The following is a 57671-nucleotide window of genomic DNA, read 5'->3' on the forward strand; positions in this document are numbered from 1 at the left end:
CCCGGCAACGACGCGCCAACCACCTCTACACCCTCATCTGTGAAGAGCCGCGAATCGCCGGGGCGGGTGTTATCGAGCAACTCGACCAAGCGAAAGTCGCCGCAGGTCCTGCGCGTAATGAATCCGAGTGCAGACACATTCGTGATGAAGCCGAGACCTGTGCACTTTCGGTGAGTGCTAAGAATAATTCGCCGCTCAATGGGCGGTGCTTATCGATCAACGCAGATTGCTCGTAATGACGAGCACCTCCGAAGTATTGCGCTAGTCGTTCGGGCCCCGTTGAAACAAGAGGATATGGACGTGAACAGATCGATCAATAGACGATCGCTCATTTTCGGAGGCGTGTCCGCCGGCGCATTAGTAGCCACCGGATTGTCGCTCGACGGTCTGCTTTCCGGACGTCGCGACTTTCCTCTGAATAACGTGGCACGGCCCCTTCCCACGTACGGCTTCGCCGGCGGCTCGGACCTTTACTTCTCGGACGCGACGAATATCTCCCGCACATTGGACATCGCGGTCGCGGGCGTCGCCGGCGGAATCCGATTCGATATTCCGTGGTATTACGTCCAGAATCAACAGGCCACCTTCAACTGGACGATCGTGGACACCATCGTCGCGCAGGCTAACTCCAGGAACCTGTTCGTCCTCGGGTCGATCGTGTCCTCGCCGCCGTGGGCGGCGGCGACGAACAGCGGCAGCCCCTGGGTTCGCCCGCGAAGCGCCACCGAGTACGCGGACTTCTGCGCCGCTGTGGCAACCCGGTACCGAGGGCAGATCGACGCCTACGAGATCTGGAACGAGCCGAACGGAACGCTGTTCTTCAGTCCGAGCGTCGACCCCGTGTTCTACACCTCGATGGTCAAGGCCGCGTACCCGAAGATCAAGGCCGTCGACCCGTCCGTCACCGTGCTCGCGGGCGCGTTGGCCCAGACGGGAACGGTCGGAGGCAACATGTCGTCCAACGACTTCCTGTCGAGGATGTACGCGAACGGTCTGGCGGGTTCGTGCGACGCCGTCTCGTTCCATCCCTACGACTGGTCGTTCAGCACGACCTTCGCCCAGCAGATGCGCACCAACGGCTCGGCCATGCGGCAGGCGATCGACCTGCACAACCTGATGAAAGCCAACGGCGACGGCGCCAAGAAGCTCTGGGCATCCGAATTCGGCGTTCCCACAGTCGGTTCGGTCTCACAGACGACTCAGAACACCCTTCTCGTCGGGTCGCTTCAGCAGTGGCAGGAGGTCTCGTTCGGCGGACCGCTCTTCATCCACGGCCTCCGCGACAGGGCCACCGGCAGCTCCAACATGGAGGACGTCTTCGGTGTGGCGACCACCGCGTACGAGCCGAAGATCGCGCTGAACGGGCTCAACGGTCTGGCACGCGGCGGCTTCCCGAAGCGCTACGAGTATCAGGTGTTCATGCAGAACGTCGACTCCGCGCTGGGATCGCCTGTGGGACCGGCGTTTCCGCAGAGCTACGGCTACGCCCAGGAATGTGAGAACGGCACTCGGTACGCCACCAACCACGGCTTCATCAGCTCGCCGACCGCGGTCGCCGCAGTGGCGCGGGCGTGGAACGTCGTGCCGCTCTCCCCGCTGGCCAACGGGATCCAGGACATGGACGTCACCGGCGGCTTCCGCGTGTTCACCAGGTCCGACCTGGGCACCCACGCCGTGTACGGAGCGATTCTCGCGGCCTGGCAAGCCGATATGGGCTTCCCCAAGACCGACCAGTACCAGCCGTCCGGCACGAACGGCGCCAGGGTCGAGTTCGAATTCGCGACGATCACCTGGACACCGGGCGGCGGCACCGTGGTGACCCGCGTCGCCGCCTGACCGCGGCTCACCGACCCGGCACTGCTATGGGCCTGCCGGCATACCGATACCATCGACACCCATGACGAGCCTCATCGAGCCAGCCAGCGAGCACGAGATCGACATCCACACCACCGCAGGCAAGCTGGAAGACCTGCGTAGGCGTACCGAAGAGACCCTGCATCCCGTCGGCGAGGCCGCCGTGGAGAAGGTCCATCAGAAGGGCAAGCTCACTGCCCGTGAGCGCATCCTGGCGCTGCTGGACGAGGGCTCGTTCGTCGAGCTCGACGCGCTGGCCAAGCACCGGAGCACCAACTTCGGCCTCGGCGACAAGCACCCGCTCGGCGACGGTGTGGTGACCGGTTACGGCACCATCGACGGCCGCGAGGTCTGCATCTTCAGCCAGGACGCCACCGTCTTCGGCGGCAGCCTCGGTGAGGTCTACGGCGAGAAGATCGTCAAGGTCCAGGAGCTGGCCATCAAGACCGGCCGCCCGCTGATCGGCATCAACGACGGCGCCGGCGCCCGCATCCAGGAGGGTGTGGTCTCGCTCGGCCTGTACAGCCGCATCTTCCGCAACAACATCCTGGCGTCGGGTGTCATCCCCCAGATTTCGCTCATCATGGGCGCCGCGGCCGGTGGCCACGTCTACTCCCCCGCGCTCACCGACTTCATCATCATGGTCGACCAGACCAGCCAGATGTTCATCACCGGCCCGGACGTCATCAAGACCGTCACCGGTGAAGAGGTCACCATGGAGGAGCTGGGCGGCGCCCACACCCATGAGGCCAAGTCCGGCACCGTGCACTACGTCGCCTCGGGCGAGCAGGACGCTCTGGACTACGTCCGCGACCTGCTGAGCTACCTGCCCCCGAACAACTACGCCGAGCCGCCGCGCCTGCCCGCGCCGCCGCACCCGGGCGCCATCGAGGACAACCTCACCGACGAGGACCTCGAGCTCGACACCCTCATCCCGGATTCGCCGAACCAGCCGTACGACATGCACGAGGTCATCTCGCGCATCCTCGACGACGACGAATTCCTGGAGATCCAGCCCGGCTACGCGCAGAACATCGTCATCGGCTTCGGCCGCATCGACGGCCGCCCGGTCGGCATCGTGGCCAACCAGCCGACGCAGTTCGCCGGCTGCCTGGACATCAACGCCTCGGAGAAGGCCGCGCGGTTCATCCGCACCTGCGACGCCTTCAACATCCCGATCATCATGCTGGTGGACGTCCCGGGCTTCCTGCCGGGCACCGAGCAGGAGTACAACGGCATCATCCGCCGCGGCGCCAAACTGCTGTACGCCTACGGTGAGGCCACCGTCGCCAAGATCACCGTCATCACCCGTAAGGCCTACGGCGGCGCGTACTGCGTCATGGGCTCCAAGGACATGGGTTGCGACGTCAACCTGGCGTGGCCGACGGCCCAGATCGCCGTCATGGGTGCCTCCGGTGCCGTCGGCTTCGTCTACCGCTCCGAACTCAAGGCCGCCGAGGCCAAGGGCGAGGACGTCGACGCCCTGCGCCTGCAGCTGCAGCAGGAGTACGAGGACACCCTGGTGAACCCGTACGTCGCCGCCGAGCGTGGCTACGTCGACGCGGTCATCCCGCCGTCGCACACCCGCGGCTACATCGCGAACTCGCTGCGTCTGCTGGAGCGCAAGATCGTGCAGACGCCGCCGAAGAAGCATGGGAACATCCCACTGTGAGCGCTGACGTGCAGTCCCCCGAAGCCGAAGTTCAGCCGGAAGCTCCCGTCGCCCCGCTGTTCCAGGTCGTCAAGGGCAACCCGTCCGACGAGGAGCTCGCCGCGCTGGTGACGGTGCTGGCCAGTGCTTCCGGCGGCGGTGCCGCCGAGGCCGGTGACCGCAACGACTGGGGCCACCCGGTGTCCAAGCTGCGGTACGCCTACACCAGCTGGCAGCTGGTGACGTTGGTGGAGCGCACCTTCATCCGTCGATGAGACTGGTTCTGGGCTCGGCCTCCGCGGGCCGGCTCAGTGTCTTGCGCAAGGCCGGTGTCGAACCTGTCGTCCTGGTGTCCGATGTCGACGAGGACGCGATCATCGCGTCTCTCGGCGACGCCGGCCCCGGTGTTGTCGTGCGCGCCCTGGCAACCGCCAAGGCGCAGCGGGTCGCCGAATCACTCGACGCGAGTCTGTCGTCGGATTGCGTTGTGGTCGGCTGCGATTCGATGCTCGAGTTCGACGGCCGCTTGACCGGCAAGCCGGGCTCCCCCGATGTGGCGCGGCAGCAATGGAATTCGATGGCAGGCCGCAGCGCCGTGCTGCATACCGGCCATTGTGTCCTGCGCCTGACCGATGGTGCCGTCGCGGCCCAGGTCAGCGAACTGGGTTCCACCACAGTGCATTTCGGTGAGCCGAGCACCACGGATCTGGACGCCTACATCGGCACCGGCGAACCCCTGTGGGTGGCCGGCGCTTTCACCCTCGACGGCCTGGGCAGCTGGTTCATCGACGGCATCGACGGCGACCCGTCCAATGTCATCGGGCTGAGCCTGCCCCTGCTGCGCCGCATGCTGGCCCAGCTCGGCGTGTCCGTCGCGGAGCTGTGGGCCGCCAACCGGCCCGCGTAACTTTTTCCCGACTCCACCTATCCGCAGCGCATCCCGTACCGAACTCCTGGTGACCAACCAGGAAGGACGGCACGGTGCGGCGGATTGCAGTGGTCGGCAGCGGCATATCGGGACTCACCGCGGCGTGGGTGCTCGCCCGCGACGCGGACGTCACCCTCTTCGAGGCGCAACCGCGATGTGGTGGCCACGCCCACACGCATGAGCTGGCCGCGCGCCACGACGGAGTCGGGACCGTCGGCGTCGACTCCGGATTCATCGTGCACAACGACCGGACCTACCCGACCCTGCTTCGACTGTTCTCCGAACTCGGCGTCCGCACCCAGGAGTCCGACATGTCGATGTCGGTCTGCTGCGAGGGATGCGGCCTGGAGTACGCCGGGGCAAAAGGCCTGACCGGCCTCTTCGCCGCGCCAGGCTCGCTGTTCTCGCCGCGCTACCTGCGCATGCTGGCGGAGGTGACGCGCTTCCACCGCCTCGCGCGTGCCGAACTCGCGCACGGTGTGCCGGACGGCCGAACCCTCGGTGAATTCCTGACGGCAGCAGGGTTTTCCAGGTACTTCGTCACGCATTTCATGGTGCCGTTGGTCGCGGCGGTCTGGTCGAGTCCGCCGGACGTCGCGCTCGACTACCCGGTCGGCTATCTGCTGGCGTTCCTCGATCACCACGGGATGTTGACGGTGTTCGGTTCACCGACCTGGCGGACGGTGACCGGGGGCTCTGCGCGGTACGTCGAAGCGATCACCGCGCGCCTGCCGTCGGTACGCGTCGGCGTGCCCGTACGCGCCGTCACCCGCAACGCCGACGGGGTGCTGGTGCGTGACGACGCGGACCGGGTCGAGCCGTTCGACGCGGCTGTCATCGCGACCCATCCGAATCAGGCCCTGTCGATCCTGGACCAGCCGACGGCGCACGAGATCGAGATCCTCGGTGCGCTGCGGTACTCGATCAATCACACTGCGCTGCATACCGATACGTCGCTGCTGCCGCGGCGTCCCGGCGCCCGCGCGTCATGGAACTACCGGATGCCGGCCTGCGACGTGACCGCGGATCAGGTCCTGGTCAGCTACGACCTCAATCGGCTACAGCGACTCGACGCCAGCACCGACCGGCGGTTCGTGGTGACGCTGGGCGGCGGCGCTCGGGTCCACCCGAGCCAGATCATCGCGACCATGCTCTATGACCACCCGCAGTACTCCCCCGAATTCCGTGCCGCACAACAGCGCCTGCACACGCTTGGCGATCACCGGCTGGCATTCGCCGGCGCGTATCACGGCTGGGGTTTTCACGAAGACGGCGCGGTGTCCGGCGTGGTCGCGGCGGAGCGACTCGGCGGCAGGTGGCGCGGTCCGGTGCCGCCGCTGCGACATCCGGCGGGGAATGTGGCATGAGCCCAGCACAGATCGTGCGCACCAGCATCCACCACATGCGGGCCGTTCCGGTGCGGCATGCGTTCACCTACCGCAGCTACAGCTGGCTGGTCGATCTCGACGACCTGCCCGCACTGCCCCGACCGCTACGACCGTTGGCCGGGTTCCACGCCGCCGACCACGTCGGCGATCCGCACCGCACACTCCGCGAGAACGTCGACTCGTATCTCGACCAGAACGGCATCGATCTCGGCGGCGGCCGCATCCGAATGTTGGCCAATGCCCGAGTCTTCGGCTTCGTGTTCAACCCGCTGACGCTCTACTGGTGCCACGACGCCGGCGGCGCACTCGTCTGCGCCATCGCCGAGGTCCACAACACCTATGGGGAACGCCACCGCTACCTGCTGCGCGCCGATCATCGCGGCGAGGTGACAGTGCCCAAGGCGTTCTACGTCTCCCCGTTCAACTCCGTCAGTGGCCGATACCTGCTGCGGGTTCCCGAACCGGCCCGCGGCCGGCTCGGTGTGGCGGTCACCCTCCTCGACGAGTCCGGCGGGGTCGTCCTGACCGCCACCTGGACCGGGTCGATCCATCCTGCGCGTCCCGCAACCGTTTTGGCCACCGCACTGGCAGCGCCGCTGGCGCCGCTGCTGGTCGCAGCACGCATCCGCTGGCAGGGCGTGCGCCTCTGGGCGCGCGGCCTGCCCCTGCATCCCTGCCCCCAGGAGGTCGCCCTATGACGAACCAACTCCACGACGCTGCCGCCTACGATCCCTTCCTGCCGGCGAGGTGGACCGACATCGCCCAGGTGCCAAGCGGTTTACGCACCAGGTTGGGCACGCCCGTCACCCGGGCGTTGTTCCGCGCCGCCGTACGGGACCTGCCGCTGCGGGTCGAGTATCCGGACGGCACTGTCCAGGGTGCAGGCGGTGCGGCCGACCCGGCGGCACCGCGAATGTTGTTGCACCGCCCTGACGATTTCTTCGGCCGGATCGCGAACAGTGGTCTGATCGGCTTCGGCGAGGCCTACATGGTCGGTGACTGGTCGGCGCCCGAGCTCACCGCCGTACTCACCGCGCTGGCATCCCGCATCGACACCGTCGTACCGGCCGTGTTCCAGGGACTGCGCGCCATCCTGCTGCCCCGCACCCCACGCAACCACCGTGGGGCGCAAGCGGATACGCGCGCGAACATCGCCCATCACTACGACCTGTCGAACGAGTTCTTCAGCATGTTCCTCGATCCGACGCTGACCTACTCGTGCGCGCTGTTCGAAACCCTCGACCCACCACCGGCCTGGCGCGACCTGCGCGCCGCACAGCACCGCAAGATCGACCGGCTGCTTGATGCCACGGGCGTCCGCGCCGGCACACGCCTACTCGAAATCGGCACCGGCTGGGGCGAATTGGCCATCCGGGCCGCGCAACGCGGCGCGCACGTGCACACCGTGACGCTGTCGCGCGAGCAGCAGCTGCTGGCCCGGGAACGCATCGCCGCGGCCGGGCTGTCGGACCGGATCACCGTCGAGCTGTGCGACTACCGTGACATCACCGGCAGGTACGACGCGATCATCTCCATCGAGATGATCGAGGCCGTCGGGTATCGCTACCTCCCCGCCTACCTGCGCACGCTCGAGCGTCTCCTCGATGCCGACGGACGGGTCGGCCTGCAGCTGATCACCATGCCGCACAAGCGCATGCTGGCCTCCCGCGACACCTTCACCTGGGTGCACAAGTACATCTTCCCGGGCGGGTTCCTGCCATCGGTCAAGCTCATCGAACGCTCGATCGCAGCTCACACCACGCTGCACATCGCCGACCGCCATTCGTTCGGACCGCACTACGCCCACACCCTCAGACTGTGGCTGCAACGCTTCACCGCGAACAGCGCGGGCGCCGACGCACTGGGCTTCGACCGCATTTTCCGGCGGATGTGGCGCTTCTACCTCGCCTACTCCGAGGCGGGCTTCGCCTCGGGCTATCTGGACCTGCATCAACTGGTGCTCCGACCGAAGGCGCGATCGTGAGCACGCCATCCGGATCCGACGGGTTGCGCCAGATGGACACGGCTCCCCCGCAACCGTGCGACGATTCCCGGATGGGGGGTGAGCCGGACCGCGCAGCACTCCTGACCTCGATCGCCGCCGGCGACCGGGTGGCTTTTGCGGAGTTCTACGACCTGACCTCGGCACGGGTGTTCGGCCTGGCCTATCGCGTCGTGCGGGACAGGACCCTGGCCGAGGACGTGGTCCAGGAGGTGTTCCTCCAGCTGTGGTCATCGGCGGCACGGCAATACGATCCGGCCCTGGCCAGCCCCATCGGCTGGTTGATGACCATGACCCATCGCCGCAGCATCGATCGGGTCCGCTCCGAACAGTCGGCGGCCGACCGCAACCATGCCTACGGCGCCTCGAACCTCGGCCGGGAACATGACACCGTCGCCGATGAAGTGGGACAGCGCCTCGAGGAACAGGAAGTCACCGACTGCCTCGATGGATTGACCGCCGTCCAGCGCGAAGCCATCGGCCTGGCGTACTACAGCGGCCATACCTATCGGGAGGTCGCCGAGCACCTCGACGTCGCGCTCCCCACCATCAAGGCCCGTATCCGGGACGGCCTGATCCGCCTGAAGAACTGCTTGGGGGTGGGCACCGATGCCTGACAGCTACACCGAAGACGAACAGCAACTGCTCGATCTGGCCTATGTGTACGCACTCGATGCAGTGTCCGAGGCCGAACGCTCGGAGATCGCCGGCCGCCTCGGGGTGGCCGCACCGCACACCGCGCAGGAATTCGCCCGGATCGTCGGCGACACCCAGGAGACGATGGCCCTCGTCACCGCGGGTGACGCCCTGACGCCGTCCGCCGAACTGCGCGCACGCATTCTGCAGGCGATCGGCGTGCAGTCGGCGGGCGACAGTTCAGATGAATTGGCGCTCAGGCGCATTCGGCGACGGCGGCTGATCGTCCGCGTCGTGGCCGCCGCCGCGGTGATCTGCGCGATCGTCATCGGCACGACGGTGGTCGCCCAGAGATTCACGAATCACCCGGCACAGCAGACGGTTTCGCAGGTGTTGGCCAACCCCGACATCCGCACCTTCTCCGCCGAGGTCGCCGGCGGCACCATCACGCTCAGCGCCTCCCAACAGGCGAATGCCGTCGTCGTGGCAATGACCAATGTGCCCGCACCCCCGGCCGGCCACGTCTATCAGATGTGGTTCATCCCGGCGTCCGGAGCGCCACGGTCCGCCGGCACCATGAGCGCGGACACCATGCCACCGCCAGGCGGCGAGGTGATTCCGGCCCTGGACTCGGCCGCCAAGGTGGCTGTGACCGTCGAGCCCGGGACCGGGTCGAGTCAGCCGACGAGCACCCCCGTCGTCGTCGTCTCGCTGACCTGACGATGATGGCCGGCGCCTTCTTCGACGAACTCCTGGACCGCACCGTCGTGCTCGGCTACTCCCGCGTGGGTCTGGCTGTGCGACAACGATTCTGGCAGGCACCTGAGCTGCCGGACGACGCCCTCGCCGGCAGGACCGTGATGGTCACCGGGTCGAACTCCGGTATCGGCAAGGCCATTGCCACCGAATTGGCGACGCGCGGGGCGACGGTGTTGATGACGGTCCGCGACCGGGCCCGCGGCGAGGCCGCCCGGCGCGACGTGCTCATCGACGCGCCGGGCGCCGACGTTGCCGTGGAGGTGTGCGACGTATCGCACCTGGCCGCGGTCCGGTCGTTCGCCGCGGACATGCTGTCCCGGCGACCACGGTTGGACGCGGTGATCCACAACGCCGGGGCAATGCCCGAGGATCGGGCGGAAAGCGCTGAAGGACACGAGCTCTCGCTGGCCACCCACGTCCTGGGGCCGGTGTTGCTGACGGAGCTACTGCTGCCGGCGCTGACCGACGCCGCGCGGGTCGTGCTGATGTCCTCCGGCGGCATGTATACCCAGCCGCTGCCGGTCGACGACATCGAATACCGGCGCGGGCACTACCGCGGCGCGACGGCGTACGCCCGCAGTAAACGCATCCAGGTCGCGTTGACACCGCTACTGGCGCGGCGCTGGCCCGAATTGATGGTGGCCGCCATGCATCCGGGGTGGGCCGACACCCCGGGCGTCGCCCGGTCCCTGCCGGGTTTTCGCCGCGTGACGCGCCCGATCCTGCGGACGGCCGAGCAGGCCGCCGACACCGCAGTCTGGCTGACGGCGACGGACCCACCGCCACCGTCGGGACAGTTCTGGCACGACCGCCGGATCCGTCCCACGCATTACCTGCCCACCACCCATCACAACAACGCCGATGTGCAGCACGTGTGGCAGTACTGTGCCACCGCCATCGGCTTGTGAGGACTTGTCCCGCAATCAGATTCGCGCGAGTTCGCGGCGCAGCCCGCGCGCCCCGTCGTCGAGAAGGTGCGTCACCGCAAGCTGGAGCACGGGCTCGATCCACCGCAGCCACCCCTGAAACGCGAACCTGATGCGGTAGGTGACCTCAGTGCCGTCGGGGTGCGGGGCCACCGTGATGGTGTCCCGCGCGACGAGGTACTGGTTGACCCCGCGCAGTTCGATCGACCGCCCCGGTGTCAGGCCGGCCACTTCGTACGTCAGCTCCGACGTACGGCCGGCGAAGCGGGACGTGTTCACATAGCGGGTACCCACGCCGCCGTCACCGGCGACGCGTTCGGTGCGCACGGTGCCGGGGTCCCACTGCGTCGTGGTGGTGAAGTCCGCCAGGTAGGCGAAGACGGCGTCCGCGGGCGCGGCCACCACCAACCGACGTTGCGCGTCGATCATCGGGCCGCCTTCCCCAGTTGGTGGCGCAGGCACTGTTCGAGGTCCGGGCGCCGGAAGCGATGTCCGGCTGCGCTGAGCCGGCCGGGTACCACCCGCTGGCTGGCCATGGCCAGCTCTCGCGCCCCCTGCCTGCCGAGCAGCAGCGCCGGTCCCAGGGCGGGCACCGGCAGCACGGCCGGCCGGTGCAGCACCCCGGCCAGGGTCCGCGTGTAGTCCGCGTTACGAACCGGTTGCGGCGCAACGGCATTCACCGGACCAGACAGCCCGCCGTCGACCAGGGCGCGGTGGTACACGTCGACCAGATCGTCGATGTCGATCCAGGACAGCCACTGCCGCCCGTCACCCAGCGGCCCACCCAGACCCGCGGCGAACAGTGGCCGCATCAGCTGGAGCGTGCCGCCGCGCGGCGTCTGCACGATCCCGGTGCGGACGTTGACGACCCGCAGTCCGGCGGTGGTTGCGGGCGCCGTCGCGGCTTCCCAGTCGGCGACGACGTCGGCCAGGAACCCGTCGCCCGGTTGCGCCGATTCGTCGAGGTGCTCGTCGGCCCGGTCGTCTCCGTACCACCCGATCGCCGACGCGCTGACGAACACCGACGGCCCGTCGGTCGCCTGCGCGGCGCACTCGGCCAGCCGGCGGGTCGGCTCGATCCGGCTGTCGCGCACCACTTTCTTGTGCGCATCAGTGAACCGGCCTGCGATCGATGCTCCCGCCAGGTGCACCACGGCGTCGATCCCGTCGAGCAGATTCCCGGCGGGCGACTCGGGATCCCACCGGCGTTCGGTGTCGTCGCGTGGTTCACGGCGCACCAGCCGGATCACCCGGTAACCGCCGGTGGACAGGAAGGCGGTCAGAGCGCTGCCGACCAATCCCGATGCCCCGGTCACCGCCACCACATCGGGACGCTCACCGTGGTCGCGCGCCCACTGATGGGCGGCCAGGTCGTCGCTCAGCTGACGATGCCGATAGCGGAACGTCTGCTGCAGAAAGGCCCCGGGCACCGGCGTATCGACGCGGTCGGTGACCCGGGTGCGCCCGGTGCCGACGGCGTCGAAGCAGTGTTCGTGCCGCCAGCGCCCGATCAAACCTGTTGGTAGCGAACGCAACCCGTCTCGACCCAATTCGTCCACGAACCGTGCCGGCGGCGCGTAGTCAACACGATTGTGTTGGGCACTCCAGCGCAACCCGCCGGGCAGGCCCAGTACGGCGCGCCCGTCGGCCAGCGATGCCGCTTCCGCGACCACACTCATCGGTTGCCACGGCGGCAGCAACCTGTGGATGGCGCCCGGCCGGGCATGCCAGGCAAACACGTCGTCGCGCGGCGCGTCCACCACACTGCTGTACTCGATTCCCATGAAACCTCCGAGTCGAATCGGCTTCAGGTGGGATTCGGAGCCACCCGGCCGACGGATGGGCCAGGGATACCCACGAAAGAGATTCGAAAAACAGTGGCTCAGCTCACCGGCTTGTAGCTGAACGACACCTTGCCGTCGGCGACGTCAGTGACCGTCAGCGTGTAGTCACGGCTCTGACCGCCGACGACCGCGGTGCACCGCTGGGTCGCCCCGACCTTGTTCTCCACGTCTCCGGCACACTTGACCGTGGCGGCGCTCTGACCCAGTTGCGCCGCAAGGGAACTCTCCGCAACCGACTTCTCCAGCACCGGCGTCAGGCCGTAATTCATTGCGAGCCCCGATACTTCACTCACCACCGCGGTGCGCCGGCTGGTGAAACCGTCGTCCGTGATGTCACACAGCGCCACGGCACCCTGCTTGCCCTCGAGCCCCGACAGGCACACCACCGAGTCCGGAGCGGCCTTGCGGGTGCGGGTCACCATGTCGGCCACCGCCGCCTCCAATTGCGCCTTGGAGACCGCAGGAGTCATCGAATAGCTGACCTTGCCGTCGTCGACGCTGGAGACCGTGACCGTCGGCTGGATGCCGTAGGCGGGCGACATCGTGACGTCGCAGCGGGTGCTCTGCCCGACCCGGGCGATGAGGCCGCGCTCGCAGATCACGGCCTGCGGCGGCTGACTGGTGAAGGCATCGTGGATCGCCCGCTCGAGTGACGCCTTGTCCACCATCGGCAGCTGCGCGGACGGCTTCGCTTGCGTGGGTTCCTGTTCCGGGCGCGTCAGGCTGTAGATCAACGCCGCCAACCCGGTCACCAGCAGCCCAGCGATGACGACCAGTGCCAAGATGCGCGCCCTCATAGCCGCCATTGTGCCTCTCCCCCAATACGTTGATACCGACACGCCGCACGGCAATCGCGCCAACACGTTTGCCCTTACGGTTCTGCGGCGTATTTAGGGCGTAGGTACGCTCACAGTGTGCCGCTGCCCGCAGACCCACATCCCGCCTTCGCAACCTATGCGCATCCCGATCGCCTGGTGACCGCCGACTGGCTGTCCGGCAACATCGGACGCCCCGGTCTGGCCATCGTCGAATCCGACGAAGACGTCCTCCTCTACGACACCGGACACATCCCCGGTGCGGTGAAGATCGACTGGCATACCGACCTCAACGACCCGCACGTCCGCGACTACATCGACGGCGCCCAGTTCGCGGCGCTCATGGATCGCAAGGGCATCAGCCGGGACGACACCGTCGTGATCTACGGCGACAAGAGCAACTGGTGGGCTGCGTACGCGCTGTGGGTGTTCACGCTCTTCGGGCACCCGGACGTGCGTCTGCTCGACGGCGGCCGCGATCTGTGGATCACCAACGGCCGGGACACCACCCTGGACGTGCCGAGCAAGCAGACCACGGGGTACCCCGTGGTGGAGCGCAACGACGCTCCGATCCGGGCCTTCAAGGACGACGTCCTCGCGATCCTGGGCAAGGAGCCGCTGATCGACGTCCGCTCGCCGCAGGAGTACACCGGCGAGCGCACCCACATGCCCGACTACCCGGAGGAGGGTGCGCTGCGCGGCGGCCACATTCCCACCGCGCGGTCCATCCCGTGGGCGAAGGCCGTCGACGACAGCGGGCGGTTCCGCAGCCGCGCCGAACTCGATGAGCTGTACGGCTTCATCTCCCCCGACGACAAGGCGGTCGCCTACTGCCGTATCGGTGAGCGCTCCAGCCACACCTGGTTCGTGCTGACGCACCTCATCGGTCTGCCTGCCGTGCGCAACTACGACGGCTCGTGGACCGAATGGGGCAACGCGGTGCGGGTGCCCGTCGCCGTTGGTGAGGAACCGGGGCCGGCGCCGGGCTCCGCATGAGCGTGCCCGCGGCCCTGGCCGAGGTGGTGTCGGACTTCGCCGACGTTCAGGGGCAGGACAAGCTGGCGTTGCTGCTGGAGTTCGCCAATGAGCTCCCGCCGCTGCCGCCGACGCTCGAGGAAGCCGCGATGGAGCCGGTGCCGGAGTGCCAGTCACCGCTGTTCCTGCACGTCGACGCCGACGACCCGGACCACGTGCGGCTCTATTTCAGCGCGCCGGCCGAAGCGCCGACGACCCGCGGCTTCGCCGCGATCCTCGCCGCCGGGCTCGACGGCCTGTCCGCGACCGAAATCCTTGCCGTTCCCGACGATTTCTACGCCGAACTGGGCCTGGCTAAGCTGATCAGCCCCCTGCGGCTGCGGGGTATGTCGGCGATGCTGACCCGGATCAAGCGTCGCTTACGCGCTGGTTAGCCCCTAAAACCGCGCTACCGCGTTTTCGGCGGCCCCGTCAAAGTTTGCACCCGTCTAGTAGTCTGACGACGGGCCGCAGCAACGGTGCCGGTGCCCTGATCGGCTCTGCGTGCCACCCCGCCAGCCGACCGCCCGGCAAACGAAATTCACGAAAGAGGTCCGGCAGAGTGAACCGCCAGCCCCGGGATGTGATCCTCTACGAACTCAACGAGGTGCCGTGGGACGTCGTTGACATCTACGTCAAAAATCGGCCCAACTCCAACCTGGCCGCCCTGCTGAAGGAGGGCCAGTCCCAGACCACGGTGCACGAGGACCGCGCCGAGCAGATGGGTCTGCAGCCGTGGCGCACCTGGCCGACGCTGCACATGTCGACCTATGCCCACAACTCGTTCGACCTGGGCCAGGACCCGACCACGTTCAAGGGCGACCCGATCTGGGACGTCGCCGAGGCCGCGGGCCTGTCGGTCGGGCTGTTCGGCCCGATGCAGAGCTGGCCGGCGCGGCAGTTCAAGCACGGCGGCTTCTACGTTCCCGACACCTTCAGCCAGGACGCCAAGACCTACCCGCGGTCCCTGGAGCGCTTCCAGACCTTCAACCTGGCCATGACGGGCGCCAACGGCTTTTCGCCCGCCGAGGTCCTGAATCCGAAGATGCTGGCCGGTACCGCTGTCGACCTGTTGCGCCTGGGTCTGACCCCGCGCTCGGCCGCGACGGTGGCCACCCACCTGGTCAAGGAACGCAGGGACCCGCGCTACAAGGCCTTCCGCTCGGCCATGCAGGCGCCGCTGGGCTTCGACCTGTACTGGCACCAGCACCGCAAGCACAACCCGCGACTGTCCATCTTCTGGACCAATCACGTCGCCGGCATGATGCACCGCTTCTGGGGCGACACCATGCCCGGCTACACCGAGAAGTTCGAGTACGCCGCCGACGAGGTCTACGGCAGCTTCATCATCGAGGCCATGGACCTCACCGATCGCCAGCTCGGCCGGATCCGCAAGTACATGGCCAAGCACCCGCAATCCATGCTGGTGCTGTCGGCGAGCATGGGTCAGGGCCCGGTCGAGACGCTCGAGCTCGGCGACACCCTGTTCGTGCTCGACGACCACAGCAAGCTCGTCTCGGCACTGGGTCTGGCGCCGGCCGAACTCGGGCTGGCGATGTATCCGATGATCTCGCTGGCGTTCGCCTCTGAGGCCGATGCCCAGGCGGCTGTGGCACCGCTCGAGTCGGTCCACGCCGAAGGCCGCGGCCCCCTGTTGGCGCGGGTGCGCGCCGAGGGCAAGACGGTGACGTTCGGCGTCGACTACCAGATCGACAGCGACCCCGACGCCACCTTCCGCTGGCGTCCCACGGGTTCGGACGCCGAGGTGGTCGGCAAACCTGCCGACCTCGGATTCGGCATCGAGCACCGTGTCGGCGGCATCAACACCGGCTATCACATCCCCGAAGGCATCCTGCTGACCGCGGGCGCCGGGGTGCCCAAGGATGCGTCGCGCAAAGAGGTCGACGTGCTGGACGTGGCACCGTCGTTGCTGGCCAACGTCCTGGGCGTGGAGCCGGCGCCGTCGATGCAGGGTATTCCGACGTTGTTCCTGTAATTCCGTGGCTGCCATCCGTCGGGTCGGGATGGCGACACACCACCCCCGGTATCGGGCGCATACAATGCGCCCGATACATTCTTAAAGACATTTCTTAGAGAACCGCCGTCAGGAGGCACTGTGGCCAACCACGCCAGTTCCAAGATCTCCAAGGTGCTAGTCGCCAACCGTGGAGAGATTGCCGTCCGGGTCATCCGGGCTGCCAAGGACGCCGGACTGGCCAGCGTCGCCGTTTACGCCGAGCCCGACGCCGACGCGCCGCACGTGCGGCTTGCCGACGAGGCCTTCGCGCTGGGCGGTCAGACTTCGGCCGAGTCGTACCTCGTCTTCGACAAGATCCTGGACGCCGCCGCCAAGTCGGGCGCCAACGCGATCCACCCGGGCTACGGCTTCCTGTCGGAGAACGCCGACTTCGCCCAGGCCGTGCTCGACGCTGGACTGATCTGGATCGGGCCCAGCCCGCAGTCCATCCGCGACCTCGGTGACAAGGTCACCGCGCGCCACATCGCCGCCAAGGCCAACGCTCCACTGGTGCCGGGTACCCCGGACCCCGTCAAGGATGCCGACGAGATCCTGGCCTTCGCCAAGGAGCACGGCCTGCCGATCGCCATCAAGGCCGCCTTCGGCGGTGGCGGCCGCGGCATGAAGGTCGCCCGCACCATCGAAGAGATCCCCGAGCTGTTCGACTCGGCCACCCGTGAGGCCGTCGCGGCCTTCGGTCGTGGCGAGTGCTTCGTCGAGCGCTACCTGGACAAGCCGCGCCACGTCGAGGCCCAGGTCATCGCCGACACGCACGGCAACGTCGTCGTCGCCGGTACCCGCGACTGCTCGCTGCAGCGCCGCTTCCAGAAGCTCGTCGAAGAGGCGCCCGCGCCGTTCCTGACCGACGCGCAGCGCAAGGAAATCCACGAGTCCGCCAAGCGCATCTGCAAGGAAGCCGGTTACTACGGTGCCGGCACCGTCGAGTACCTGGTCGGCCAGGACGGCCTGATCAGCTTCCTCGAGGTCAACACCCGTCTGCAGGTGGAACACCCGGTCACCGAGGAGACCGCGGGCGTCGACCTGGTGCTGCAGCAGTTCAAGATCGCCAACGGCGAGGCCCTGGACATCACCGAGGACCCGACCCCGCGCGGCCACTCGTTCGAGTTCCGCATCAACGGCGAGGACGCCGGCCGCGGATTCCTGCCGGCCCCCGGCCCCGTCTCGAAGTTCGAGGCGCCGACCGGCCCGGGTGTCCGGATGGACTCGGGCGTCGAGACCGGTTCGGTCATCGGCGGTCAGTTCGACTCGATGCTGGCCAAGCTGATCGTCACCGGCGCCACCCGCGACGAGGCCTTGGCCCGCTCGCGTCGTGCGCTGGCCGAGTTCAACGTCGAGGGTCTGGCCACGGTCATCCCGTTCCACCGCGCCGTGGTCTCGGACCCGGCCTTCATCGGTGACGGCGAGAAGTTCGACGTGCACACCCGCTGGATCGAGACCGAGTGGAACAACACCATCGAGCCGTTCACCGGTGGCGAGCCGCTGGATGACGAAGATGCGGCCCCGCGTCAGAAGGTCGTCGTCGAGGTCGGTGGCCGTCGCGTCGAAGTGTCGCTGCCCGGTGATCTGGCCATCGGTGGTGGCGGCGGTGCCGCTGCGGCCGGTGTCATCAAGAAGAAGCCGAAGCCGCGCAAGCGTGGCGCTGCCGGTGGCAAGGCCGCCTCGGGCGACTCCGTCACCGCGCCGATGCAGGGCACCGTTGTGAAGGTCGCCGTCGAGGAGGGCCAGCAGGTCTCCGCGGGTGACCTGATCGTCGTGCTCGAGGCCATGAAGATGGAGAACCCGGTGACCGCGCACAAGGACGGCACCGTGACCGGCCTGTCCGTCGAGGCCGGCGCCGCCATCACTCAGGGCACCGTCATCGCCGAGCTGAAGGACTAGTTCTTTCGCCTCCGCCGGGTGGCCAGTTCTCTGGTCACCCGGCGGATTTTTTCATCATGGAACCCATCGAGATCAATGCCGGCGCCTGGTATCTGCGCGCGCTGCGGGCCGACGACCGCATGGATGACCGGCCGTCCCTGGCCGACTTGGGTGAGCACTCCCCCGATCACGTGGAAACCCGTGCGACGCAATGGGAATCCGACACGCTGTATTCGTGGGCGGTGTGCGAGCCGACGACCGGCGAACTGCTGGCCGAGATCACCCTGGACCCCGGCACGCGCGAGATTTCTGTACGGACCCGCGCCGGGTTCGACGAGGCCGCTGCGACGGGAGTCGAGTCAGTGCGCCGCTTCGCGGCCGCGATGCTGGGCTGACAAGTCACTAGAACAGCAGCACCGGCAGGCTCATGGTCAGCACGATGGACATGAGCAGCAGCAGGAACCAGCCGGCGCCCTGCCAAGCCCACCAGACCTTGTCACCCCGCCAGGCCCGATAGGTCCGCACGAAGGCCCACACCCCGCTGCCGAACAGGAACAGCGGACCGGCCAGGGCCAGCACGGTGCGGTACGGCATGGTGCATGCCGCGGTGTCGAAGCCATTGCAATGCCGGACCCAGACGGCGGCGAGGACCATGAACCCGACGCCGACGCTGCCCATCACCAGGCCGAATCGCGCGGCCTCATGCACGCTGGGATCGTCGTCGCGGAATCTGTCAGTTGTCGGGCTGAGCATCGTTATCACCGCCACCCCCAGTATGCGCCCGATCGCCGCTACGGTGCCAGTCCACCCTCGGCAATCCGCTTGATCGCCGCCAGGCGCCGATCCCATTGTCTGCCAATGGTTTCCAGCTGGTTGCCCAACGCACTCAGTTTGGCACCCAATGCGCGATAACGAATCTCGCGGCCCACCTTGACCGGTTCCACCAGCCCCGCCTCGGCCAGCACCGTCAAATGCTTGGCGATGGCCTGGCGGCTCACCGGCAGCCGGCCGGCCAGCGCGCTCGCCGACAGGTCGTCGGCGCCCAGTTCGGTCAGGATGCGCCAGCGGGTCTCGTCGGCGAGCACCGCCAGCACCGCCTGCATATGGGTGTCGGTCACACCGACGCCTGCAGGTACGCCACCAGGTCGTCGAGCTCAGCCGTCCAGCCACCGCTGTTCTCCGCGTGTGCGGTCTGCGGATCGGCGAGATTCTCAAAGCCCGTCTCGCGCAGATCAAGTCGGGTGCCGCCGTCGATCTCGGTGAGGACGAAGCGGACGACGGTGGAGTTCCCGGGCGTCGGCTCGGCATCGACTTCGCGGTGCGCCCACCGATAGACCAGCGTATGCGGCGCCTCGGCGCTTTCGACGACGACCCGGAACTTGCCGTGGGCGTTCCAGCCGAAGAACCCGGTGCCGCCCGGGATCGGCTCGAGTTCGGCTGCGTCACCGAACCATTGCGCGATGAGCTCGGCTTTCGTCAGGGCATCCCAGACCCGCTGGATCGGCGCGCTGATGTCGATGGTGCGGGTGATGTCCAGCGTGTCCATGATTCCCCTTCGAGTGGCGTTAAGTGCAACTCCACAGTTGCATACGCCAACCTGTACTGCAACCCTCAGATTGCACTTGGCGTCGCGCGCCGCTCTCGCACCAGCATCAGGCCGATGGTGCCGAATACCAGGTTGGCGGCGATCTCCAGAATCGCGGTCACCCACGAGAACGCCGTCACCCGTGCCCACGTCGGCGCATTGATGAAGCTGTCGCTGAAGAATCCCCATTTCGGAAGCAGATGCGCCGCAGTGAATCCCACCGCGCCGGCGTAGCCGATGCCGACTGCCGCAAGCGGCGCCCACCGGTTCCGCTTGAACACCAGCCCGATCGTGACGGCCGCGAGGATCAGCTGCACCGTGCCGCCCACCATCACCGCCGGCGGGATGACGTTCATTCCCCGCCTCATGTGGTCAGCGCCGTGCAGTAGCAGCGCGACGGCCAAAAAGCCTGCGGCCCAATCGAAGTTACGTTGCCAATTCCTGGAGTCACCAGTCATTCTGATCACCTCTACTACGCACGGTAGTAAAGCCGCGGCATCCTGTAAAGACCTGTCAGAGGTTGGCCCTACGATGCCTGGCGTGCGGATGAAACTCTTGGGCGCGGCCGGGCTGGCCTCGGGCGGCGCGGCGTATCTGCACGGCTGGACGTGGGAACCGGCGCTGGGCGTGGCCCTCGGGGTGCCGCTGCTACTCGCCGCCGTTCCGCACGTTATCACCGGAATGCGCACTCCGAGCCGCCACGAAGATCCCATCCACGATATGTCCGGCACCGAGTTCGAGGATTACGTCGCCCGGATCGCCCGGTCGTGCGGCGTCCCGGTCATCATGACCGAGCTGTCCGGGGACTGGGGCGTCGACCTCATCGTCGGGACGCGGCCCAATCGCCTTGCCATTCAATGCAAACGGCTGTCCCGGCCCGTCGGCCCCGGTGCTGTGCAGGAGGTGGTCGCCGGCGCGCCCATGCAGGACTGCACCCACACCATGGTGGTCACCAACAACGACTTCACGCCCGCCGCACGGAAATTGGCCGAATTGCACGACTGCACGCTGGTCAGCGGCACCGAGCTCACCCGGCTGCGCGGATTGATCCGGCAGCAGGTCCTAGAGCGCCGCTAGTACGTCCCGCACCGCCTGCACGGCTTCATCGATCTCACTGCGCGACACCGTCAGCGCCGGCCGGAACCGCACCGAGTCTGCGCCACTGGCCAGCAGGATGACGCGGTGCTGCCACAGCCGCCTGATCACCTCGTCGCGCTGCGCGGCCGACGGCATGCTGAACGCGCACATCAGCCCACGCCCGCGCGGGTTGAGTACCAACGCCGGGAATTCAGTTGCCAGGCAACGCAACTGACCCACCAGGTACCAGCCCATGCGCACGGCGTTGTCGATCAGCCCGTCGGCTTCGATGACCTCGAGGATGCGGCGGGCCCGCACCATGTCGGTGAGGTTGCCGCCCCAGGTGGAGTTGATCCGCGAGCTGACGTGGAAGACGTTGTCCGGAACTTCGTCGACCCTGGTCCTGAATTGCTCCTCACGTGCGCGGCCGCCGGCCATCACGCCACACACCTGGGCCTTCTTGCCGAACGCCACCACGTCGGGAGTGACGCCCAATTGTTGGTAGGCCCAAGGGGTTCCGGTCATGCCGACGCCCGTCTGCACCTCGTCGAAGATCAGGAGCGCGTCGAACTCGAGACACAGATCCCGCATCGCGGCGAAGAACTCGGGCCGCATGTGCCGGTCACCGCCTTCGCCCTGGATCGGCTCGGCGATGAAGCACGCGATGTCGTGCGGATACGCCTCGAAGGCCGCGCGGGCCTGCCGCAGCGATTCCCGTTCCAGCGCAACGATGTCCACACCAGGGGCAACCACCGGGGCGTCGATGCGCGGCCAGTCGAACTTCGGGAACCGGGCGACCTTGTTGGGGTCGGTGTTGGTCAGCGACATGGTGTAACCACTGCGACCGTGGAACGCGCCACGCAGGTGCAGGACCCGGGTGCCCAGCGCCGGGTTGATGCCGCGCGACTCATTGAGCCGGCTCTTCCAGTCGAAGGCGACCTTCAACGCGTTCTCCACCGCCAGCGCCCCGCCGTCGACGAAGAACAGGTGCGGCAGCGCCGGGTCACCGAGCACACGCGCGAACGTCTGCACGAAGCGTGCCATCGGCACGCTGTACACGTCGGAGTTGCTCGGCTTGTTCACCGCCGCCTGGGCCAGTTCAGCGCGAAACGCCTGGTCGGTCAGCGCCGGATGGTTCATCCCCAGCGCCGACGACGCGAAGAACGTGAACATGTCCAGGTACCGGGTGCCGTCGCGCGCGTCGACCAGATACGAGCCGCCGGACCGGTCCAGATCGAGCACCAGATCCAGACCGTCGGTCAGGATGCTGCGCCCCAGCACGTCGCGAACGTCGCGGGCGCTGCCCGCCGACAGCCCGTCACCAGATGTCAGAACAGCAGTCATGCCGCCATCCTAACGCAATATTTACAGTATGCATGGCCAACAACAGGAACTATTCCGGTAGTGCCACCTGATCATCGTAAAAAGTCTGTAAGATGATGGTGCTTCGCGTGCGAACGTTGGCGACTGTCCGGATCCGCTGCAGCAGTCCTTCCAGCGCCCGCGCCGAGGTGACACGCACCAGCAGGACGTAGCTCTCGTCACCGGCCACCGAATGGCAGGACTCGATTTCGGGGAACGGCTGCAGCCGCGCCGGGGCATCATCAGGTTGGGAAGGATCGAGTGGGGTGATCGCGACGAACGCCGACAGCATGTGGCCGACGGCCTCGGGGCTGATCCGCGCCGTGTATCCGGTGATCACGCCACGGGATTCGAGCCTGCGCACCCGCGACTGCACGGCCGACACCGACAACCCGGCCGCCGACGCCAGGTGCGCCAACGTCGCCCGGCCGTCGGCTATCAGCTCCCGCACCAGGATTCGATCGACGTCGTCAAGCTCCGCTTCGGCCATGCGCGGAGATTACCCGTGACGGTCCAGACCTGGGAGCTGCGCGCCGCGTTCGCCGCCGCACTGTCACGCATGTACGGCACCGAGGTCCCGGCCTACACCACGTTGGTGGAGGTCAGTACCGCCGTGAACAGGGGCTGTGCCACCGACGGCCGGCTCGGTTCCCTCGACCGCGTCACCGCCGAACGCCACGGCGCCATCCGGGTCGGCAGCCCTGCCGAACTGGCCGACGTCGCAGCCCTTTTCGCGGCCTTCGGCATGTATCCCGTCGGGTTCTACGACCTGCGCGACGCCGCCTCACCCGTGCCGGTGGTCTCGACCGCGTTCCGGCCCATCGACACAGAAGAGCTGGCCCACAACCCGTTTCGGGTGTTCACCTCGATGCTCGCCACCGAGGACGCCCGGTTCTTCTCCCCCGACCTGCGCGCCCGGGTGCAACGCTTTGTCGGGCGACGTCAACTGTTCGACCCCGCACTGATCAGCCTGGCTCGTCGCATCGCCGCCGACGGCTGCCCGGACGCCGATGCCGACGACTTCGTGCGGCGCGCCGTCGCGGCGTTCGCGTTGTCGCGCACACCGATCGACAAGGCCTGGTACGACGAACTCAGCGATGTGTCGGCCGTCGCCGCGGACATCGCCGGCGTCAGCACCACCCACATCAACCACCTGACGCCGCGCGTGCTCGACATCGATGAGCTCTACCGGCGGATGACGGCCCGCGGCGTCACGATGATCGACGCGATCCAGGGGCCACCGCGGACCGACGGGCCGCCGGTCCTGTTGCGGCAGACGTCGTTTCGGGCTCTGGCCGAACCACGCACGTTCCGCGCACCGGACGGCACCGTGTTCGACGGGAGCCTGCGGGTGCGCTTCGGCGAGGTCGAGGCCCGCGGGGTGGCGCTGACCCGCTCAGGCCGGGAACGGTACGACGCCGCCATGGCCGATCAGGAACACTGGGACAGGTACTTCCCGGCCACCGACGCCGAGATGGCGGCGCAGGGCCTGGCCTACTACCGCGGCGGCGATCCCGCCAAACCCGTTGTCTACGAGGATTTCCTACCCGCCTCCGCGGCCGGTATCTTCCGGTCCAATCTCGATCGGGACTCGCACGCGGCCGACGTCGACGACCACTCTGACTACAGCCTCGGCTGGATGGCCGACGCGATCGGCCATCACATCCACGATCCATACGATCTCTACGAGAAAGCGGCATCATGACTTCCGTGCAGAATCTCTTGCCCACCGCCGATCAACTCCGCGACCGCGTACGTACCGCCCTGCAGGCCATCGGGGCCCACGTCACGCTGGGTGCGCCCGGCGAGCACGGCTTACATGCCAGCACGCCGATCACGGGTGAGGTGCTTTTCACGCTTCCCGAGAGCACCACCGACCAGACCGATACCGCGATCGCCGAAGCGGCACAGGCGTTTACCACCTGGCGCACCACCCCGGCACCGGTACGCGGCGCGCTGGTGGCCCGCCTGGGTGAGCTCCTCATCGAGCACAAGGCCGATCTGGCCACCCTGGTGACCATCGAGGCCGGCAAGATCACCTCCGAGGCCCTCGGCGAGGTGCAGGAGATGATCGACGTCTGCCAGTTCGCGGTCGGCCTGTCTCGTCAGCTGTACGGCCGCACCATCGCCTCGGAGCGTCCCGGGCACCGGCTCATGGAGAACTGGCATCCGCTCGGGGTGGTCGGCGTCATCACCGCGTTCAACTTCCCCGTCGCCGTCTGGGCCTGGAACACCGCCATCGCGTTGGTGTGCGGTGACACCGTGGTGTGGAAGCCCTCGGAGCTCACCCCACTGACCGCCGTCGCCTGCCAAGCGCTGCTGGAGCGCGCCGCGGCGGACGTCGGCGCCCCGGCGCATGTCGGCCGGTTGGTGCTGGGCAGCCGCGAGATCGGCGAGCAGCTGGTCGACGACCCCCGCGTGGCACTCCTGAGCGCGACGGGATCGGTGCGGATGGGTCAGCAGATCGGGCCGCGCGTGGCCCAGCGGTTCGGCAAGGTGCTGCTGGAACTCGGCGGCAACAACGCCACCATCGTCACGCCGTCGGCCGACCTCGACCTCGCGGTGCGCGGCATCGTGTTCGCCGCCGCCGGCACCGCGGGACAACGCTGCACGACGCTGCGCCGCGTCATCGCCCACCGCAGCGTCGTCGACACCTTGGTGCAGCGCATCGTCACCGCGTACCAGAGCCTGCCCGTCGGCGACCCGTCTGCCGAGGGGACGTTGATCGGGCCGCTGATCCACGAGCGGTCCTACCGCGACATGGTGGGCGCACTCGAACAAGCCCGGGCCGAGGGCGGCGAGGTCACCGGCGGCGAACGGGTCCAGCTGCATGCCAGCTCGTACTACGTCACGCCGGCGGTGGTCCGGATGCCGGGGCAGACGGCCATCGTGCACCAGGAGACGTTCGCACCCATCCTGTACGTGCTGACCTACGACACACTCGACGAGGCCATCGCCCTCAACAATGCGGTGCCGCAAGGTCTTTCGTCGGCCATCTTCACCACCGACATCCGGGAGGCCGAACGGTTCATGGCTGCCGACGGGTCGGACTGCGGCATCGCCAACGTCAACATCGGCACCTCCGGCGCGGAGATCGGCGGGGCGTTCGGCGGCGAGAAGCAGACGGGCGGCGGACGTGAATCGGGCTCGGATTCCTGGAAGGCGTACATGCGCCGGGCCACCAACACCGTCAACTACTCATCCGAGCTGCCTCTGGCCCAAGGGGTCCAGTTCGGGTGAGGTAGACATGAGCCCGTGAAGATCGAAGGTGCGGTGGCTGTCGTCACCGGCGCGGGCTCGGGCATCGGCAGGTCCATCGCGACGGCACTGGCCGCCGCGGGCGCGGCGGTCGTGGCCGGCGACATCAATGCCGAAGCCGCCGCCGAGACGGCCGCGGGCTACGGCGGTGTCGGCATCGGCGCCGACGCGTCGTCGGTCGACGGCATCGCGACGCTGCTCGACGCCGCCCGCGCGGCGTACGGACCCGTCGACATCTACGTCGCCAACGCCGGCATCACCGGCGAACCCGGGCTGGGCGACGACGAAGCCGCCTGGGACCGCATCATCGACATCAACCTGCGCGCGCACATCCGGGCCGCGAAAGCCGTTGTGCCCGAATGGGTTGAGCGCGGCGGCGGGCATTTCGTCGCGGTGGCCTCGGCCGCCGGCCTGCTCACCCAGCTCGGCGCGGCCGGGTACAGCGTCACCAAGCACGCCGCCGTCGGGTTCGCGGAGTGGCTGACCATCACCTACGGCGACCAGGGCATCGGCGTCAGCTGCGTCTGCCCGATGGGCGTCGACACGCCCCTGCTGCGCGGCATGACCGACTCCGCCGACGCCGCGATCCGGGTGGCCGGCAACGCCGTGACCCACGCGGGCAACGTCGTCGGGCCCGATGATGTCGCGGCCCTCGTCCTCCAGGCCATACAGGACGGCACGTTCCTGGTCCTCCCGCACCCCGAGGTGCTGGAGATGTACCGCCACAAGGGTGCCGACTACGACCGCTGGCTCGCCGGCATGCGGCGCTACCAGCGGACCCTCTGACCTGCGATTTGTGCACGATTTTCCGCGCTGACCGCGGATTTTCGTGCACAAATCCCTCGGGCATGTCAGACCCGCCGGGCAGTATGGACACGTGAATCCACTCGACAGGTTCAGTGACCTGACCCGGGAGTGGTTCGCGGCTGCCTTCAACACGCCCACCCCGGCCCAGGAGCAGGCCTGGCAGGCCATCGCCGACGGCCACAACACGCTGGTCATCGCCCCGACCGGGTCTGGCAAGACGCTGGCCGCGTTTCTCTGGGCCATCGACCAGCTGGCGCAGGAGCCTGACGGCAAGGGCACCCGCGTGCTCTACGTCTCGCCGCTGAAGGCCCTCGCGGTCGACGTCGAACGCAACCTGTCCACGCCGCTCACCGGCATCACCCGGGTGGCCGAGCGGGTGGGCGCACCGGCGCCCAAGATCACCGTCGGCGTGCGGTCGGGTGACACCTCTCCGGCGCAGCGGCGCCAGCTGATCGCGACGCCGCCGGACATCCTGATCACCACACCCGAGTCGCTGTTCCTGATGCTGACGTCGGCTGCGCGGGAGACACTGGCGACGGTGCGGACCGTCATCGTCGACGAGGTACACGCCGTCGCGGCCACCAAACGCGGTGCGCACCTGGCCCTGTCACTGGAACGTCTCGACGAGCTGCTGGACAAGCCGGCGCAACGCATCGGCCTGTCCGCGACCGTCAAGCCGCCCGAGGAGGTCGCCCGCTTCCTTTCGGGAGCCGCGCCCACCACCATCGTCAAACCACCCGCTACCAAGACCTTCGACCTGAGCGTCGAGGTACCGGTGCCCGACATGGCCAACCTCGACGGCGGCACCATCTGGCCCGACGTCGAGGAACGCATCGTCGACCTGATCGAGTCGCACAATTCGTCGCTGGTGTTCGCCAACTCCCGGCGGCTGGCCGAACGGCTCACGGCCCGGCTCAACGAGATTCACGCCGCCCGTTCCGGCATCGAGCTACCGAACGAACGCAACCCACAGATCGGCGGGGGCGCGCCGGCCACCATCATGGCCAGCGGGCAAACCTTCGGTGCGCCGAGCCTGCTCGCCAAGGCCCACCACGGCTCGGTCAGCAAGGAGGCGCGGGCGCAGGTCGAGGACGACCTCAAGAGCGGGCGGCTCAAGGCCGTCGTCGCCACGTCCAGCCTGGAACTCGGCATCGATATGGGCGCCGTCGATCTGGTCATCCAGGTCGAGGCGCCGCCGTCGGTGGCCAGTGGTCTGCAGCGCATCGGCCGCGCCGGCCACCAGGTCGGCGAGATCTCCGAGGGCGTGCTGCTGCCCAAACACCGCACCGACCTCATCGACTGCGCCGTCACCGTGCAGCGGATGCGCGCCGGAGAGATCGAGACCCTGCAGGTACCCACCAATCCCCTCGACGTGCTGGCCCAGCACACCGTCGCGGCGGCCGCCCTCGAACCACTCGATGCCGACCGCTGGTTCGACGCCGTCCGCCGCAGCGCACCGTTCGCCGCGTTGCCGCGCAGCGCCTTCGAAGCGACGCTGGACCTGCTGGCAGGCAAGTACCCCTCCACCGAGTTCGCCGAGCTGCGGCCACGGCTGGTCTACGACCGGGACACCGGCACCCTCACGGCCCGGCCCGGCGCGCAACGGCTGGCCGTCACGTCCGGCGGTGCGATCCCGGACCGCGGCATGTTCACCGTCTACCTGGCCACGGGCGACGAAAAGCCTTCGCGGGTAGGCGAACTCGACGAGGAGATGGTCTACGAGTCGCGGCCCGGCGACGTCATCTCCCTGGGCGCCACCAGCTGGCGCATCACCGAGATCACCCACGACCGGGTGCTGGTGCTGCCCGCGCCCGGCCAGCCCGCGCGGTTGCCGTTCTGGCGCGGCGACGCCGTCGGCCGTCCCGCTGAGCTGGGTGCGGCCATCGGCGCGTTCACCGGGAAGCTCGCCGGGCTGCCGCGCGCCGAGTTCGACGAATACTGCAGCACAATGGGTTTCAACGACTACGCCACCGACAACCTGTGGCAGCTGCTGGACGAGCAACGGCAGGCCACCGGCACGGTGCCCACCGACACCACGTTCGTGGTGGAACGGTTCCGCGATGAGCTCGGCGACTGGCGGATCGTCCTGCATTCCCCCTACGGGCTGCGGGTGCACGGGCCGCTGGCGCTTGCGGTCGGCCGGCGGATCATGGAGCGGTACGGCATCGACGAGAAGCCCACCGCGTCTGACGACGGCATCGTGCTGCGGCTGCCCGATACCGGCGAAAACCCGCCCGGCGCAGACATTTTCGTGTTCGATGCCGACGAGATCGAGACCATCGTCACCGCCGAGGTCGGCGGGTCGGCGCTGTTCGCCTCCCGCTTCCGCGAGTGCGCCGCACGGGCGCTGCTACTGCCGCGGCGCCATCCCGGCAAACGGTCGCCGCTGTGGCATCAGCGGCAACGGGCCGCCCAGCTGCTGGACATCGCCCGCAAGTACCCCGATTTCCCCATCGTGCTGGAGACCGTGCGGGAATGCCTGCAGGACGTCTACGACGTCCCGATGCTCATCGAGTTGATGCGCCGCGTCGCACAGCGCCGCGTCCGGGTACTCGACGTGCAGACCGCCACTCCGTCGCCGTTCGCCGCCTCGCTGTTGTTCGGTTACGTCGGCGCGTTCATGTACGAGGGCGACAGCCCGCTCGCCGAACGTCGGGCTGCCGCACTGTCGTTGGACGCCACCCTGCTGGCCGAGCTCCTGGGTCGCGTCGAACTGCGCGAACTGCTCGACCCCGACGTGGTGGCAGCCACCATCCGGCAACTGCAGCACCTGACCGAGGACCGCGCCGCGCGCGACGCCGAAGGCATCGCCGACCTCCTGCGACTGCTCGGGCCGCTGACCACCGACGAACTCCGGCAGCGGAGCACCGCCAGCGATGTCGAGGCCTGGTGCGCCACGCTGCAGGCCGCCAAGCGCGCCGTGGCGGTGACGTTCGCCGGGCAGAGCTGGTGGGCCGCCGTCGAGGACATGGGCCTGCTACGCGACGGTCTCGGCGTCGCGGTGCCGGTCGGCGTGCCGGCCAGTTTCACCGCTGCGGTATCCGATCCGCTGGGCGAACTGCTCGGCCGCTACGCCCGCACCAACGGGCCGTTCACGACGACCCAGGCCGCCGCCAGGTTCGGCCTGGGCCACCGGGTGACCGCCGATGCTCTGAGCCGGATGGTGTTGGACGGCAAGCTCATTCGCGGCGAGTTCACCGATCTGCCGGACAGCGTCGACCAACAGTGGTGCGACGCCACGGTGCTGAAGATCCTGCGGCGCCGGTCACTGGCTGCGCTGCGGGCCCAGATCGAACCGGTGAGCACCACCGCGTACGCGCGCTTCCTGCCGGCCTGGCAGCAGTTCGGTGACGCCCGCGGCATCGACGGCCTGGCCTCGGTCATCGAACAGCTTGCCGGCGTGCCGATTCCGGCATCCGCCGTCGAGCCGCTCGTGTTCGGCCAGCGGGTGTCGGACTACCAACCGGCGATGCTCGACGAACTACTGGCCTCCGGTGAGGTCACCTGGTCGGGTGCCGGCCAGATCGGCGCCAACGACGGCTGGGTCGTCTTCCACCGGGCCGACACCGCGCCGCTGTCGCTGGCGCCGGGTACCGAGATCGAGTTCACCGACGCGCACCGCGAGCTCCTGGACACCCTCAGCAACGGCGGGGCCTACTTCTTCCGGCAACTGGCCGCAGAGGACAGCTCCGATGCGAAACAGGCCCTGTGGGAACTGATCTGGGCCGGCTGGGTCACCGGCGACACGTTCGCCCCGGTCCGAGCGCTCCTCGGCAATGCGGGACGCAAACCCGGTGGATCGCACCGGCAGCGGCAGCAGCGCCCGCCCCGGCTCAGCCGCTACAGCGTCGCCCGGCCGCAGGCCCGCGCGGTCGACCCGACGGTCGCCGGCCGGTGGTCGGCCCTACCGCCCGCCGAACCGGAATCCACGACGCGGGCGCACTTTCAGGCCGAGCTGCTGCTGGGCCGCTACGGCGTCGTCACGCGCGGTGCCGCCGACGGTCTGCCCGGCGGATTCGCCACGTTGTACAAGGTCCTGACGGCCTTCGAGGAAGCCGGCCGCTGTCAGCGCGGGTATTTCATCGAATCCCTTGGCGGCGCTCAGTTCGCGGTGGCGTCGACCGTGGACCGGCTGCGCACTTATCTCGACGGCGTCGACCAGAGCAGCCCCGACTACACCGCCATCGTGCTCGCCGCCACCGACCCGGGCAATCCCTACGGAGTGGCCCTGCCGTGGCCCGAGGCCGCCGGGCATCGACCGGGCCGCAAGGCGGGCGCACTGGTGGCGTTGGTCGACGGCGAGTTGGTGTGGTTCCTGGAGCGGGGCGGAAAGTCGTTGTTGTCGTTCGGCGCCACTGCCGAACAACAACGCGCGGCGGCCGGTGCGCTGGCAGAGCTGGTGAGCACCGGGCGATTGCAGTCGCTGTTGATCGAGAAGGTCAACGGAGAGCCGGTATTGGCCCCCACCCCCGACGCCCCGCAGGCCGAGGTCCACGCCGCGCTGGCCGACGCCGGATTCTCCCGGACCCCGCGGGGCTTGCGGCTGCGCTGATCCGGGTTCTCCATCGGTGACGGCCGCCGCTGTCCTCCTGGCAGCGGGCAACCAAGCGGATCTGCTAGAGCCTGCACGCTCCCGATCCACTGCTTACGATGTCGATGAGCTCGGAAATCACCGGCCGGCGCCCCACCCGCCGGTCGATGTGACGAGCGTCGCCACCAGCTGGCCGACCTTCTAGTTAGGTTGACCTAAGCTAATTGATCGCGTGGGCTGCCGGCCTGGCCGCGTCGGCCATGGCGGGTCGCTCAATGACGAGAACCCACAGGACACGCCGCTATGCGGCACGAAGGGTTTGAGGAGACGCGATTGCCCGGACTGTACGACCCGGATCAGGACAAGAGCAGTTGCGGTGTCGGATTCTTGACCCGGAAGGACGGCGTCCAGACCCACGACGTCATCCGCAAACTTCACGAGGCGTTGTGCGCCGTACCGCACCGCGGTGGCATGTCCTCCGAAGGCGTGGGCGACGGCGCGGGCGTCAACCTCGATCTGTCACTGCGATTCTTCTCCGAGCTCACCGGCCGCCCCGATCTACGCCTCGGCCAGTTCGGCGTGGGCAACTTCTTTCTGCCGAATGATCCCGCCCACCATGACGAGGCCGAGGCGGTTATCGAGAAGGCGCTCCTCGACCAAGGTTTCGACATTCTGCTCAAGCGGGATGTCCCCGTGGACGATTCCGCAATCAGGGCCGCCGCGACGAAGTATCAGCTACCCATCCGGCAATGGGTGTTCCTGTCGGATTCGGATCGCAAGATTCACGACGCCCTCATGGCCATCGAGGCCATTGCCTACACCCGGCCGGAGCTACTCGGCCTGTACCCGCTCTCCCTGAGTGCGCGCACGCAGGTGCTCAAGGGCCGTCTCAATTCGAACGAAGTGGTGCCGTACTTCCGCGATCTGTCCGATCCGCGGATGGAGGTGCACTCGATGTTCTTCCACACCCGCTTCTCCACCAACACGGCGCCCAATGCCACCATGGCCCAGCCGTTCCGGTTGATGGCGCACAACGGCGAGCTCAACACCGACAAGAAGAACCGGCTCTCCGACAACGCGATGGCACGGGCGCACAACCGCGCCATCATCCGCCCCGCCGGACAGTCGGACAGCTGCCGGCTGGACCAGACGCTGCAGCACCGGGTGCTCGAGGACGAACTGGACCTCGTCACCGCCGTCGTCGCCATGATGCCGCCGGCGTGGGAGAACGACACCACCCTCTCACCCGAAGTCCGGGCCATGCTCGAGTACTTCAGCCTCTACGAGGAGAAGAACGACGGTCCCGCCGCGCTGATCTTCGGCGACGACAGATTCATCGGCGCCCGCCTCGACCGCTTGGGGTTGCGTCCGCTACGCACCGTGGAGACGGCCGACTATCTCGGCGTGATGTCCGAAGCCGGACAGGTGTACTTCCCGCCGGAGGAGGTGATCAAACGGGGCCGGATCGAAGCCGGCGGAATGCTGTACTACGACCATGAAGAGCAGCGGTCGTACGGCTCCACCGAAGCCCTGGAAATGCTTGCCGCACAGCATGATTACCCCGCAATGCTGGCGCAGGCCCGGGTCAACCTCGCCGACCTGCCCGCCGTGCCGGCGGAAAGTCAACTCTCCCCCGCCCGCTACAACGGCGACCTGAACCGCTATCAGCGCTACGTCGCATATTCCATGAGCCAAGAAGATTTCAAGTTCCTGATGGACCCGATGCTGGCCACCGGGCAGGAGAAGATCTCGGCGATGGGTTACGGCGCGGCGATCAACGCGCTGTCCAACCACGAGGGCGGCATTGCCCGCTATTTCTCGCAGCGGTTCGCTCAGGTCACCAATCCACCGCTGGACAGCATTCGCGAGGCCGACGGAATGACGCTGCGGGTGGCACTCGGCGCCAAGCCGGGTAGCGGCGGCACGCCGGCGCCGCAAATCGTCATCCCGTCGCCGATCCTGTCCCACCTGGACATGTTGATGATCCGCGACCAGACCCACACCCCGGTGCGGATATTCGGCATGCGGTACCGGGTCGACTTGGAAGGCGGACCGTACAACTCCGAGGTCCTGGTGCATTCCATCGACAAGCTCTGCGATGAGGTCGAGGCGTTCGCGCGCGAGTCGGGCGGCATCGCCATCATCTCCGACCGCCACGTCGAAAGTGTCCGCGCACCGATGCCCCTCACCATCGTGGTATCGGCGATCAATCAGCGGCTCATCGAAGAAGGCCTGCGGTTGCGGGTGTCGCTGATCGCCGAGAGCGGGCAGCTGGCGTCCTCGCATCACATCGCGACGGTGCTCGGGTTCGGTGCATCCGCGGTATATCCGCTGACGGTGCAGATGCGCGCCGAGGAGAAGTTCGGGCCCGACGAGCAATCGGTTGCCGCCGCCTACAAGCGGTTCGCCAAGGCCGCGGAAAAGTCGTTGATGAAGACCATGGGCCGCGTCGGCCTGTGCACCGTCGAAAGCTACATCGGCGGCGAGTTCTTCGAGCCCAACTACCTCGACACCGCAGGCCCGGTGCTGCGCAAGTACTTTCCGAACGTCACCGCCGTCGTCGGCGGCGTCGGCTTCCGCACGCTGTCCGATACGTCGGCCGAATGGCATGCCCGCGCACTCCAGGTCGAGACCGAAAAGGACGTACCACTACTCGGTCTGTTCAAAGAACGCGCGGAAGGTGCGGGCCACTCCTACGGCACCACGGCCGTGCGGGGATTCGTCGACATGACCGAGGAAACCATCTCGTTCAGCGACGACGCTCGGCCCAAGAATCCAGAGATGGCCGACCCGCTGTTCCTGCGGACGCTGCCCTTGAACCAACTCGAAGGTGCCTTCGGTCTGAACGACGAGGCGTACCGCAACAACAGTTTCGCGGAACTGACGCCGCGAGATATCAACAGCTTCGACATCACTCCCGGCTACCGCAACTTCGTGTTCGCCATGACCGCCGAACGTGCCCGCCGGCCCGCGGCCCTGCGTGACGTGCTGGCGTTCCCCGCCGATGTCACGTTCGCCACCACGGCCGACGAATTTCGTTCGGAGATGGGTAAATTCGCGCGCTTCGGTAACAACTCCTACCTGGTGCGCGGGCTGACGGTGGACCGGGTGGGAGACGAGTTCACGCTGCGGCTGAGTCACTCCTCACCGGAGCGGCTGCAGGCACTCGCGGACTCGCTGATTCAGCGGTTCGGTGACGAGATCATCGACTACCGGGTCACCGACGACCGGCTGCGGCTCGTCGCTCGTGCGCGTGCCAGGCATTTCCTGGGAATGACCCTGACCGCACCGGCAGCGATTCCGCTGGACTCGGTGCAGCCGGCCGACGAGATCGCGGCAACGCTCACCTCCGGCGCCATGAGTCACGGTGCGCTGGTGGCGAACGCCCACGAGGCCGTCGCGCACGGCACCAACATGGTGGGTGGCTTGTCGAACTGCGGCGAAGGCGGCGAGCACATCAGCCGCTACGGCACCATCCGCGGCTCGCGCATCAAGCAGTTCGCATCGGGCCGGTTCGGGATATGGGCCGGCTACTTGGCCGATCCGATGTTGCGTGAGCTGGAGATCAAGATCGGGCAGGGCGCCAAACCCGGTGAGGGCGGCCAACTCCCGGCACCCAAGGTGACGGTGCAGATCGCCGCCGCGCGTGGCGGCACCCCGGGCGTCGAGCTGGTATCGCCGCCGCCGCACCACGACACCTATTCGATCGAGGACCTGGCGCAGCTGATCCACGACTGCAAGGCCGCACGGGTGCGGGTGATCGTCAAGCTGGTGTCGAGCGAAGGCATCGGAATCATCGCCGCCGGTGTCGCCAAGGCCGGCGCCGACGTCATCAATGTGGCCGGCAACACCGGTGGCACCGGCGCGGCCGCCGTCACGAGCCTCAAGTACGCGGGTCGCTCGGCGGAGATCGGCGTTGCCGAAGTGCATCAGGCCCTGGTGGCCAACGGGATTCGGCAGAAAGTCGTCCTGCGATGTTCAGGCGCGCACCAAACCGCCAGTGACGTGGTCAAATCGGCGCTACTCGGAGCGGACAGCTACGAGTTCGGCACCACCGCCCTGATGATGCTCAAGTGCGTCATGGCGAAGAACTGCAATATCAAATGCCCGGCAGGCCTGACCACCAACGCCGAGGCGTTCGAGGGCGATCCTCGTGCCTTGGCGCAGTATCTGCTCAACATCTCCCATGAAGTCCGCGAAATTCTCGCCACCCTCGGTCTGCCGTCATTGCAGCATGCCCGCGGCCGCAGCGACCTGCTGCACCTGCTGGATCACCCGTCGAGTATCGGCCGACTTGATCTGCGGGCAATGCTCGCCCCCGCAGAGGGTTTCGTCCCCGAAGACCCGATCTACATGGAACGGGACTACTCCGTCGACGACGCGTTCCTGGCCCAGCTCGACCTGGCGGGCGTGGCGATGGAACCGGTGACGCTGTGCAACCGGAACAAGAGCGTCGGCGGACAGTTGGCCATTGACATCGAACGCATGCTCAACCACGAGGGTGCCGACGGTCCGGCGGTGGCGACCGACGATCGCGGCCGCCGCTTCCTGAAGCCGGACAGCGTCATCATCACCACATCGGGATCGGCCGGACAGAGCTACGGCGCGTTCTGCAATGACGGAATGCTGTTGACGCACACCGGAACCTGCAACGACGGCGTCGGCAAGAGCGCCTGTGGCGGCACCATTGCGGTGCTGTCCCCCGGCGGCGGATCGGACGAGCCCGGTGGCAATGTGCTGATCGGTAACTTCGTCCTGTTCGGAGCATCGGGCGGCCGGCTGTTCGTCGCGGGTGAGGCTGGTGACCGGTTCGCGGTGCGGAACTCCGGCGCCACCGCAGTGGTCGAAGGCGTCGGCGAATTCCTCTGCGAGTACATGACCAACGGCGCGGTGTTCAACATCGGCGAGTTCGGCAAGGGTGTCGCCAACGGCATGAGCGGCGGATTCCTGTACCAGTACGACCCCGACGGCGAGCTGCCCTCGAAGGTCAGTACCGACTCGGTGGTCGTCGCCCCGATATCGGAGGCACCGTTCCACGAAGCGGCGGCACTCACACTGCTGCAGTGGCATCTGGAGGCCACAGGTTCGGCGAAAGCGCGGCAGCTGCTGGATGATTGGCACGTCACCCGCCGGCACGTGGTGTACGCCATGCCGCGAGCGCTGCTGCAGTACCAGGACGCCGACGCGATCCTGGCGGCCAAGACCCGCAAGGAACTGCTCGACGAGCTGGCCTCGGCGCTGGCCGGCCACCAGGTGGCCAAATTCAAGCGTTCCTACCGCAACAACGAAACAGTGCTCGGCGGTGCGGTGCCCGGGTACGGCGATACCGACACCGAGGAGATGTACGCGCTGCTGAACACCTACACGGTGCTGAACATGGCGCAGCAACTCGCCATGTCCCGCACCCCCGGGGTGACCGAAGTGACCGATGCACGGATCGGAAAGACCGTGCGCAACCTGGTACTCACTGAGGACTTCTTCCTCATCCAGAAGCTGCAGCGCTACGCCCGCGAGGCCATCGACGGGTTCAGCGACGAGGACCTCGCGGTGTTCGTCGCCAACAAACGGATCAACGACTACAAGGAGGCGCTGGCCCAACGCAACGTGCTGTCCATGGACAGTCCCGGCACCTACGGCTGGATCCTGTACCAGGATGCGAAGAACATCGAGAAGATCGGCCGACTGCCGTCCTTCGAGGAACTGTTTGCCGCACAATCTGTTCCGGATGTCGCCGCCTCGTTCGATTCCCTGGAGGGCGCACAGTGAAGATCGCCTACATTCCCGAAGACGCCCCGTTCAACGAGGACCAGCGTGCCTGGATCTCCGGCTTCCTGGCCGGTCTGCATTCCCGGCTGGCGATCAATGTCGCTGCCCCGCCGCCCGTGGTCGTCGGTGACCAACCGGCCTCGCTTCCGCAGCTGCGTATCCTGTACGGCACCCAGACGGGCAACGCCGAGGGTGTCGCGAATGATGCTGCGGCAGCGGCCAAGTCGCAGGGTTTCGACGTCAAGGTCAGCGGACTCGACGAGATCGAACTGGGCGAGTTCGCCGGCCTGAAGTTCGTGCTGATCGTCACCTCGACCTATGGCGAGGGCGAGATGCCCGACAATGCCGAATTGTTCTGGGAGGCCCTGTCGGCGTCGACGGCGCCGCGGCTGGAGGGTGTCTCGTTCGGTGTGCTGGCCCTCGGCGACACCGGCTATGACGGCTTCTGCCAGGCCGGCAAGCTGTTCGACATGCGCCTGGAGCAACTCGGCGCGTCCCGCGTCGTCCCGCGCACCGACTGCGACGTCGACTACGAGGCACAGGCCGCCGACTGGATTCAGAGTGCACTGATGGCGCTGGTGCCGACGTCCGGTGCCAGTGGGCGGCCGTCGGCGCCTCCGCCCAGCGCGGTCGCGCGCTCCGGATGGACGCGGAAGAACCCGTTCGTCGCGGGGCTGGCGGTCAACCGCCTGCTGTCGGGCTCGGGCTCGGACAAGGAGATCCGGCATTACGAATTCGCCTTGGCGGACAGCGGTATCGAATACGAGGCCGGTGACGCGCTGGCCGTGCTGCCGCAGAACAATCCTGCCCTGGTGGAGGCCATCGCCGAACATTTCCGGGTGTCCGTCGACACGATGGTCGACGGCGAGCCGCTGAGCGAGCTCCTTGGGAATCGCTACGAAATCAGTGCTCCATCAAAGGATTTGCTCGGCGAGGTGGAAAGCCGCGCCGAGAACGAAGAACTGTCGCACGTGCTGCGCGGCGGCGTGAAGGAGAGACTGGACCGCTGGCTGTGGGGTAAGGACATCCTCGACGTGCTGCGCATCGCCGGCGACGACCTGAGCGTCGAAGAATTCGTCGGATTGCTCAAACCCCTTCAGCACCGGGCATATTCGATCTCATCGAGTGCGCTCGCGCATCCTGATCGGATTCACCTGACGGTGGCCAGCGTGCGCTACGAAATGGGTGGGCGCATGCGCGGCGGCGTGTGCTCGACGTTCCTGGCCGACCGCAGCGAGTCGGCGAAAATCTTTCTGCAACCGAACAAGTCGTTCCGGGTGCCGGCCGATAACGACGTGCCGATGATCATGGTCGGTCCGGGCACCGGCATCGCACCATTCCGGGCGTTCCTGCAAGAACGCGAAAAGCGCGGTGCCGGCGGCCGCAACTGGCTGTTCTTCGGCGACCAGCATCGCGCAGACGACTTCGTCTACGAAGACGAACTGACGGCGTGGCAGGCCTCCGGCCTGCTGGACCGGCTGGACCTGGCATTCTCGCGCGATCAGAGCGAGAAGATCTATGTGCAGCACCGGATGCGCAAAAACGGCAAAGAACTGTTCGGCTGGCTCCAGGACGGTGGCCACTTCTACGTCTGTGGCGACGCGTTACGGATGGCCAAAGATGTCGACCAGGCACTGCACGATGTGGTCGCCGAACACGGCGGGCTGGATCATGACGCCGCTACCGAGTACGTCAACGAACTCAAACGCGAGAAACGGTACGTGCGCGATGTGTACTGACGGCCGACGTTGCCCCAACTGCCACGCACAACGGCTTGCGGCCGGCAGCCGCGCACTGTCCGAAGCGCTGCCCGCGCTGGGCACGGTAGTCACGGTGACCGCCAATGATGCTGCGCTGCTGTCGCATACGGGCGAATACGGCGCGGTCGCGCACCCCGGTGAAGCGCTCGTGTACGACGAGGATCGGATCGCGCTACGGATTTCGCCCAGTGTGGTCGGGTACCGGACGTCGCGGGCACTGACACTGCTCGACGACTTCGGCACGCACCGCGCCTACCTGACACCGTTGACGGACCAGCTTGTGGTGGAGGCACTCTCGGCTGCACCGGTCGATGCATCGGAGCCTGCCTCGCCGGTCGACTGGGGTGCTGTGAACTGGGACGACACCGATCAACTCGACCATCTCGACGATCTGTCACAGGCGCGCTACCAGGTGCTCCCGTTTCAGGGCGCCCGGCGGATTGTTCTTGCAGTGGTTCCCCACCTCTTGGCGTACCTGGTATCCGAGGGGCTGGATTTCACGGTCGCTGTGCGCGGCGGCGGGTGTGTGCAGCTACACCGCGGCCGGGCGTTGATGGCAGATGCGGCGAACCAACATTTCGCGGTGATATTCGGAGCAGCACGATATGCCGTTGATCCCGTGCAGCTTTCGGAATGCTGGGTGACCCGCGCGCATGGAATCTCCGGGCCGACGTCAGCGATCGAGCTGTACGACCACAGCCGCCACTGCGTGACGGTTCTGACCCAGACCGGAGCCGTGTGCGAGCGCGTCCAGAAAACCTGGGAAGCCCTGGTGGCATCGTTGCCGACCTGCGCGGACTAGAAAGCTCAGACCGCAGAAGGGTTTTCGATCACAATCGCGACGCCCTGACCCGAGCCGACACAGACTCCGATGGCTCCGTACCGGGCGTTGCGCTCGCGCAGTTCGGTGGCCAGGGTCAGGACGTACCGGGCACCCGTGGCACCGAAGGGATGGCCGATCGCGACGGCACCGCCGTTGGGTGTGAGCTTCTCGTCGGGAACGACGAACCCGTCGAGCTGATTCGGCAGCTCCCGCAACACCCCGAGGGCCTGCGCACTGAACGCCTCGTGGACTTCCCAGACGTCGATCTGTTCCGGCGTCAGCCCGGCACGCTTGATCGCGAGAGGTAGCGCCCACGCCGGCGCGAGACCCATGAACAGCGGATCGATTCCATACACCGCCGAGGACACCACCCGCGCCAACGGCTCGACGCCGAGTTCCGCCGCGCGCTCCCCCGATGCCAGCACCAGTGCGCTGGCGCCATCGGTGAGCGGTGTCGAGTTGGCCGCCGTCATCTGGGTGGTGCCCGGCTGCGGGCGCAGCGCCGCCAGCTGCTCGGCAGTGGTCTCGTCGCGGATGAACTCGTCGTGCTCGAACAGCCGCGCCGGTGACTTCTTCGTCGCGGCGATCTCGACAGGCATGATCTCCTTGGCGAGACGCCCGGAATCACGCGCCGCCTTGGCATTTCGCTGCGTTCGCAGCGCGAAGGCGTCGATCTCCTCGCGCGTCAGACCGTAGCGATCGGCGACCTTTTGCGCGGTCTCGATCATGCTGATGTACGCGTTGCGCGCCAGCAGCGCGGGGTTGGGCGGGCCGCCGGCACCGGCCCACATGGTGTCGAGCAGGATGACCGGCCCGCGCGGCGCGAACGGCGCGTCGCCTTTCATGTAGGCCCAGCCCGATCGCGACATCGACTCGACGCCGCAGGCCATCCCCACGCCCAGATCGCCGGCCCGGATTGCGTGCGCGACGTTGATCGTGGCGCTCAGTGACGACCCGCAGAACCTGTTGATCGTCGTCCCGGCGACGGTGTCGGGAAATCCGGCGGCGAGCGCCGCCCAGCGCGCGACGTCGCCCATCCCCTCGTGCGCGGGATTCACACAACCAGCGACGATGTCCTCGATGGCTCCGAGATCGACGCCGACGCGTTCGCACGCGCCCTTCATCGTCATCCCGAGGAGGTCGTCGGTGCGGATGTGCGACAGCGAACTGCCGTACCGCGCAAATGGCGTGCGGACACCACCAAGCACAAATGCTTCTGTCATCAACCGTCTCCCGCTCGATGTCGAGCCGAGCGTACCGCTGACGACACATCGCGACCAGAAGCGGCCGCGACCGAGTCCTAGAGTGAAGCCATGGCGCTGCACACCCCGCTGACCGAGTTGTTCGGCATCGACCACCCGATAGTGCTGGCTCCGATGGGCGACGTATCCGGTGGCCGGCTGGCGGCCGCGGTATCGGAGGGCGGCGGGCTGGGCCTGATCGGCGGCGGCCGCGGCGACCTCACGATGCTCGCCACCGAATGCCGGTTGGCCAAGGAGGGCACCGAAAAGCCCTGGGGCGTCGGCCTACTCACCTGGGCGGTGAACCGGGAGATCATCGATTGGGTGATCGCGCAGCAGCCCGCCGCCATCATCTTGTCGTTCGGCGACCCCGCCCCCTTCGCCAAGGCCATCCACGACGCCGGCATCCCGCTGCTGTCCCAGGTGCACAGCCTCGATGAGGCCAAGCAGGCGCTCGACGCCGGAGTCCAGGTACTCGTCGCGCAGGGCCGGGAGGCCGGTGGCCATCACGGCGGCCGCTCCACGCTGCCGTTCGTCCCCGCCGTCGTCGACCTGGCACACGACACCCCGGTACTCGCGGCGGGCGGTATCGGCGACGGCCGCGGTCTCGCCGCCGCACTTGCGCTCGGTGCCGCGGGTGCCATGATCGGCACGCGATTCGAAGCCACCCACGAGTCCCTGCTCAGCGCCGCTGAGTCGAAGGCCATGCTGAAGGCGACGGCGGAAGACACCACCACCGGCCGCGCCATCGACATCGCCTCGCGGCCGATCGAAACGCGTTGGCCGGCCCGGTATCCGGCGCGCACGTTGCGCAGCGTCTTCACCGACGAGTGGCAGGACCGCGACGCCGAGCTCGACGCAGATCTCAAGGCACAACAGGAGTTCCGTGACCGGGCGGCCAAGATGGATATGGACTACGTGCCGATCTGGGCCGGCGAGGCCCTCGACCTGATCGACGAGCTGGAGCTGGCCGCTCCGCTGGTCCAGAAGATCGCCCACGACGCCGAACAGGCGCTCACCCGAGCCACCGCCCACATCCGCTGATGCCCGAAGGCGACACCGTCTTTCACACCGCAGCGATCCTCCACGAGGCGCTGCAGGGAAAGACGCTGACCCGGTGCGACATTCGCGTGCCGAAGTTCGCCACCGTCGACCTCACCGGCCAGACGGTCGACGAGGTCATCAGCCGTGGCAAGCACCTGTTCATCCGCACCGCGGCGGCCAGCATCCACTCGCACCTCAAGATGGAGGGCAAGTGGCAGGTCAACACCCGGCCTCGCCGACCCGACCACAAGACACGAATCATCCTGGAAACGAATGACCTTCAGGCGATAGGCACCGAGCTCGGCACTCTGGAAGTCCTCCAACGGGACCACGACGAAGAACCCGTCAAACATCTCGGACCGGATCTCCTTGGCCCGGAATGGGATCCACACAGAGCGGCGGCCAACCTCACCCAGGACCCCGAACGACCGCTGCACGCAGCACTACTCGACCAGCGCAACCTGGCGGGCGTCGGCAACGTCTACGCCAATGAGCTGTGCTTCATCGTCGGGCGCCGCCCGACGGCCCCGGTCAGCACAGTGAAAGACCCGCTGCGGCTGGCGCAGCGGGCCCGGGACATGTTGTGGTTGAACAGAAACCGATGGAACCGCACTACAACGGGCGATACCCGACCCGGCCGTCAACTCTGGGTGTACGGCCGGGCCGGGCAGGCATGTCGCAGGTGCGGGACGCTGATCGAATCAGGCGACCGGGACCGGCACGAGAACCTCGACGTCGTCGGCCACCTCGACAACCTCACGGACCGGATCACCTTCTGGTGCCCGCTTTGTCAGCCATGAGTCCGGCAGAGCCAGGCGGCAGATCTTCTTGACCACCGAGAAGAACTGCTTGTGGATCGGGCCCGTGTTGTAGGGCAGGTCGTACTTCTCGCACAGTGCCTTGACCTCCGGCGAGATTTCCGCGTAGCGGTGCGCCGGGATGTCGGGGAACAGGTGGTGCTCGATCTGGAACGACAGGTTGCCGCTGAAGATGTGGAACCACTTGCCACCGGACAGGTTCGCCGAACCCAGCAGCTGGCGGTAGTACCACTGGCCGCGGGTCTCGCTCTTGGTCTCCTCGATGGTGAACTCGTGGGTGCCCTCGGGGAAGTGACCGCAGAAGATGATCACGTACGACCACACGTTGCGCATCAGGTTCGCGGTCATGTTGCCGGCGAACACGAACGGCAGGAACGGGCCGGCCAGCAGCGGGAAGGCCACGTAGTCCTTGACGGTCTGCTTGCGGACCTTCGCCCACATCTCACGCAGCATGTCCTTCTTGTCCCGCAGCTTGATCTCGCCGGTGCGGATGCGCTCGGTCTCCAGTTCGTGCAGCGCGACGCCGTACTGGAAGAACACCATCAGCAGGAAGGCGTAGACCGGGTTGCCCAGGTAGTACGGGCTCCACTTCTGGTCCTCGCTCATGCGCAGGATGCCGTAGCCGATGTCGCGGTCCATGTCGACGATGTTGGTGTAGGTGTGGTGCATGTAGTTGTGCGAGTGCCGCCACTGGTTGGACGGGCAGGCCGAATCCCATTCGAAGTTCTGGCCGCGCAGCGCCGGGTCGCCCATCCAGTCGTACTGGCCGTGCATGACGTTGTGGCCGATCTCCATGTTGTCCAGGATTTTCGACAGGCCCAGCATCACAGTGCCGACGGGCCAGGCCGGGGGCAGGAACAGCAGCGCGCGGCCACCGATCTCCAGCTTGCGCTGCATGGCGATGATGTTGCGGATGTAGTCCGAGTCGCGGTCGCCGAGGTCGGCGAGGTGGCGTTCGCGGATGGCGTCGAGCGCGCGGCCGAACTCGTCGAACTGCTCGGGGGTCATGGGGGCGGGACGTTGAGCCATGGTTCGCCTCCTTTGTGCGTGTGGGCTGGTGGGGTGGTCTAGAGGTCGATCTCGACGTCGCCGTACGGGGCGGTCACGCAGATTTCGATGTTTTCGTCGGGGGCGGTCGATACGGCGCCGGTGATCAGGTTTTTCACGGGGCCGCTGATCTTCTTGCGGGTGCAGGTGTGGCAGATGCCCATCCGGCAGCCGTTGGTCGGGTTGAGGCCGGCGGCCTCGGCCTGCTCGAGGATGGAGCGGCCGTCGTCGACCACGTCGACCTTGCTTTCGGTGAAGGCGACGTTGCCGCCGGAGGCTTCGGTCGGGACGGCGATGACCGGGGGCACGAAGCTCTCGGACTGTGCGCCCGGCAGCAGGTCCTTGACGGCGTCGACCAGGGCAGGCGGGCCACAGACGAACACCGCGTCGGGGTTGGGCATCGCGGCGGCCAGGTGGTCCGGGCTGAAGTGGCCGCTGAGGTCGCCGCGGTTGGAGCGGGTGTAGCTGTGCAGGACCTTCACACCCGGGGTGGCCGCCAGCTCGGTGGCGTACGCGGCCTCTTCGGGGTTGCGGGCGTAGTGGAGGAAGGCGACCTCGCCGTCGAAGTTCTCCTCGCGCAGGGTGCGCAGCATGGACAGCACCGGGGTGATGCCGCTGCCGCCGGAGACCAGCAGGATGCGCCGGGGCCGCGTATCGGGCGGGCCGCCCGGAAGAGTGAAGTCACCACCGACAGAGTCGAGGTGCACGACCATGCCGGGCTCGGCGTTCTCGAACAGATGGGTGGAGACCAGGCCGCCGTCGTGCAGGCCGACGGTCAGCTCGATGACCGGGCTGCCTTCGGAGTTGGCCGGCGAGTAGCACCGGGTGCGGCGACGGCCGTCGATCTCGACGGTCAGGTTGATGTGCTGGCCGGCTTTGAATCCGGTCCAGGCGTCATTGGGCTGCAGGGTCAGGGTGACGCTGCGGGGCGTCTGCCGACGGACAGCGACGACCTTGGCGCGGGCGTCGTTGACGGTCCAGGTGCGGTCGAAAACCTCGGTGTACCGGTCCACGCCGTGCGGGCCGGTGAGGATGCCAACCAGGGCGGAGCGCCGTACTCGGCGGCTCAAAGTTTCGGTGAACATGTGTACACAGTGACCGACTCCAAGCGTTCGCGTCAAGACCTAAACCGCAGGTTGTTGCTGGGATCACACAGTGAACATCCGTATGCATTCGCCATACACAATCGTTCCAAACTGCGGATTCGCCGCGCTGTGTAAACTTTGTTCGGTGAACAGTCGTACCCCTGGTTCACGCGACCGGAGGTCCAGCCGCTCATCGAGCTCTCGCGTCCAGGACAACCTGTCGCGCGAAGAACGCAAGGAAGCCACCCGCCGCGCGATCATCACGGCTGCCCTCAAGCTGCTGGAAGAGGACAGTTTCGGCGCGCTGAGCCTGCGCGAGGTCACCCGCGAAGCCGGCATCGTGCCCGCCGCCTTCTACCGGCACTTCGAAACCATGGACGCCCTCGGCCTGGTCCTGATCGACGAGTCGTTCCGCGCCCTGCGGGAAATGCTCCGTGGTGGCCGCGCCGGCCAACTCGACCCCAAACGCATCATCGAGTCGTCCGTCGACATCCTGTTCAACAGCGTCGCCGAACGCCCCGAGCACTGGCGCTTCATCAGCCGCGAGCGCAACAGTGGCGTCACCGCGCTGCGCTACGCGATCCGCACGGAAATCCGGTTGATCACCTCCGAGCTCGCGATCGACCTGGGCCGGCTGCCCGGGCTCACCACCTGGAGCGCCGAGGACCTGAACATCGTGGCCGGGCTGTTCGTCAACACGATGATGACTACCGCCGAATCCATCGACGACGCCAATGACGCCAAGGCACTGGACGACGTCAAGCGGACCGCGCGCAAGCAGCTGCGCATGATCGCCGTCGGCGTGGCCGGGTGGCACAGCGGCTAACGTCAGCCGCATGACAACGCTGTCGCTCGCCTATCCCCGTCCCGATATCGCCGTCCTCACCCTGGACCGGCCGGACAAACTCAACGCGCTGAACCTCGAACTCGTCGAGGCGCTGCACAGCACTCTCGAGGAGATCCACCGGAACAACGAGTGCCGCGTCGTCGTACTCACCGGCGCGGGCCGCGGATTCTGTTCGGGCCTGGACCTTTCCGACCCCAACCCGCCGGAAGCCGGTGGCGGACTGGAGTTTCCACGGTCGGGTATGCGCTGGCAGGAACGGATCGCCGAGCTGACCACCCGCATCCAGAACCTGCGCCAACCGGTGATCGCGGCGGTCAACGGACCAGCCTACGGTGGCGGTTTCGCGCTCGCGCTGGCCTCCGACATCCGGATCGCCGGACCCGGTGCGCGATTCTGCACCCAGTTCATCAAGCTGGGCATCGGCGGCTGCGACATCGGGGTGAGCTACACGCTCCCCCGGATCGTCGGCGCCGGCCAGGCGTTCGACCTGATCCTCACCGCCCGGACGGTGGCTGCCGACGAGGCACTGCGCCTGGGGCTGGTGTCGCGACTGTCTGAGGACGACGTCGTCGCGGACGCGCTGGCCATCGCCGAAACCCTCTGTGGCTACGGAAAGTTCGGTCTCGAGTCGACCAAGCAGGTGTTGTGGGCCAACCTCGAGGCCCCCAGCCTGCAGGCCGCGCTGCATGTCGAGAACCGCAGCCAGATTCTCGCCGCCGCGGGCCACATCGATTTGGCGGCAAAGGCGTTCGGCAGCCGGTAGCTAGGGCACGCGCTTCTTCAGTCGTGCCACCCGGTGCAACTGCCCGAAGATGTTCAGCGAGGTGAGCATCGGGATGCCGCCGATGAAGGTGCGAAACGAGGGGTGGCCGCCGTGGACCTGGAGTTCGTACATACAGCCGACCACGTAGAAGAAGCCCATGGTGAACAGCAGCGCGGGTATCGCGTAGGCCAGCGGCGAGCCGGCGTCCGACACCAGTTCATTCGCGTAGTCGATCTCGTCCTGCGACATCGGTTGGCCCTTACGTACTTTCGCCAGTACGGCCTTGTGGGCGCCTACCTGCTCACCCAATGGTGCGGGTGGTCGTCGTTCCAACCCGCGTACGTACACGAAGACGCACGTGATGAGGATCAGCGCCAGCATTCCGGCGAGGATTGTCAGCCCGCCCCACAGCTCCATGTCCGTCATGCGTCTCCTCCGTGGCTTCGCGAACCCACACCCGACCCGCTGACCGCGGGATCGCCGTCCTCCCACAGCAGCAGTTGACGCACCGATTGCCGCGATCCGTACGGCTGCAGCATCTGGCTCGCAGGGCGCGGCCGCACCTTCAGCGGCCACCAGAACCACCGACCGAGTAGCACCGCGATGGCCGGCGTCATGAACGACCGCACGATCAGCGTGTCGAACAGCAGGCCGAGGGCGATGGTCGTACCGATCTGGCCGAGGACCCGCAGATCGGCAAACAGGAAGGACGCCATGGTCGCGGCGAACACCAGCCCGGCCGACGTCACCACCGCGCCGGACCCGGCCATCGCGCGGATGATGCCGGTGTTGATGCCGGCGTGGATCTCTTCTTTGAACCGCGAGATGAGCAGCAGGTTGTAGTCCGACCCCACCGCCAGCAGCAGAATGACGGCCAGCGCCAACACAATCCAGTACAGGTCGATGCCGAAGATGTCCTGCCAGATCAGCACGGACAGCCCGAAGGAGGCGCCCAGCGACAGCGCCACGGTACCGACGATGACCAGGGCCGCGACGATGCTGCGGGTGATGAACATCATCACCAACAGAATCAGGCTCAGCGCCGCGATCCCCGCGATCATGAGGTCGTATTTCGCGCCCTCCTGAATGTCCTTGTACGTGGCCGCGGTACCGGCAAGGTAGATCCTCGATCCACCCAGGGGCGTGCCCTTCACCGCCTGCTGCGCGGCGTGCCGGACGGCGGCGATGTGCGAAATGCCTTCGGGCGTGGCGGGATCGCCTTCGTGCGTGATGATCATGCGGGCGGCCTTGCCGTCCGGCGACATGAACAACTTCATGCCGCGCTGGAACTCGGGGTTCGTGAACGCTTCCGGCGGCAGATAGAACGAATCGTCGGTTTTCGACGCGTCGTAGGCCTGCCCCAGTGCGGTGGCGTTCTGCAATGACGCGGCCGCCTGGTCGTTGAGACCTGAGTTCGTGGAGTAGTTCGTCATCGTCAGATCGCGGTTGGTCTCCTGGCTCGCGATCTGCGGCGGGATCAATGCGAGCAGCTTCGGTTGCAGCGCATCGAGTTTGGCGATACTCCCGGCGACATCACCCAGTTGGTCGGTCAGGTCATCGATACCGTCGAGCGAATCGAAGACCGAGCGCAACGCGGCGCAGATCGGGATGTCGTAGCAGTGTGGTTCCCAATAGAAGTAGTTACGGATCGGCCGGAAGAAGTCGTCGAAATCGGCAATCTTGTTGCGCAGGTCCTGCGCCGTGGCGACGGTCTGCTGAAATGCCTTGGCCTGCTCGTGGGTGAGTGCCCCGGATTGCTGCTGCAGCGAATACTGCTGGCGCAGAATGTCTATCGACTTGTTGATCACGTCGACCTGCCTGAGCAGGTCAGCACTGCGCGCCTGCTGGAAGGGCAGGTTGTTGATCTGCCCGGCGTTTCCGGCACTGATCAGGAACGGTATCGACGAGTGGTCCAGGGGCGTGCCCAGCGGCCGGGTGATCGACTGCACCTGCGCGATGCCGTCGGTGTGGAACACCGCTTTCGCGACGCGCTCCAGCAGGATCATGTCGGTGGAGTTGCGCAGATCGTGGTCGGCTTCGATCATCAGCAGTTCGGGATTGAGTCGGGCCTGAGAAAAGTGCCGCTCCGCGGCGGCGTAGCCGATATTGGCCGGAGCGTCGGCGGGCATATACGGGCGGGTGTCGTAACTCGTCTTGTACCCGGGCAGAGCGATCAGGCCGATGAGGGCCACCGCGACGGTCACCACGAGAATGGGGCCGGGCCAGCGCACGATGGCCGTGCCGATGCGCCGCCAGCCTTGCGTCTGCAGCTGACGCACGGGTTCGAAGAGGCCGAAGTGCCGGCCGATGCACAGCAGCGCGGGCGCGAGCGTCAACGCGGCGACGACCGCGACGAGAACGCCTGTGCCGGCCGGGATTCCGAGGCTCTTGAAGTACGGCAGCCGAGTGAACGTCAGACAGAACACCGCGCCCGCGATGGTCAGGCCCGACCCCAGGATGATGTGCGAGGTGCCGTGATACATCGTGTTGTACGCCGTGACCCGATCCTGACCGGCGTATCTGGCTTCGTGGAACCGGCCGAGGATGAAGATCGCATAGTCGGTGCCAGCGGCAATGACCAAGAGCGTCAACAGGTTTGTCGAGTACGTGGAGAGTTCGATGATGCCGGCGCTGGCGAGCGAGGCAACGACGCCTCGCGACGCGGTCAGCTCCATCATCACCGTGAAGATCACCATGATCACCGTGGTGAACCGACGGTAGAGCGAGAACAGCATCACCATGATGACGCCGATGGTGATCAGGGTGGTCTTGAGCGTGCCGTGGCGGCCCACCTCGAACTGGTCGGTGATCAAAGGTGCCGCGCCCGTGAGATACACCTTGAGACCTGGTGGCGGTGGGGTGTTCTCGATGATCCTGCGGACGGAGTCAACCGATTCATTGGCCAGCGATTCGCCCTGATTGCCGGCGAGGTACACCTGTACCAGCGCGGCCTTGCCGTCGGCGCTCTGCGACCCGGCTGCCGTCAGCGGGTCGCCCCAGAAGTTCTGCACGTGTTGGACGTGTTTGGTATCGGCGGTCAGTTTGTCGATCAGGCCGTCGTAGTAGTGGTGCGCGGCCGCCCCGAGCGGCTGGTCGCCCTCCAGGACGATCATGGCCGAACTGTCGGAATCGAACTCCTGGAACACCTTGCCGATCCGTTTCGCCGCCTGCAGCGACGGCGCGTCGGTGGGGCTCAGTGACACGTTGTGGGACTCGGCCACCGTCTCCAGCTGCGGCACAAAGACATTCGTGACGACGGCCAGCGCCAGCCAGAAGAAGGCGATGAACACCGAATACCGCCGGATGAAGTCCGGAACCCGGCCCCCGCTCATCCGGATTTGTCCAGACAGTAGGTGAATGCGTGCACGGTGTTCACCGTTCTCTCGTCTTTGATGGCGTCATCGATCGTGATGCGGCAACCGATCGAATCACTGTCGCCCTGGGCCTGGACGTTGACGAACACCGCCGGCTGAGTGGTGGTCGTGTCGTAGGCCCATGGCAACCTGACGGCGTCGGCGCGCTGCGGCTGGGCGTTCACGTCCAGATAGGTGACGGTGGCGACGGTGCCCGGCGGCCCGAAGACCTCGATCAACACATGCTTGGGGTTGAACGGCACGATGTCATTCACCGCGCCGCTCGGCGTCGACGTGACGTCATGGGACGCGAAGATGCCGTGCAGCCGAAGCACCGCGAAGCCGGCAACCACGATCACCACCGCCGCCACCATATACATCCAGTGGCGACTCAGCTGGCGTCTGATCGAAAACCGCTGCATCCGTTACCCTTTCGCACCGGCAGGCGTGGTCTGCGCGGTACGTCTCCCTAGCGTGGCTAATCAAGAAGGTTGACGGTATGACATTAAACCCGGTGGGGCTATAATTCAACACGTAAAGAATTCTGTGAACCAGGGAGTCGAATGACCCAGCGACCCTCCCGCGGTGGCCGCCGCCCGGGGCCCAACGGCACCCGCGAGGCGATCGAAGAAACCGCACGAAAGCTGTTCGCGGAGTTGGGATACGAGCGAACGTCCCTGCGACAGGTCGCATTGCAGGCCGGCGTCGACCCCGCACTGGTCAGCCACTTCTACGGCAAGAAGCGGGACCTGTTCCTCGCGGTGGTCGAACTTCCCGTCGAACCCGCTGTGATCATCGACCGGGTACTCGACGGCGACAAAGACGGGGCAGGTCTACGCCTGGCAACGTTCATTCTCGACGTTCTTGAAGACGAAGTGCGGCGACAACCCATGATCGGCATGGTGCGCGCGGCCACGGCCGAACCGGAAGCCGCGAAGCTGGTCCGGGACTTCCTGGCGCGCAAAGTCATTGCACCCATCGCTGAAGGACTGGGCTCCGCCGATGCCGACTACCGCGCCGCGCTGGTCATGTCACAGGTCAACGGTTTCGCCATGGCCCGGTACGTCATCGGGCTGGAACCGCTCGCCAACCGCTCGAATGCACAACTCGCCGCTGACCTCGGCGTCACGCTGCAGCGCTACCTGCTCGGAGAGCTCGCACCAGGCGGGTAGCCCCGGATTCACACGTGACTGTGCGCCGCGGTCCACGCCGGCAGCGGATCCGCGTACCGCAACCACGCGCTTGTTCCGGCGGCAATTTCGTCGTCGGTGAGCAACGCTGAGTCGAGAAGCGCTCGTACCTTGGTGGTTTCGAGGCGGATGCCGATGAAGACGATCTCCTGACCGGGCTCGATATCGGTGCTCGTCCAGTACTGGGCGGGTTCGATGGTGAGATTGGGGCCGGCCTGCGACCAGATGGCGGCAATGTTCGGCCGGGTGGCGATCCAGCAGAAACCCTTGCTGCGCAGCAGGCCTCGCACCTGATCGAGGGCCTCCGCGAGTCGCTGCGGATGGAACGGACGATCGGCACGGAACGTCATACTGCTGATGCCGTATTCGTCCGTCTCCGGCACGTGCCCGTTGGCGATCTCCTCATCCCACCCGGGCGCCTCCGCGGCGAGTTCCGGATCGAACAACCCGGTGTCCAAAACGGTTGCCAGCGGCACGATCCCGTGATCGGTGTGCTCGATCCGCGCGTTCGGGTTGAGCCGCCGCGCGACAGCCTCCACGGTCGCAACGGTTTTGGCGCTGACCAGGTCAGTCTTGTTGATCAGGATGACGTCGGCGAATTCGACCTGATCGACGAGCAGGTCTGCGATGTTGCGCCCGTCGCCGTCGGCCACCGCGAGGTTCCGGTCGGTGAGCGCGTCCCCGCGCGCCAACTCCGGCAGGAACGTGCACGCGTCGATGACGGTGACCATGGTGTCCAGACGGGCGAGCTCGGACAGGACGAAGCCGTCCTCGAACTCCCAGCTGAAGGTCGCCGCCACCGGCATCGGCTCGGAGATGCCCGTCGATTCGATCACGATCTGGTCGAATCGCTTCTGCCGGGCCAGATCCGCGACGGCGGTGATGAGGTCTTCGCGCAGGGTGCAGCAGATGCATCCGTTGGTGAGCTCGACGAGCTTCTCTTCGGTGCGGTCGAGGTGACCCTGGCCGGCGATCAGGGCCGCGTCGATGTTCACCTCGCTCATGTCGTTGACGATCACCGCAACGCGGCGGCCGTCCCGGTTGGCGAGGATGTGGTTGAGCAGCGTGGTCTTGCCGGCCCCCAGGAAACCCGAAAGCACGGTCACAGGGATCAGGTCAGCTGAGGTCGAGGACATGCCTTAACGATAATCATTTTCATTAAGGATTGCGAGTCATGCCTGGAAATAATCCGGACTACGGTCCGGTTGGAGCTCATCAGAGGCCGGACAAGCCGGCCCTCGAACCAACAAAGGACAGGTACATGACCACCGCCACCACTCCCCTCAGCGTCGGCACCTGGGCAATCGACACCGCTCACTCCACCGTCGAGTTCTCGGTACGCCACCTGATGGTCAGCAAGGTCCGCGGCAAGTTCGAGAACTTCAGTGGCGCCATCACCGTCGATGCCGACGGCACCCCGTCGGTCACCGCCGAGATCGACGTGACGTCCCTCAACACCGGCAACGAGCAGCGCGACGGACACGTCAAGTCGGCCGACTTCTTCGACGCCGAGAACCACCCCGTCGCGACCTTTGTGTCGACCGCCGTGCGCCCCAAAAGCGATGCGTACCTGCTCGACGGCAACCTGACCATCAAGGGCAACACCCGCCCGGTCACCCTGAACCTGGAATTCAACGGCGTGAGCCCGGGCATGGGCAACGGCGAGGTCTCCGGCTACGAGGCGTCGGTTGTCATCAACCGCAAGGACTTCGGCGTCGACCTCGACCTGCCGATGGAGACCGGTGGCGCCGTCGTCGGCGACAAGGTAACCATCACTCTCGACATCGAAGCGGTCAAGCAGGCCTGATTCGAAGGCACTGCCGGGCCGGGTTCCCCCGCGTCCTGTCGCCCGGCCCGGCATTGCCCATCGCTACTCCGGCCAGGCGTTGTTCTGGATGAGATCAACCATGTTCGTCCGCACGAACGACGGGTCGAAGTGCGCGAGCACGTCGTCGTTCATGGTCCCGAACGTGGTATCCGGGCGATGGGCCATGCCGTCGTTGAACGCCCGCAGGATGTGGTTCTTGAAGTCGGGACGCGGATGGGCGGCAACCACTTCGGCGCGCTGCTCTTCGCTGATCTCGTCGAGACCCAGTCCGATGACGTCGGTTTCGACGCCCAGAATCACCACCGCGACCTCGGGCGCCAGGTGGTGCGGAACCTCTGGCGTGGTGTGCAACGCGATCGCCAGCCACACATTCGTCGCCTCCTGCTCGCTACGACCGAAGTCCAGCAACAGTTTTCGAGCAAGGTCGGCCCCATCGATCTCGAATCGTTGATGCGTGGTGCCATACTCCGTGGTCAGGCCCAGGTCGTGGAACATGCCGCCCACGTAGGCGAGTTCCGGGTCGACGTCGAGGCCTCGTGCGGCCGCCTTCAACGACCCCCACAGGAACACCCGGCGGGAGTGGTTGAACAAGGTGTCGTCGGTCGACTTCCGCACGATCGAGGTGGCCTCCCGGACCAGCTCGGTGTCCGGAATGGTCACTCCTGCAATAACTTCGGGCATGGCTCGCAACTTCCGTCGGACTTGATTGGACACAGTCCATTTTGTCCGCGGATCGGCCGTACCTACAGAGCGCGCGGAGCCATGCATCCCACAGATCAGGACACGGTCAGACGTACTTCTCGTGCACGTAGCACCACCGCCAGTTCTCACCCGGCTCGAAGGACTGCACGATCTCGTGACCCGGCGTCTTTGCATGCGCACTGGCGTGTTTCATTGGCGACGAATCACAGCAGCCAACGTGCCCGCACGTGAGGCACAGCCGCAGATGAACCCACCGGGTGCCGGCCGCGATGCAGTCCTGGCAGCCCTTCGTGGTCTGCGGGGTGACCAGGCGGACGTTCTTCAAGTGCGAGTCGCCGAAGATGGATGCCACGACATCCACGGTAGCCCCGTTGCGCCCGGATCAGCGGGACGCGCCCGACTGGACGGCCTCCGCCAGCAACATCTCGGCCAGTTTCGCGCTCGCCGGCCTGGTGTGCGGCGGCTCAGCCGAGGCCAGATAGATCTTCCAGAGAATCGCCGGGCGAATCTCGATGGCACGCAAGTCCGGAAAGAGCAGCGCCTCACTGCCCGGCATGATGATGGTGCCCAACCCGTGTCGGACGAGACGGGCAGCGACCGAGTACTCCAGCGCCACTTCATGTGCCGTGCGCGCGGTGACATTGGCTGCCGCGAAAGCAGCCTCGACAAGCCGTCGGAGCCCGAATTGGATCGGGAAGCCGATGAGGTCCTCGTCCGCGAGTTCGGCGATACCAACATGATCGCGATGCGCAAGCGAATGATCGCGGCGGCAGACGAACACCATCGGTTCTTGACACATCAGCTGCATCTGCAGTTTCGATGGAAATCGCTCGGGCGCGGACACGAGCGCCAGGTCGAGTGAACCCTCCGCGATCGCGGAAAGGTAAGCAGCCGAACCTGTTTGACTCTGTCGCAGTCTGATCTGCACAAACGGGTAGGTGCGATGGAAGTCCCCCAACACCTTTGGCACGTCCAAAGTGCCGAAGGACACGAGCGATCCCAGATCGACCGTTCCCGACAGCTCGCCGCGGTAGTCGCTGAGCGAATCCTTGGCCAGTTGCGCTGTGTGAATGACACGTCGGGCGTGTTCACGAAACAACTCACCGGCCGGCGTGATCTTGATCTGCTGCTTGGACCGATCGAACAACTCGACTCCGAGCTCTTTCTCCAACTTGCCGATCGACATCGAGAGGGCCGACTGCACGACGTGCGCTCGCTGCGCCGCGCGCGAGAAGTTCATCTCGCCGGCAACGGCGAGGAAGTACTCGAGCTGACGGAGTTCCATCTCCAGAAGCTATCACCGATGCTGATCATTCAGATCAAAACTCCTCATTGGACTTGATTGGTGGGAGTCACTGAAATGGACGTATGAACAAGTCCACCTTCACGGTCGCCGTCACCGGCAGCTTGGCGACCATCTACCTCACCGGGTCCGCCCTAGCCGTCTCCGCCGCCGCACCGACGACCACCGACGTGCAGACGCCTTTGATCGAGCAGGCGCTTCCCAACGTGCCTGGAAAGACGTTCACTTCGTCGATCGTCGAATTTCCGCCCAGTTTCCGCGCATTGCCGCACCGTCATGGGGATGCGTTCATCTACGCCTATGTCCTCGAAGGAAGCATCCGCAGCCAGGTCGACGACGCCCCGGTACGCACGTATCTCCCGGGCGAGAACTGGATCGAGCAACCGGGGGCCCACCACGTCGTCACCGAGAACACCAGCCAGACCGAACGCGCCAAACTGCTGGTCGTCTTCATCTCCAACACCGGAGACAACTTGAAAATCGATGACCCGCATCAGTAATCCGTCACCACCGAGCCCACAGACACGGTAGAGAGAATCATGACCACCACATCGCGAGTCGGCGCCAACAAGCAGCACCCCGCCGCCTACCAGGCACTCATCACGTTGTCCGGCGAGGCGGAAAGCGCCACCGCGGCAGCAGGTTTGGACCCAAAGCTGGTCGAGCTGATCAAGATCCGGGTCTCCCAGATCAACGGCTGCGCCTTCTGCCTGCGCATGCACACCCGCGACGCACTCAAGCTCGGCGAGCGCACTGACCGGATCGCCGTACTACCGGCGTGGGAGGAGACCGGCTACTTCTCCGAGGTCGACCGTGCCGCCCTGGGACTGGCCGAGTCGATCACCAGGGTCGCCGATGGGCACGTCAGCGACGCCGACTACGACGCCGCCGCAGCCTCACTCAGCCCAGACCAGATATCGGCCGTCACTTGGCTCGCCACGGTGATGAATGCCTTCAACCGCATCGCGATCACCAGCCGGTACCGGGTCGGCTGATCCACATCATCACAGTGTTCTGAAACGACGAATTAGGGCACCGAGCTGGTCGACAAGCGGCGTGCGGCGTGTCGTTTGAGCTAGCGAGGATCGCTCCCCACCGCCGCCTCAAGCGCCGATGCGACTGCTTCGAACTCTGCAAGCGCCGCGGTCAAGTCTTCAACGATTTCCCTGGCAATCACCTCAGGCGCGGGAAGGTTGTCCGCATCCTCAAGTGACTCGTCGCGCAACCATGTGATATCGAGGTTGACCTTGTCGCGGGCGAGGAGATCGTCGTATGAGTACGCGTGCCAGCGAGTAGATTCGACCCGCTCGTCGCGGGGCTTGCCCGATAGATATGACTCGACAAAGTTATCAAGGTGGCTGCGCCGCAGCGGATTCTGTTTGAGCGTGAAGTGCTCGTTGGTACGCAGGTCGTACACCCAGAGTTTACTGGTCCACGGGTGCTCCGACGCTGGCTTCTTGTCGAAGAACAGCACGTTGGCCTTCACGCCCTGCGCATAGAAAATGCCTGTCGGCAGTCGCAGCATGGTGTGAAGATCGAAGTCTGCCAGGAGTTTCCGGCGCAGTGTCTCCCCTGCGCCGCCTTCAAACAACACATTGTCCGGCAGGACAACCGCCGCGCGGCCATTGATATCCAGGATCGTCATGATGTGTTGCAGGAAGTTGAGCTGCTTGTTGCTCGTGGTGACAACGAAGTCCTGCCGTTCAATTTCGATGTCGTCGCGAACCTCGCGTCCGTCCGCGCCAATCATCGTCAGCGACGACTTGCGCCCGAACGGAGGGTTGGATAGCACGACCGACCAGCGACGGCCGGGGTCAGCGATCAACGCGTCGCGCACCTCAATCAGCGACGCACCGTCAGCAGCGCCGATGCCGTGCAACAGCAGATTCATCGCAGCCAACCTGGCAGTACCATCGACGAGTTCGTACCCTGCGACGAAGTTGTCGCGAAGATGAGTCCGCTGCGTCGGGGTGAGCTTGCCCGCCGCTTCGGCCACATGTTCGTGCGCGACAAGGAGAAATCCGCCTGTGCCGCACGCAGGATCGACGACGGTGTCTGCCACCGACGGGTCGACGACGTCGACGATGGCACGGATGAGGTCACGTGGCGTGAAGTACTGCCCGGCGCCAGAACCCTTGTCCGAGGCACCCTTGGCCAGTAATTCCTCATATGCGTCGCCTTTGAGGTCCGTACCCGACGCGGACCAGTTCTCTTTGTCGATGAGGTCAACAATCAATCGCTTGAGCTTGGCTGGGTCCTGAATCCTGTTCTGCGCCTTGCGATAGATAGTCCCCAATGTTCCCGGCCGCTGACCGAGCCCGACGAGAATCTTGGTGTACTCGACTTCGAGATCGGTTCCCTCGGCATCAAGGAGCTTCTGCCAGGAGAACTCGTTGGGGACGATCTTCTGTGGGTTCAGTTTTCGTGTCGCCCGCTCGTGCGCCATTTTCAGGAACAGCAGGTATGTCAGCTGCTCGGTGTACTCGATGACACCGACGCCGTCGTCGCGCAACACATTGCAGTACGACCACAGCTTGTCGACGAGGCGACGCGATTCAGACATGCGTTCCTTTGAAATCAGTTGAGAACATCGAGGTTTGGCGCACCGTGAAAGATAGCGTCTCCAGACAACAGTTCGAATTGCTTGGCGATAGCGCAGGCTGCGATCCAGCGATCGGCGGTGTGAATCTTGTCGTGGAGCGGGTGGCCCCCGGCGCGGCACTCTGCTGAGAGCTTGGCATACGCCCCGACTACGTCGACATCTGCATAGATCGTCGGCGTGCGTTGAAGCACTTCGAGCAGACGCGCCATCCGAGAAGCGCCCCAATTCGCTTGGCGGGCACCGCTGAGGACCTCGCCTCGAGTCTGAAAGGAGATGACCGTGGGCCGCCCAGCCAAGACGTCACGCCATTCTTGCGCGCGCGAATCGGCAGCTACCGGATTGACGTAGACACGACTAAACACGTCGGTATCTACGACCGTCGCTCCCGGCCAGCTCATGAGCGAATTGCCTGTAGGAACGCGGCCCATTCCTCCTCTGTCGGGTCAACACCGCCGGTCGGATCCGGTCCCGGAGCACTCGCAAGGATTTCGTCCGGCGAAACGACGTGGTGCTGCCGGAACTCGGCGGCCGGATCGACTGTTTCGTGTACCCGTGCGTCATCCAAGATCACTACCCGTCCAGACGGACTGAGCGTTGCCGTGCCCTCGGCGTGAACCCATTGTCCGACGAGCCGCGCAGCAGCTGCATCATCGGCGACGCGGCGCAATTCGACGGTGTTGCCGACGTCATCGCGGAGTCGAAACTTGTGGGAATGCAGGTCCACCTTCTCCAGCCGCCCAGCCGCAGTGCCGGCGCCACCAGCAGTCTGTCGGGCCGTTGCCCAAGTCTCGGGATGGGCGTTTGAGGCCTCGATACGAATGTCACCGCGGGACGGCGAGGCTACGACGACGGTGTCCGCGGCAGCCCTCATCGCGAGAGTCAGCTTGCCTGCCGACTCGGCGATCAATTCACTGACCCAGTCCGGCCGATGGTCGGTGCTGATCGCCGTCAGTACCTCCCAGAACCTGTCGTCGGCATCGGCCAGCCCGGGAACCTCGACGTCGAGCTTGTCGGTCGGTCCTTTGCTGAACTGGAGCACCGTGCTCCCCTGCTGAATGGCGCCCAACCGCAGTTCGGCGAACTCCTCCACGTACTGCTTGGATCGCCCAGGGCCGGCCGCATCTGCTGCATCACGGCTGAGTCTGGTGACGAGCTCCTGCAACGCAG

Annotated in this window: 54 protein-coding genes (1 of these 54 running past the window's edge); 32 read left to right on the plus strand and 22 right to left on the minus strand. The window is 66.4% G+C overall.

Annotated elements, in window-relative coordinates; all coding sequences use genetic code 11:
• From EB75_RS29660 to EB75_RS00050, 11 genes are all read left to right on the plus strand, one after another.
• Window positions 1-236: hypothetical protein (locus EB75_RS29660; protein WP_217267669.1), on the plus strand; the 236-nt coding region annotated here is incomplete at its 5' end.
• 187 nt (window positions 237-423) lie between these two features.
• Window positions 424-1836 (plus strand): cellulase family glycosylhydrolase, encoded by a 1413-nt coding sequence (locus EB75_RS00005; protein WP_073693445.1) that lies wholly within the window; start codon window positions 424-426, stop codon window positions 1834-1836.
• Window positions 1837-1897: 61 nt separating this feature from the next.
• On the plus strand, window positions 1898-3526 hold the full coding sequence (locus EB75_RS00010) for an acyl-CoA carboxylase subunit beta (RefSeq protein WP_073693446.1): 1629 nt from the start codon (window positions 1898-1900) through the stop codon (window positions 3524-3526).
• A complete protein-coding gene (locus EB75_RS00015) occupies window positions 3523-3780 on the plus strand; it encodes an acyl-CoA carboxylase subunit epsilon (protein ID WP_073693447.1) in 258 nt (85 codons plus the stop codon). The genes EB75_RS00010 and EB75_RS00015 overlap by 4 nt, the downstream gene beginning before the upstream one ends.
• Window positions 3777-4412, plus strand: coding sequence for a Maf family protein (locus EB75_RS00020; protein ID WP_073693448.1), 636 nt, complete (start codon window positions 3777-3779; stop codon window positions 4410-4412). The genes EB75_RS00015 and EB75_RS00020 overlap by 4 nt, the downstream gene beginning before the upstream one ends.
• 74 nt (window positions 4413-4486) lie before the next feature.
• The gene (locus EB75_RS00025) at window positions 4487-5800 is read left to right on the plus strand and encodes an NAD(P)/FAD-dependent oxidoreductase (protein WP_073693449.1); all 1314 of its coding nucleotides are present in this window, start codon (window positions 4487-4489) and stop codon (window positions 5798-5800) included.
• A complete protein-coding gene (locus EB75_RS00030) occupies window positions 5797-6519 on the plus strand; it encodes a DUF1365 domain-containing protein (protein ID WP_073693450.1) in 723 nt (240 codons plus the stop codon). Before EB75_RS00025 ends, EB75_RS00030 begins: the two co-directional genes overlap by 4 nt.
• Window positions 6516-7805, plus strand: a complete 1290-nt coding sequence (locus tag EB75_RS00035) for an SAM-dependent methyltransferase (protein ID WP_073693451.1) — start codon at window positions 6516-6518, stop codon at window positions 7803-7805. The genes EB75_RS00030 and EB75_RS00035 overlap by 4 nt, the downstream gene beginning before the upstream one ends.
• Window positions 7802-8440 carry an ECF RNA polymerase sigma factor SigK gene (gene sigK, locus EB75_RS00040; protein ID WP_083611829.1) on the plus strand — a complete coding sequence of 213 codons (639 nt, stop codon included), beginning with the start codon at window positions 7802-7804 and terminating at the stop codon, window positions 8438-8440. The genes EB75_RS00035 and sigK overlap by 4 nt, the downstream gene beginning before the upstream one ends.
• Window positions 8433-9179 carry an anti-sigma factor gene (locus EB75_RS00045; protein WP_073693453.1) on the plus strand — a complete coding sequence of 249 codons (747 nt, stop codon included), beginning with the start codon at window positions 8433-8435 and terminating at the stop codon, window positions 9177-9179. The genes sigK and EB75_RS00045 overlap by 8 nt, the downstream gene beginning before the upstream one ends.
• Window positions 9180-9184: 5 nt before the next feature.
• The gene (locus EB75_RS00050) at window positions 9185-10126 is read left to right on the plus strand and encodes an SDR family NAD(P)-dependent oxidoreductase (protein WP_286150027.1); all 942 of its coding nucleotides are present in this window, start codon (window positions 9185-9187) and stop codon (window positions 10124-10126) included.
• Window positions 10127-10141: 15 nt separating this feature from the next.
• Here the strand turns inward: EB75_RS00050 and EB75_RS00055 are convergent, their stop codons facing one another.
• From EB75_RS00055 to EB75_RS00065, 3 genes are all read right to left on the minus strand, one after another.
• On the minus strand, window positions 10142-10573 hold the full coding sequence (locus tag EB75_RS00055) for an SRPBCC family protein (protein ID WP_073693455.1): 432 nt from the start codon (window positions 10571-10573) through the stop codon (window positions 10142-10144).
• On the minus strand, window positions 10570-11928 hold the full coding sequence (locus EB75_RS00060) for a TIGR01777 family oxidoreductase (protein WP_073693456.1): 1359 nt from the start codon (window positions 11926-11928) through the stop codon (window positions 10570-10572). The genes EB75_RS00055 and EB75_RS00060 overlap by 4 nt, the downstream gene beginning before the upstream one ends.
• Before the next feature lie 98 nt (window positions 11929-12026).
• On the minus strand, window positions 12027-12785 hold the full coding sequence (locus EB75_RS00065) for a DUF4333 domain-containing protein (protein ID WP_073693457.1): 759 nt from the start codon (window positions 12783-12785) through the stop codon (window positions 12027-12029).
• 117 nt (window positions 12786-12902) lie between these two features.
• Here EB75_RS00065 and EB75_RS00070 point away from each other — a divergent pair, with 117 nt between their 5' ends.
• The 5 genes from EB75_RS00070 (at window position 12903) to EB75_RS00090 (ending at window position 18107) form a co-directional block, all read left to right on the plus strand.
• Entirely contained in the window at window positions 12903-13799 is an 897-nt protein-coding gene (locus tag EB75_RS00070; RefSeq protein WP_073693458.1) for a sulfurtransferase, read from the plus strand.
• Window positions 13796-14212, plus strand: coding sequence for a SufE family protein (locus tag EB75_RS00075; RefSeq protein ID WP_073693459.1), 417 nt, complete (start codon window positions 13796-13798; stop codon window positions 14210-14212). Before EB75_RS00070 ends, EB75_RS00075 begins: the two co-directional genes overlap by 4 nt.
• A 167-nt stretch (window positions 14213-14379) precedes the next feature.
• Entirely contained in the window at window positions 14380-15813 is a 1434-nt protein-coding gene (locus EB75_RS00080; protein WP_142239331.1) for a hypothetical protein, read from the plus strand.
• Between the two features lie 120 nt (window positions 15814-15933).
• Window positions 15934-17733, plus strand: a complete 1800-nt coding sequence (locus EB75_RS00085; protein ID WP_073693461.1) for an acetyl/propionyl/methylcrotonyl-CoA carboxylase subunit alpha — start codon at window positions 15934-15936, stop codon at window positions 17731-17733.
• Window positions 17734-17789: 56 nt separating this feature from the next.
• Entirely contained in the window at window positions 17790-18107 is a 318-nt protein-coding gene (locus EB75_RS00090) for a hypothetical protein (RefSeq protein ID WP_073693462.1), read from the plus strand.
• Window positions 18108-18114: 7 nt separating this feature from the next.
• Here the strand turns inward: EB75_RS00090 and EB75_RS00095 are convergent, their stop codons facing one another.
• The 4 genes from EB75_RS00095 to EB75_RS00110 all read right to left on the minus strand — a co-directional run bounded on the left by EB75_RS00095 (window position 18115) and on the right by EB75_RS00110 (window position 19755).
• Window positions 18115-18465 (minus strand): hypothetical protein, encoded by a 351-nt coding sequence (locus EB75_RS00095; protein WP_073693463.1) that lies wholly within the window; start codon window positions 18463-18465, stop codon window positions 18115-18117.
• Between the two features lie 38 nt (window positions 18466-18503).
• Complete coding sequence (locus tag EB75_RS00100; protein WP_073693520.1) at window positions 18504-18815, minus strand: ArsR/SmtB family transcription factor; 312 nt, start codon at window positions 18813-18815, stop codon at window positions 18504-18506.
• 11 nt (window positions 18816-18826) lie between these two features.
• Window positions 18827-19258, minus strand: a complete 432-nt coding sequence (locus tag EB75_RS00105) for an SRPBCC domain-containing protein (protein ID WP_073693464.1) — start codon at window positions 19256-19258, stop codon at window positions 18827-18829.
• A 65-nt stretch (window positions 19259-19323) separates the two neighbouring features.
• Window positions 19324-19755, minus strand: a complete 432-nt coding sequence (locus tag EB75_RS00110; RefSeq protein WP_073693465.1) for a hypothetical protein — start codon at window positions 19753-19755, stop codon at window positions 19324-19326.
• 73 nt (window positions 19756-19828) lie between these two features.
• On the opposite strand from EB75_RS00110, the gene EB75_RS00115 reads away from it, so the two are divergent.
• Window positions 19829-20374 (plus strand): restriction endonuclease, encoded by a 546-nt coding sequence (locus EB75_RS00115; RefSeq protein ID WP_073693466.1) that lies wholly within the window; start codon window positions 19829-19831, stop codon window positions 20372-20374.
• Here EB75_RS00115 and lat read toward each other — a convergent pair.
• A complete protein-coding gene (gene lat / locus EB75_RS00120; protein WP_073693467.1) occupies window positions 20360-21718 on the minus strand; it encodes an L-lysine 6-transaminase in 1359 nt (452 codons plus the stop codon). The genes EB75_RS00115 and lat overlap by 15 nt on opposite strands.
• Before the next feature lie 49 nt (window positions 21719-21767).
• Window positions 21768-22226: an Lrp/AsnC family transcriptional regulator gene (locus EB75_RS00125; protein WP_073693468.1), complete on the minus strand. Its 459-nt coding sequence runs from the start codon at window positions 22224-22226 to the stop codon at window positions 21768-21770.
• 15 nt (window positions 22227-22241) lie between these two features.
• Between EB75_RS00125 and hglS the strand changes: the two genes are divergently transcribed.
• The 7 genes from hglS to EB75_RS00160 all read left to right on the plus strand — a co-directional run bounded on the left by hglS (window position 22242) and on the right by EB75_RS00160 (window position 38660).
• The gene (gene hglS / locus EB75_RS00130; protein ID WP_073693469.1) at window positions 22242-23441 is read left to right on the plus strand and encodes a 2-oxoadipate dioxygenase/decarboxylase; all 1200 of its coding nucleotides are present in this window, start codon (window positions 22242-22244) and stop codon (window positions 23439-23441) included.
• Window positions 23438-24976 (plus strand): L-piperidine-6-carboxylate dehydrogenase, encoded by a 1539-nt coding sequence (amaB, locus tag EB75_RS00135; protein WP_073693470.1) that lies wholly within the window; start codon window positions 23438-23440, stop codon window positions 24974-24976. Before hglS ends, amaB begins: the two co-directional genes overlap by 4 nt.
• 15 nt (window positions 24977-24991) lie before the next feature.
• Window positions 24992-25780 carry an SDR family oxidoreductase gene (locus tag EB75_RS00140; protein ID WP_073693471.1) on the plus strand — a complete coding sequence of 263 codons (789 nt, stop codon included), beginning with the start codon at window positions 24992-24994 and terminating at the stop codon, window positions 25778-25780.
• Between the two features lie 91 nt (window positions 25781-25871).
• Window positions 25872-30353: an ATP-dependent helicase gene (locus EB75_RS00145; RefSeq protein ID WP_073693472.1), complete on the plus strand. Its 4482-nt coding sequence runs from the start codon at window positions 25872-25874 to the stop codon at window positions 30351-30353.
• Between the two features lie 282 nt (window positions 30354-30635).
• Window positions 30636-36098 carry a glutamate synthase-related protein gene (locus EB75_RS00150; RefSeq protein WP_073693473.1) on the plus strand — a complete coding sequence of 1821 codons (5463 nt, stop codon included), beginning with the start codon at window positions 30636-30638 and terminating at the stop codon, window positions 36096-36098.
• Entirely contained in the window at window positions 36095-37837 is a 1743-nt protein-coding gene (locus tag EB75_RS00155) for a sulfite reductase subunit alpha (RefSeq protein ID WP_073693474.1), read from the plus strand. The genes EB75_RS00150 and EB75_RS00155 overlap by 4 nt, the downstream gene beginning before the upstream one ends.
• The gene (locus EB75_RS00160) at window positions 37827-38660 is read left to right on the plus strand and encodes a ChuX/HutX family heme-like substrate-binding protein (RefSeq protein WP_073693475.1); all 834 of its coding nucleotides are present in this window, start codon (window positions 37827-37829) and stop codon (window positions 38658-38660) included. Before EB75_RS00155 ends, EB75_RS00160 begins: the two co-directional genes overlap by 11 nt.
• Before the next feature lie 5 nt (window positions 38661-38665).
• On the opposite strand, the gene EB75_RS00165 is transcribed toward EB75_RS00160, so the two are convergent.
• Window positions 38666-39904, minus strand: a complete 1239-nt coding sequence (locus tag EB75_RS00165; RefSeq protein WP_073693476.1) for a thiolase family protein — start codon at window positions 39902-39904, stop codon at window positions 38666-38668.
• A gap of 90 nt (window positions 39905-39994) precedes the next feature.
• Here EB75_RS00165 and EB75_RS00170 point away from each other — a divergent pair, with 90 nt between their 5' ends.
• Window positions 39995-40966, plus strand: coding sequence for an NAD(P)H-dependent flavin oxidoreductase (locus tag EB75_RS00170; RefSeq protein WP_073693477.1), 972 nt, complete (start codon window positions 39995-39997; stop codon window positions 40964-40966).
• A complete protein-coding gene (gene nei2, locus EB75_RS00175; RefSeq protein WP_073693478.1) occupies window positions 40966-41766 on the plus strand; it encodes an endonuclease VIII Nei2 in 801 nt (266 codons plus the stop codon). The genes EB75_RS00170 and nei2 overlap by 1 nt, the downstream gene beginning before the upstream one ends.
• On the opposite strand, the gene EB75_RS00180 is transcribed toward nei2, so the two are convergent.
• Together EB75_RS00180 and EB75_RS00185 are read right to left on the minus strand one after the other, a co-directional pair.
• Window positions 41668-42813 carry a fatty acid desaturase family protein gene (locus EB75_RS00180; RefSeq protein ID WP_073693479.1) on the minus strand — a complete coding sequence of 382 codons (1146 nt, stop codon included), beginning with the start codon at window positions 42811-42813 and terminating at the stop codon, window positions 41668-41670. The two genes, nei2 and EB75_RS00180, sit on opposite strands and share 99 nt — an antisense overlap.
• A gap of 38 nt (window positions 42814-42851) precedes the next feature.
• Window positions 42852-43916, minus strand: a complete 1065-nt coding sequence (locus tag EB75_RS00185; RefSeq protein WP_073693480.1) for a ferredoxin reductase — start codon at window positions 43914-43916, stop codon at window positions 42852-42854.
• Between the two features lie 145 nt (window positions 43917-44061).
• Between EB75_RS00185 and EB75_RS00190 the strand changes: the two genes are divergently transcribed.
• Window positions 44062-44742, plus strand: a complete 681-nt coding sequence (locus tag EB75_RS00190) for a TetR family transcriptional regulator (protein WP_073693481.1) — start codon at window positions 44062-44064, stop codon at window positions 44740-44742.
• A gap of 10 nt (window positions 44743-44752) precedes the next feature.
• Window positions 44753-45526, plus strand: a complete 774-nt coding sequence (locus EB75_RS00195) for an enoyl-CoA hydratase/isomerase family protein (RefSeq protein ID WP_073693482.1) — start codon at window positions 44753-44755, stop codon at window positions 45524-45526.
• Here the strand turns inward: EB75_RS00195 and EB75_RS00200 are convergent, their stop codons facing one another.
• From EB75_RS00200 to EB75_RS00210, 3 genes are read right to left on the minus strand one after another with little or no spacing between them, the layout of a single operon-like run.
• Window positions 45527-45952 carry a hypothetical protein gene (locus EB75_RS00200; protein ID WP_073693483.1) on the minus strand — a complete coding sequence of 142 codons (426 nt, stop codon included), beginning with the start codon at window positions 45950-45952 and terminating at the stop codon, window positions 45527-45529.
• On the minus strand, window positions 45949-48858 hold the full coding sequence (locus tag EB75_RS00205) for an MMPL/RND family transporter (RefSeq protein WP_073693484.1): 2910 nt from the start codon (window positions 48856-48858) through the stop codon (window positions 45949-45951). Before EB75_RS00205 ends, EB75_RS00200 begins: the two co-directional genes overlap by 4 nt.
• Complete coding sequence (locus EB75_RS00210; protein WP_142239332.1) at window positions 48855-49301, minus strand: MmpS family transport accessory protein; 447 nt, start codon at window positions 49299-49301, stop codon at window positions 48855-48857. Before EB75_RS00210 ends, EB75_RS00205 begins: the two co-directional genes overlap by 4 nt.
• A gap of 141 nt (window positions 49302-49442) precedes the next feature.
• Between EB75_RS00210 and EB75_RS00215 the strand changes: the two genes are divergently transcribed.
• Entirely contained in the window at window positions 49443-50051 is a 609-nt protein-coding gene (locus EB75_RS00215) for a TetR/AcrR family transcriptional regulator (RefSeq protein ID WP_073693486.1), read from the plus strand.
• 8 nt (window positions 50052-50059) lie between these two features.
• Here EB75_RS00215 and EB75_RS00220 read toward each other — a convergent pair whose 3' ends face one another.
• Window positions 50060-51205: a GTP-binding protein gene (locus tag EB75_RS00220; protein WP_073693487.1), complete on the minus strand. Its 1146-nt coding sequence runs from the start codon at window positions 51203-51205 to the stop codon at window positions 50060-50062.
• A 125-nt stretch (window positions 51206-51330) separates the two neighbouring features.
• On the opposite strand from EB75_RS00220, the gene EB75_RS00225 reads away from it, so the two are divergent.
• Window positions 51331-51876, plus strand: a complete 546-nt coding sequence (locus EB75_RS00225; protein ID WP_073693488.1) for a YceI family protein — start codon at window positions 51331-51333, stop codon at window positions 51874-51876.
• A gap of 63 nt (window positions 51877-51939) precedes the next feature.
• On the opposite strand, the gene EB75_RS00230 is transcribed toward EB75_RS00225, so the two are convergent.
• From EB75_RS00230 to EB75_RS00240, 3 genes are all read right to left on the minus strand, one after another.
• A complete protein-coding gene (locus EB75_RS00230; protein WP_073693489.1) occupies window positions 51940-52578 on the minus strand; it encodes an HD domain-containing protein in 639 nt (212 codons plus the stop codon).
• A 106-nt stretch (window positions 52579-52684) separates the two neighbouring features.
• Complete coding sequence (locus EB75_RS00235; protein ID WP_020102826.1) at window positions 52685-52951, minus strand: UBP-type zinc finger domain-containing protein; 267 nt, start codon at window positions 52949-52951, stop codon at window positions 52685-52687.
• A gap of 30 nt (window positions 52952-52981) precedes the next feature.
• Window positions 52982-53884 carry a LysR substrate-binding domain-containing protein gene (locus EB75_RS00240; RefSeq protein ID WP_073693490.1) on the minus strand — a complete coding sequence of 301 codons (903 nt, stop codon included), beginning with the start codon at window positions 53882-53884 and terminating at the stop codon, window positions 52982-52984.
• An 83-nt stretch (window positions 53885-53967) separates the two neighbouring features.
• On the opposite strand from EB75_RS00240, the gene EB75_RS00245 reads away from it, so the two are divergent.
• Both EB75_RS00245 and EB75_RS00250 read left to right on the plus strand, forming a co-directional pair.
• Complete coding sequence (locus EB75_RS00245; protein ID WP_073693491.1) at window positions 53968-54402, plus strand: cupin domain-containing protein; 435 nt, start codon at window positions 53968-53970, stop codon at window positions 54400-54402.
• A gap of 39 nt (window positions 54403-54441) precedes the next feature.
• Window positions 54442-54897, plus strand: coding sequence for a carboxymuconolactone decarboxylase family protein (locus tag EB75_RS00250; RefSeq protein WP_073693492.1), 456 nt, complete (start codon window positions 54442-54444; stop codon window positions 54895-54897).
• 80 nt (window positions 54898-54977) lie between these two features.
• On the opposite strand, the gene EB75_RS00255 is transcribed toward EB75_RS00250, so the two are convergent.
• The 3 genes in view from EB75_RS00255 to EB75_RS00265 are tightly spaced (at most 14 nt apart) and all read right to left on the minus strand, a layout consistent with a single transcriptional unit that may run on beyond the window.
• Window positions 54978-56465, minus strand: coding sequence for a class I SAM-dependent DNA methyltransferase (locus EB75_RS00255; RefSeq protein ID WP_073693493.1), 1488 nt, complete (start codon window positions 56463-56465; stop codon window positions 54978-54980).
• Between the two features lie 14 nt (window positions 56466-56479).
• Window positions 56480-56902 (minus strand): PIN domain-containing protein, encoded by a 423-nt coding sequence (locus EB75_RS00260; protein WP_073693494.1) that lies wholly within the window; start codon window positions 56900-56902, stop codon window positions 56480-56482.
• Window positions 56899-57671 carry the 3' portion of a hypothetical protein gene (locus EB75_RS00265; protein WP_073693521.1) on the minus strand. 85 nt of this gene lie beyond the right edge of the window, so only the last 773 of its 858 coding nucleotides appear in the window; its start codon lies off the right edge, out of view — the gene reads right to left on this strand; its stop codon occupies window positions 56899-56901. Before EB75_RS00265 ends, EB75_RS00260 begins: the two co-directional genes overlap by 4 nt.

Source organism: Mycobacterium sp. ST-F2, assembly GCF_001905655.1.
In the GTDB taxonomy this organism is placed as follows: Bacteria; Actinomycetota; Actinomycetes; order Mycobacteriales; family Mycobacteriaceae; genus Mycobacterium.

Coding starts and splice junctions, on each gene's coding strand:
- EB75_RS00010 (WP_073693446.1), top strand. CDS start 1,898: ATGACGAGCCTCATCGAGCCAGCCAGCGAGCACGAGATCGACATCCAC.
- EB75_RS00020 (WP_073693448.1), top strand. CDS start 3,777: ATGAGACTGGTTCTGGGCTCGGCCTCCGCGGGCCGGCTCAGTGTCTTG.
- EB75_RS00030 (WP_073693450.1), top strand. CDS start 5,797: ATGAGCCCAGCACAGATCGTGCGCACCAGCATCCACCACATGCGGGCC.
- EB75_RS00035 (WP_073693451.1), top strand. CDS start 6,516: ATGACGAACCAACTCCACGACGCTGCCGCCTACGATCCCTTCCTGCCG.
- EB75_RS00045 (WP_073693453.1), top strand. CDS start 8,433: ATGCCTGACAGCTACACCGAAGACGAACAGCAACTGCTCGATCTGGCC.
- EB75_RS00050 (WP_286150027.1), top strand. CDS start 9,185: ATGGCCGGCGCCTTCTTCGACGAACTCCTGGACCGCACCGTCGTGCTC.
- EB75_RS00055 (WP_073693455.1), bottom strand. CDS start 10,573: ATGATCGACGCGCAACGTCGGTTGGTGGTGGCCGCGCCCGCGGACGCC.
- EB75_RS00060 (WP_073693456.1), bottom strand. CDS start 11,928: ATGGGAATCGAGTACAGCAGTGTGGTGGACGCGCCGCGCGACGACGTG.
- EB75_RS00065 (WP_073693457.1), bottom strand. CDS start 12,785: ATGAGGGCGCGCATCTTGGCACTGGTCGTCATCGCTGGGCTGCTGGTG.
- EB75_RS00075 (WP_073693459.1), top strand. CDS start 13,796: ATGAGCGTGCCCGCGGCCCTGGCCGAGGTGGTGTCGGACTTCGCCGAC.
- EB75_RS00090 (WP_073693462.1), top strand. CDS start 17,790: ATGGAACCCATCGAGATCAATGCCGGCGCCTGGTATCTGCGCGCGCTG.
- EB75_RS00095 (WP_073693463.1), bottom strand. CDS start 18,465: ATGCTCAGCCCGACAACTGACAGATTCCGCGACGACGATCCCAGCGTG.
- EB75_RS00100 (WP_073693520.1), bottom strand. CDS start 18,815: ATGCAGGCGGTGCTGGCGGTGCTCGCCGACGAGACCCGCTGGCGCATC.
- EB75_RS00105 (WP_073693464.1), bottom strand. CDS start 19,258: ATGGACACGCTGGACATCACCCGCACCATCGACATCAGCGCGCCGATC.
- EB75_RS00110 (WP_073693465.1), bottom strand. CDS start 19,755: ATGACTGGTGACTCCAGGAATTGGCAACGTAACTTCGATTGGGCCGCA.
- EB75_RS00115 (WP_073693466.1), top strand. CDS start 19,829: ATGCCTGGCGTGCGGATGAAACTCTTGGGCGCGGCCGGGCTGGCCTCG.
- lat (WP_073693467.1), bottom strand. CDS start 21,718: ATGACTGCTGTTCTGACATCTGGTGACGGGCTGTCGGCGGGCAGCGCC.
- EB75_RS00125 (WP_073693468.1), bottom strand. CDS start 22,226: ATGGCCGAAGCGGAGCTTGACGACGTCGATCGAATCCTGGTGCGGGAG.
- amaB (WP_073693470.1), top strand. CDS start 23,438: ATGACTTCCGTGCAGAATCTCTTGCCCACCGCCGATCAACTCCGCGAC.
- EB75_RS00150 (WP_073693473.1), top strand. CDS start 30,636: ATGCGGCACGAAGGGTTTGAGGAGACGCGATTGCCCGGACTGTACGAC.
- EB75_RS00160 (WP_073693475.1), top strand. CDS start 37,827: ATGTGTACTGACGGCCGACGTTGCCCCAACTGCCACGCACAACGGCTT.
- EB75_RS00165 (WP_073693476.1), bottom strand. CDS start 39,904: ATGACAGAAGCATTTGTGCTTGGTGGTGTCCGCACGCCATTTGCGCGG.
- EB75_RS00170 (WP_073693477.1), top strand. CDS start 39,995: ATGGCGCTGCACACCCCGCTGACCGAGTTGTTCGGCATCGACCACCCG.
- nei2 (WP_073693478.1), top strand. CDS start 40,966: ATGCCCGAAGGCGACACCGTCTTTCACACCGCAGCGATCCTCCACGAG.
- EB75_RS00180 (WP_073693479.1), bottom strand. CDS start 42,813: ATGGCTCAACGTCCCGCCCCCATGACCCCCGAGCAGTTCGACGAGTTC.
- EB75_RS00185 (WP_073693480.1), bottom strand. CDS start 43,916: ATGTTCACCGAAACTTTGAGCCGCCGAGTACGGCGCTCCGCCCTGGTT.
- EB75_RS00195 (WP_073693482.1), top strand. CDS start 44,753: ATGACAACGCTGTCGCTCGCCTATCCCCGTCCCGATATCGCCGTCCTC.
- EB75_RS00200 (WP_073693483.1), bottom strand. CDS start 45,952: ATGACGGACATGGAGCTGTGGGGCGGGCTGACAATCCTCGCCGGAATG.
- EB75_RS00205 (WP_073693484.1), bottom strand. CDS start 48,858: ATGAGCGGGGGCCGGGTTCCGGACTTCATCCGGCGGTATTCGGTGTTC.
- EB75_RS00210 (WP_142239332.1), bottom strand. CDS start 49,301: ATGCAGCGGTTTTCGATCAGACGCCAGCTGAGTCGCCACTGGATGTAT.
- EB75_RS00215 (WP_073693486.1), top strand. CDS start 49,443: ATGACCCAGCGACCCTCCCGCGGTGGCCGCCGCCCGGGGCCCAACGGC.
- EB75_RS00220 (WP_073693487.1), bottom strand. CDS start 51,205: ATGTCCTCGACCTCAGCTGACCTGATCCCTGTGACCGTGCTTTCGGGT.
- EB75_RS00225 (WP_073693488.1), top strand. CDS start 51,331: ATGACCACCGCCACCACTCCCCTCAGCGTCGGCACCTGGGCAATCGAC.
- EB75_RS00230 (WP_073693489.1), bottom strand. CDS start 52,578: ATGCCCGAAGTTATTGCAGGAGTGACCATTCCGGACACCGAGCTGGTC.
- EB75_RS00240 (WP_073693490.1), bottom strand. CDS start 53,884: ATGGAACTCCGTCAGCTCGAGTACTTCCTCGCCGTTGCCGGCGAGATG.
- EB75_RS00245 (WP_073693491.1), top strand. CDS start 53,968: ATGAACAAGTCCACCTTCACGGTCGCCGTCACCGGCAGCTTGGCGACC.
- EB75_RS00250 (WP_073693492.1), top strand. CDS start 54,442: ATGACCACCACATCGCGAGTCGGCGCCAACAAGCAGCACCCCGCCGCC.
- EB75_RS00255 (WP_073693493.1), bottom strand. CDS start 56,465: ATGTCTGAATCGCGTCGCCTCGTCGACAAGCTGTGGTCGTACTGCAAT.
- EB75_RS00260 (WP_073693494.1), bottom strand. CDS start 56,902: ATGAGCTGGCCGGGAGCGACGGTCGTAGATACCGACGTGTTTAGTCGT.